The following is a 53996-nucleotide window of genomic DNA, read 5'->3' as shown; positions in this document are numbered from 1 at the left end:
CGCCGAGATCGTCGCGGCGCGTCCCGACCGGTTCCAGGCGCTCGCCGTCATCCCGACGTCGTCGCCGGAGAACGCCGCGGCCGAACTGGAGCGAGCGGTCACGCAGCTCGGTTTCCCCGGGGCGATGCTGTACGGCCGGACCGGGGACAAGACGGCCGACGCACCCGAGTTCGACGACCTCTACGCCACCGCCGAACGGCTCCGCGTCCCGTTGCACTTCCACCCGCAGGCCCGGTGGAGGCCGTTCAACAGGCGTACTACTCTGGGCTGCCCAACGGGATCGGGCCGGTGCTGGCGACCGCGGGAATCGGGTGGTACTACGACCTCGGCGTGCAGTACCTGCGGATGATCTTCTCCGGTGTGTTCGACCGGCATCCGGACTTGCAGGTGATCGCCGGGCACTGGGGCGAGGTCGTCCTCTTCTACCTCGACCACGTCGGCTACCTGCGGGAGCTGGCGGGCCTCGACCGTCCGCTGGCCGACTACTTCCGGCAGAACTTCTGGATCGCGGGCAGCGGCACGGTCAGCGAGCGCTACCTGAGGTGGACCGCCGAGGTCGTCGGGACCGGCCGGATGCTCTACTCGACCGACTACCCGTACACGTTCGGCACCAGGCCGGGCGGGTTCCCCTACCTGGACACCAGCGGCGGCACAGCTCGGTCGTTCCTCGAGAACGCCCCGTTCACCGAGGAGGAGAAGGCCGCCATCGGGTCGGGCAACTGGGAACGGCTGACCAGCCGGTCGCATCACGCTGGAGCGGGCACCGGGCAGGAAACCGCCTGGGTAAACTCGGGGTGAGTGGACACGGAGGTGAGCAGCGGTGAACGCCGATGAACGTCGGTTCGAGGTCTTGCGGGCCATCGTCGCCGACTACGTGTCCAACCAGGAGCCCGTCGGGTCGAAAGCCCTGGTGGAGCGGCACAACCTGGGTGTGTCGAGCGCGACCGTGCGCAACGACATGGCCGCTCTGGAGGACGAGGGCTACATCGCCCAGCCGCACACCAGTGCCGGTCGCGTGCCGACGGACAAGGGCTACCGGCTGTTCGTCGACAAGCTGAGCGAGATCAAGCCGCTCTCGACGGCCGAGAAGCGGGCCATCCGGAGTTTCCTCGACGGGGCTCTCGACCTCGACGACGTGATGCGCCGCAGCGTCCGGTTGCTCGCGCAGCTCACCCGGCAGGTCGCGGTGATCCAGGTGCCGACGCTGTCCCGCGCGGCCGTCCGTCACCTGGAAGTGCTGCCGATCACGCCGTCCCGGCTGATGCTCGTGCTGATCACCGACACCGGCCGGGTCGACCAGCGCATCGTCGAGCTGGGCGACGTGATCAGCGAAGAGGACACCGCGCACCTGCGCGGCATGCTGAACCAGGCGATGTCCGGCCAGCGCCTGACCGACGCCTCGGTGCGGGTCGCCGAACTGCCGGACGAGGTGCGGCAGGACCTGCGCGATCCGATGCTGCGGGTCGCGACGGTGCTGATCGAGACGCTCGTCGAGCACCCGGAGGAACGGCTCGTGCTCGGCGGCACCGCGAACCTCACCCGCAACGTCGCCGACTTCCCCGGCTCGCTCCGGCAGGTGCTGGAAGCGCTCGAGGAACAGGTGATCGTGCTCAAGCTGCTCGCCGCCTCCCGCGACCCCGGTCGCGTGCTGGTGCGCATCGGCGAGGAGAACGAGGCCGCTGAGATGCGCAGCACTTCGGTGGTGTCCATCGGCTACGGCAGCCGCGACAATCCGCTGGGCGGCCTCGGCGTCGTCGGACCGACGCGCATGGACTACCCCGGAACAATGGCGGCCGTCCGCGCGGTTGCCAACTACGTCGGTGAGATCCTCACCGGCCGCTGAACAACGGAAAACCCACGAGAACTTCTTGCTCTGAAAGATGAACACGAAAGCGAACAAGGTGGCCAGGGATTACTACGGCATCCTCGGTGTCTCGCAGAACGCGACACAGGATGAGATCAAGCGCGCCTACCGCAAGCTCGCCAGGCAGCTGCACCCGGACGTCAATCCCAACGAGGAGGCCCGCTTCAAGGAGGTGACGGCCGCCTACGAGGTGTTGTCGAACCCCGAGAAGCGCCGCGTCGTCGACCTGGGCGGCGACCCGCTCGACTCGGCCGGCGGTGGACGCGCGGGCGGTGACCCGTTCGCGGGCTTCGGTCTCGGCGACATCATGGACGCCTTCTTCGGCGCCTCGGCCGGCGGCGGCCGCGGTCCGCGCAGCCGGGTGCAGCCGGGCTCCGACGCGTTGATCCGGCTCGACATGACGCTGGAGGAGTGCGCGGCGGGCGCCACCCGTGAGCTGACCGTCGACACCGCGATCCTCTGCGACCGCTGCCACGGCGCGGGCACCAACAGCAACTCCAAGCCGGTCCAGTGCGACACCTGCAACGGCCGCGGCGAGGTCCAGTCCGTGCAGCGCTCGTTCCTCGGCCAGGTCGTGACGTCGCGCCCGTGCCCGGTGTGCCGCGGCTTCGGCGAGGTCATCCCCGACCCGTGCCAGCAGTGCGCGGGCGACGGCCGCGTGCGCTCGCGCCGCACGATCTCCGTGAACATCCCCGCCGGTGTCGCCGAGGGCATGCGCGTGCGCCTCGCGGGCCAGGGCGAGGTCGGCCCCGGTGGTGGCCCGGCCGGTGACCTCTACGTCGAGGTCGAGGAGCACCCGCACGAGATCTTCGAACGCGACGGCGCCGACCTGCACTGCGTCGTGCAGATCCCGATGACGACGGCTGCTCTCGGTGCCACGCTGCCGCTGAAGACGCTGGACGGCGAGGAAGAGCTCGAGATCGACCCCGGCACGCAGCCGAACACGCAGCTCGTGCTGACCGGCCGCGGCATGCCGAAGCTGCGCTCGACCGGGCGCGTCGACGGCCGTGGCGACCTGCACGTGCACCTCGAGGTCGTCGTGCCCACGAAGCTCGACGCCGCGCAGTCCGCGTTGCTGCGCGACCTGGCCGAGATGCGCGGCGAGAGCGAGCCTTCGTTGTCCCACAACGGCAAGGGCGGCGGCGGCCTGTTCTCCCGCCTGCGTGCCTCGCGCGGCCAGCGGTGACGCTGCCGGTCTTTCTCGTCGACGCGTTGCCGTCGGGCCCGGAGTTCGTGCTCGACGGCCCCGAGGGTCGTCACGCCGCGACGGTTCGACGGTTGCGTGTCGGTGAGGAACTCGTGCTGTCCGACGGTTCTGGTGTGCTGGCGCGCTGCTCGGTCGTGGCTGTCGAGCGGGATGCCTTGTCGTTGAAGGTTCTTGAGCGCACGGAGGAGCCTCCTGCCTCTCCGCGCGTGGTGCTGGCGCAGGCGTTGGTGAAGGGCGACCGCGGCGAGCTCGCCGTCGAACTGGCCACCGAAGCCGGCGTGGACGGAGTGGTGCCGTGGCGTGCCTCCCGGTGCATCACGAAGTGGGAGGACGGCCCGCGCGGCGCGAAAGCGTTGGGGCGCTGGCGTTCCACGGTTCGCGAGGCGGCGAAGCAGGCCCGCCGTTCGCGGGTGCCTTTCGTCGACGAACCCGTGAGCACGGCACAGCTTTCTCATCGCGTGTCGTCCGCCGCGCTGACCCTCGTGTTGCATGAGAGCGCGACCGACCGGCTGGCGGATGTTCCGCTGCCCGCTTCCGGAGACGTGCTGCTCGTCGTCGGTCCCGAGGGTGGGATCACGCCTGAGGAACTGGAAGCTCTGCGATCTTCGGGTGCGCGGATCGTCCGGTTGGGCCCAACCGTGTTGCGTGCTTCTACCGCTGCCGCGGTTGCTCTTGGTGCGCTCGGGGTACTCACCTCTCGCTGGTGACCCAGTTCACTCCCAAGGTGAACGTCGGATGGATTGGCTTGACGGAAGTTGTAGCGAATCGCAGGCCGATGGGGTTACCCTTGGCTGCAGAGGGGTTGATTGGTCTATCCGGAAACGGAGTAGACGATTAGGCCCTTCTGACCAAAAGACTCGCCGGACACCTCCCCCCTCGGTCCGGCGTCGGCGCCTCGCGGCGAAGCGACCCCCAGGCTTCGGACCGCGAGGCGCCCCTTTTGGTTTGGTTCAGGCTGCTCGACGCTGACGCGTCTTCGCTGCCTGAACCAAAAGCGTGTCTTTTGGGGGCCGAGCCCCCAAACCCCCAGCCGGCGGGCTCCGCCCCCGGACCCCCGGCCGCCTCGCCTTCGGCTTCGGCGGCCCATCATGTGTTTGTGGTTTCTTGCCTTTATGGTCTGGCGTAGGTTCTGCGTGTGCAGCGGATTGCTTACGGTGAGCATGCCAGTCAGTTCGGGGAGCTTTATCTTCCTGACGGTGTTGCTCAGGGTGCTGTTGTCGTCATCCACGGTGGTTTCTGGCACCAGCGATACGGTCTGGAACTCGGCCGGCCACTGGCGGATGTGCTTGTGAAGGACGGATTCGCCGTCTGGAACATCGAATATCGGCGCGTCGGCGGTGACGGTGGGTGGCCTGTTACCGGACAGGACGTGTTGGCCGCCATTGACGCTGTCGACATCGGTCCCGTGGTGACGCTCGGACACAGCGCCGGAGGGCATCTCGCTGTGTGGGCGGCCAAGCACAGCGAGCGAGTGGTCGGAGCTGTGGCCCAGGCGGCCGTGCTCGACTTCACGGAACACATCACGCATCGGGCGTTGGAGCTGTGCACCGAGGAGCAGTTCGCGGAGGCTTCACCGACGGCGTTGGTGCCCATCGGCAAGCCCGTGATTTGTGTGCACGGTGATGCGGACGAGGACGTGCCGGTGCAGCAGAGCATCGATTTCTGTGGTGTGGAGCCGCAGGCGGAACTCGTTGTGGTCGAGGGCGCCGGGCACATGGACGTGATCACGCCGGGCACCGAGTCCTGGGAGCTGTGCCGCGCGGCTGTCGGGCGGCTTGCCGGCGGCTGCTAGAAAGAGCCCGTGCCGAAGGTTGTCGACCACGAGGAACGCCGCCGCGAACTCGCTGAGGCCGTGTGGCGAATTGTGCGGCGGGACGGGATCGACCACGCGTCCGTGCGCGCCGTCGCGGCCGAGTCGGGGTGGTCCAGCGGGTCGTTGCGCCATTACTTCCCCACGCAGGATTCCCTGCTGGGCTTCGCGATGGAGCTCGCGTACCGGCGGTTCATCGCGCGGCTGGAAAAGCTCGACAGCTCCGTCGGCCACCGGGAGCTGTTGAGGGCTTTCGCGCACGAGATGCTGGCGTTGGACGAGGAGCGGCGGGTAGAGGCCGCCGTGTTGTTGTCATTCCTGCCGCGCGCGATGGTCGAGCCGTCGCTGCACGAGTTGGAGCGCTACGGTACTCGTGAGCTTTATGGCGAGATCGCGCGTGTTCTGACGGCTGCCCAGGAGGCGGGGGAGCTGCGGGACGGAGTGGTGCCGATCAAAGCGGCGCGGCGGTTCATCGTGCTGATCGACGGGCTCAACATCCACCACGGGCTCGGGCCGGACGAGCTGACGGCCGAGGACATGATCGAGGCCGTCGACGAGCAGCTGGACCGGTTCTTCGCTTAGCTTGCAGGCATGTCCTGTTTGTTCTGCCGGATCGCCGCCGGGGAGATTCCCGCGACGGTCGTGCACGAGACCAAGACGACGCTGGCGTTCCGCGACATCCACCCCAAGGCGCCGGTGCACGTGCTGCTCATTCCGCGCGAGCACGTGCCGAACGCCGTCGACCTCAACGGCGAGCAGCTCGGCGACCTCTTCGCCGCTGCCAAAGAGGTCGCCGAGGCCGAAGGCGTGGCGGAGTCGGGCTACCGGTTGCTGTTCAACACCGGGCCGGACAGCGGGCAGGAGGTCTTCCACGCCCACCTGCACGTGCTCGGCGGCCAGCGTCTTTGAAACACAGCGCCTCTAGCCGAGGGCCTGCAACAGAGGAGCGTGGTAGCGAGCCCGGTCGCCGGGCAGTTGCTCGGCGCCCCTGACCATCCACGTGGGCGTGCCCCACGACTCCAGGCCGTGCGCGCGCACGAACGCGATCACCTCCGGGTCGTGCACGTCGACGCGCACGCTCGGAACACCGGCCGCGGTATCGGCGATGAGCGCGCACGCGTCGGCTGGGGTGTCCGCGATGAGCGGACCGATCAGCATGCGCGCGTCGCGGACCTGCCACGAGCCCACCACTCCGTGGTCCGAGATCCGGATGGTTCCCATGTCGAGCAACGACTCCCACAGGTACGGCCGGGTGATGCCGGTGACCTTGGTGTCGAGTGCGACGACGTGGTCGAGGTCGGCGGCGGTCGCGATGTGCGATATATCAGCGGCCGGTCCCGCGAACGTGCCGGCGTGGATGTCGGTGAAGCCGACAGCGCGGAAGCCCAGCTGTTCGTACAACGGACGGCCCATGTCCGTCGCGAACAACGTCGAGACACCGGTATCCAGTACATGGGATACCAGCCGGCGGGCGTGGCCCTGGCGCGCGCAGCGTTCGGCGACCAGCACCATGCTGACCGACGACAGCTCCGGGTAGTGCGTCACGATCGTCGTGCCGGCCAGGCCTTCCGAGTCGAACAGTCCCCAGCCCTCGCCGTGCGCGAGCAGGAACTCCCACTTCTTCTCCTCACGCGGCCACGACCGGCTCTCGGCCAGGTCGGAGCACGTGGTGATGTCGTCCTTCGTCAGTCGTCGCAGTTCCACGGATCCCCCAGAGATCAGCCCAGCGCCAGAGACGCCGGGGCGAAGTAGCGCGAGCGGTCGCCGGGCAGCGTCTTCGCCCCGTACACCATCAGCGCACAGCCGTTGCGCGCCTCGAAACCGTTGGCCAGCAGGAAAGCCCCGACGTCGGCGTCGTCGGTGTCGACGCGGAACCGCTCACCGCCCGCCACCACGTCCGAGATCAGCGCGCACGCGTCGGCCGCCGTGGGCGCGATGATCGGGCCGACCGCGGCACCGTTCGCCAGCTGACGTGAGCCGATCAGGCCGAGCCCGCCCTCGAACTCCGCGGTGCGCAACGAGTAGCGCGACGGCGCGAAGTCCCAGAACTTGTCGCGCGTGTAGCCGCTGACCTCGCGGTCGACTGCGGCCAGCGCCGATATATCGGATATCGCGACCGGCCGGGTCACGCCGGCGGCGGATCCCGTGTACACGCCGCTGTATTCAGTCGTCACCCCGACCGGGTGAAAGCCGAGTTTTGCATACAGCGGCTCTCCCATGGATGTCGCATACAGCACGGATACCGGTGTCGAGGCAATATCCAATATATTGGACATCAGCGCGGTGCCCACGCCACGGCGTTCGGCCCAGGTACCGACCAGTACGCCACTGATCGACTGCGCCTCCGGGTAGGGCGTCGACAACGCCGTCCCCAAGATCGTTCCCCCGTCGAACGCGCCGAGGCCGGGACCGAGCGCGAGCATCAGCTCCCACTGCGCCGCCGGCCACTTCCAACCCCGGTCCGTGATGAGCTTCATGCACTCGGGTATGTCGTCGACACCAAGCCTGCGGATCTCCACAGGGCCTGAGCACACACGGTGAGCAATCCGGTAGCCACCCATTTTCGGCCGGACTAGCATCGACGCATCAGATCCGAGCGACAGGAAGCAGGCCGGGGCCACGTGGCCGAAGAAACACAGCAGAGCACCAAGGAAGGTCAGTCCCGGTTCGCCGTGCCGGAAGGTGCGGTGCTCAGCCTGCTGGGGTCGCGCGACGAGAACCTCCGGCTCGCCGAGGATCTGCTCGACGCCGACGTGCACGTGCGCGGGAACGAGATCACCCTGTCCGGTGACCCCGCCGACGTGGCCTTCGCCGAGCGGGTCTTCTCCGAACTCGTCACCCTCGCGAGCCGCGGCCAGGCCATCGACCAGAACACGGTCCGCCGCACCATCGCGATGCTGAACGCGAACGAGGCCGAGTCGCCCGCCGAGGTGCTGAGCCTGGACATCATCAGCCGCCGCGGCCGCACGATCCGGCCGAAGACGCTGAACCAGAAGCACTACGTCGACGCGATCGACAAGAACACCATCGTGTTCGGCATCGGCCCCGCCGGCACCGGCAAGACCTACCTCGCCATGGCCAAGGCCGTGCAGGCGCTGCAGGCCAAGCAGGTCAACCGGATCATCCTCACCCGCCCGGCCGTCGAGGCGGGCGAGCGGCTCGGCTACCTGCCAGGCACGCTGTACGAGAAGATCGACCCGTACCTGCGCCCGCTCTACGACGCGCTGCACGACATGGTCGACCCGGAGTCGATCCCGCGCCTCACGCAGGCGGGCACGATCGAGGTCGCACCGCTGGCCTACATGCGGGGAAGAAGCCTGAACGACGCGTTCATCATCCTCGACGAGGCGCAGAACACGACTCCCGAGCAGATGAAGATGTTCCTCACCCGCCTGGGCTTCGGCTCCAAGATCGTCGTGACGGGTGACATCACCCAGGTCGACCTGCCCGGCGGCCAGCGCAGCGGTCTGCGGGTCGTCAAGGACATCCTGGACGGCGTCGATGACGTGCACTTCTCCGTGCTGACCAGCCAGGACGTGGTCCGTCACCGTCTCGTCGGGGACATCGTCGACGCGTACGACAAGTGGCAGGTCCAGCAGGACCTCGTCGACCAGAACGGGCAACACCACGGACCCGGTGCACGCCGGGGTAACCAGCGCCGGGGACGATAGGCGCCGTGAGCATCGAGATCGCCAACGAGTCGGGCGTCGGAGTCGACGAGGGTTCCATCGTCTCCGCCGCCCGCTTCGCGCTGGACCGCATGGGCGTGAGCCCGCTGGCCGAGCTGTCCGTCCTGCTGGTCGAGCTGGACGTGATGGCCGACCTGCACGAGCGCTGGATGGACCTGCCCGGCCCCACGGACGTCATGGCCTTCCCCATGGACGAGCTGGACTCCGCGCGCCGGCCCGACGCGGCAGGGCTCGGGCCCGCGCTGCTCGGGGACATCGTGCTGTGCCCGGCGTTCGCCAAGGACCAGGCCAAGAAGGCCGGTCACGGGTTGCTGGACGAGCTGCACCTGCTGACCGTGCACGGTGTGCTGCACCTGCTCGGCTACGACCACGCGGAGCCTGCCGAGGAACGCGAGATGTTCACGCTGCAGAACCGCATCCTCGCGGACTTCCGCAACGCGCGTGACGAGGCCGAGCGAGCCGCCCACCAGCGCAGCACCGACGACAAGGTGCTCGGCGCGGTCGGGTTGGACGAGCAGAAGCCTCTCCAGCACCCCGACGAAGACTGACGCGCGATGAGCGGCAACCCAGCCGGCGTCATAGTGCTGGCCGTCTTGCTCGTGCTCGCCGCCGGTGTCTTCGCGTGTGTGGACGCCGCGCTCGGCACCGTGTCGCGCGCACGCGTCGAGGCGTTGCAACGGCAAGGGCGCTGGGGCACGGGGCAGCTGCTGCAGGTTCTCAACGACCGGCCGCGGCACGTCAACCTGTTGCTGCTGCTGCGCCTGTTCTGCGAGATGCTGGCGGCGGTGCTGGTCACCACGGTGTTCCTGCAGTACGAGGACAGCAACTGGCTCGCCGTCCTGTACTCCTGCCTGAGCATGCTCGTCGTGTCGTACGTGCTCGTCGGCGTCGGACCGCGCACCATCGGCCGTCAGCACCCGTACGGCGTGAGTCTGGTCGCCGCGGGCACCGTCCGGCAGCTCGGGCGCGTGCTAGGGCCGTTGTCCAAGCTCCTGATCCTCATCGGTAACGCGATCACGCCCGGCAAGGGCTTCCGCGAGGGTCCGTTCAGCTCCGAGGTCGAGCTGCGCGAGCTGGTCGACATGGCGCAGGAACGCGGCGTCGTCGACGAGGGCGAGCGCGAGATGATCCACTCGGTGTTCGAGCTGGGCGACACCATCGCGCGCGAGGTCATGGTGCCGCGCACCGAGATCGTGTGGATCGAGCAGTCGAAGTCGCTGCGGCAGGCGCTCGCGCTGTCGTTGCGGACGGGCTACACCCGCGTGCCGGTGATCGGCGAGAGCGTCGACGACGTGCTCGGCGTGGTGAACCTCAAGGACATGATGCGGGCCACGCTCGCAGAGGACGAGGACCCGAAGAACGTCTCCGAGCTGATGCGCCCGATGAGCTTCATCCCGGACTCGAAGCCCATCGCGGACCTGCTGCGCGAGATGCAGGTGTCGCGCCGCCACATGGCGATCGTGGTCGACGAGTACGGCGGCACCGCGGGCCTGCTGACCATCGAGGACATCCTCGAGGAGATCGTCGGCGAGATCACCGACGAGTCCGACACCGACGACCGCCCGCCGGTCGAGCACCTCGAGGACGGCGCGGTGCGGGTCAGCGCCAGGCTCCCGGTCGACGACCTGGACGCGTTGTTCGGCACCGAGTTGGACGACCACGAGGTCGAGACCGTCGGCGGCCTGCTCGCGCAACGGCTCGGGCGCGTGCCCCTGCCCGGCACGGAGGCCGAGATCGCGGGCCTGCGCATGCGGGCGGAGGGCGGCAAGGACGAACGCGGCCGCATCCGCGTCACCACTGTGCTCGTGCGCCCCGTGCAGAAGGAGAACGAGAACAATGACTGACCTCGACCCCGAGGACGCCAAGCTCCTGACGCTCGCGCGGTCCGTCCGCGCGCGCAACGGTGCCGCCGAGGGTGCCGCGGTGCGCGACCTCGACGGCCGCACGTACAACGCGTCTACGGTCGCGTTGCCGTCGCTGCAGCTCACCGCGCTGCAGGCCGCCGTCGCGGCCGCCGTGTCGAGCGGTGCGGAGGGCCTGGAAGCCGCGGCCGTGGTGACGGACGCGGACGGGCTCGACGACGCGTCCGTACAGGCTGTGCGCGACCTGACCGCAGATGGTCCGGTGATCCGAGCGACTGCTGCGGGCGAGGTCGCTGAGGTGCTCTGACCGGCTTGCCTTCAGAGCATGAACGGACTGCGTTGCCCCGTGTGGGAGAGCACGAGCGCATCGCGGGCACGAGTGCTGGCGACGAACAGCAGGCAGCGTTCCCGCTGTTCGTCGTGCTCGTGCGCGATCGGGTCCTCGTCGACCGGTGTCACGGCCGCCATGAGAGGGATCGCGTCGCGGTCCACACCGACGAGAGCGACGCAGCGGAGCGGAGTGCGAAAGAAGGGCGGCGCGATGCGGTGCCGTCACCGTCTTGTGCCGGTGCCCGCACCGCCGCTGACCATCACCGCACCCGAGTAAGACGGGCGGTAGGCGATTTCACGTTGTCTTCCGTGGAGGAACACTCGCCACGCGGCAAACGGATGTGCCAGCACGTCCGCGAGTTCCTCCGGGCCGGACACCATGGCGTACCGGTCGGGCTAGGTGCTTGCTGACCTCCTGCCAGGCTTCCTCCAGCGTCATGCCCGCCGCAAGCGCCACCAAGGCGTCGTACTGCGGTGCGGGGAGCCGCGACTCCAAGGCTTCCAGGTGTGGTTCGGCGGTGAGCACACGCACCAGCGGCAACAGCCGGGCGTCGATGCCGAGCGCGATCAGGGCCGAGTCCTCGACGTGGTCGAACAGACGGTCCGCCACGTCCGAAAGTAGTCCTTTCCGGGCGGGTTCTCCCGCAGGAAGTACGGGAGCGGCTCAAGGCGGATCAGGTAGCCCATCGATCACCTACGCGCGGCCTTGGGCGTGCCACGCCGATGCGCATCGACCGTCAGGTGGCAGCCGGTCATGACGTCCAGCACGGTGTTGACCGCCGTTCCGAAGGTGACCTGTGCGCCGTCCGGCTTGTCGTAGACGACTTCGTGATCTCCCTGCCGGTTCACGAGAATCACCGGATCCTTGTGGAAGCCATAACCTTCCGCGACCTCCCCGACGATCGCTTCAGCACGTGGCCACTGATCGTCCGGCAGGTTGCCCTTCGAACTCCACCTCGGCAGGTGACGATTCTCGACATCGTCCAGCACCTTGTACTCGTCACCGCATCCGGCACGGCCCCCGTCACTCACCTGCTCCCACGTACGGCCGAACTCGGCCGCGAGCCGCTCCCTGATCCTGGCGCCCATCTCCGTGTAGGAAGCCACTGTCTGCTCGATATCGGGACGTTGCATCACCTTCGCGAAGACTTCGTCCACGTCGGAACCTCCCCCTCCACAGCCGGATGCAGTCACGACCATCGCGACGACGGCCGCACGAATCAACATCCCGCGCCCTCGAATCTTCATGATCAGTCCCTACCAGGGGTTGCGAATCACGTCACCCGCACCGACCGTCGCTCCGGCCACGGCCTTGTCGGACAGGCCGGCGACCTGCGCGGCGATGTTGTACTGGCTGGTCGTGCCGGGCCGCAGGTACTCATTCACGCTGGAGTGCCCGGTGGACTCCTCCAGCCGCCGACCGTCCGCGGACGTTGCCTCGCTCGTGGACAGATGACGCACACCTTCGATCGTGGTGGGATCGCCACCGAACCTACCGAGGTCGGCAACCGGGTCATTCTTGTTCTCCAGCACGAACGAGTGACCTCCGGGAACCTTCAGATCGGCAAGGTTGTGGGTACCGATGCCGGGGGAACCGAGGAAGATCGCGTCGTCCACTCCGGACGCTTCACGCAGTGCCAGGCCTGTGGTGGTGGAGCCGTAGGAGTGGCCGACGGCGACCACGTGTGGCTCGTTCCCCTGCCGCGATGCATCGATGCCGTCGAGGAACTTGGCCAGTTGCTGCCCGCCCTGCTGCGCTTTGCTGTCTGACGTGACGTCAAGAGACTGCGGTGCGTCGTAGCCCATCCATGTGATGGCAGCCGTCTTCCCGCCGTCGCCGTATTTCTCCGACAAGCGATCGGACTCCTCACGCAGCTTGCTCATCTTGTCGTCGTACTCCCTGATGTCTCCTGTGACCGTGGAGCCGAACCCGCCCGTGAACGCCACGACGTTCTTCGCGGTGTCCACGTTGCCCGACGCGACAGCCGCTCGTGGGTTCTCCCCGCTGACGTCCAGCAGCAGCAACTGCCGTTCACCCGGCCGCGACGCCGTCTTCTCGATCGCCTGCAACGCTTCCAGCTTCTTGTCGATCTCCCCGGCCCGCAGCAGCGCATGCTGGTAGTCGGCCGCCTTGGAGTTCGGGTCGTCGAGAACGGCTTGCAGTCGTCGCAGTTCCAGACCGAGCGAGTTCTGCTCCTGGTACAGGCGGCTCCGGTTCGCCTGATCCCGTGCGGTCGCGGGAATTCCGTCCAGGTTGCCGATCCACTCCGGGTGGAACTCGGAGATCATCCATCGTTCCTTGGACGACAACGACCGCCACCAGGCCGCGTTCTGCGCCACTGTGCCGTTCGACGGCGGTTCGAGGGCGGACAGTGCACCGTGTCCTTGCCCAGCTTGTGCGGCGGCCGCGACCGTGGTGGCACCGTCCGTGCCGATCTGACCGTGCGCAGCTTTGCGCAACACGTCGGCGAGGTCGCGGTCGATGTCGTCGGCCCGACGCACAATCTCACATACGCGATCGCCGAGCTCGTCCTTGACCTGGTCTCGCTCATGCGAAGGCTGCGGAGTGGCACCTGAGGTGACGAAAGCGGTATCAACCACCGCACCGTCATCACTGATCCGGTAGTAGTAGCGCTGAGCCAGCCCGTCGGTCTCGGCAAGGACTGCCAGAAGCGCTGTAACCGCGTCAGCCGAATCAGCGACGCCACGCCGCGCCGCGGCGACACCGGCGACGATGATCTCCAGCCGGTCCACCAAGGACTTCCGGTTGCTCTCGGCCGCATCAGCGGCACGACCGCTCCAGTCCGCCACCTTGGCGTCGGTGCCGAAGCCATCGCCCGCCTCGATCAGGATCTCTTCCTGTCGCCGCAGACCCCGATACGCCTCCTCGAGACCAGCCGGGCTCCACTTCCGGATGTCTCCCACGCTCACCATCAGATCGCGCCCTTCAACGAACGACCGGTGAAGCCGGCTTCGTTGGTTTGCTCCACCCCTTGGTAGGTGGTAGCGCTGTCGGCAAGGTCCTTGGCGTACTCGTGCGCATCGGCCGCCCACCCGGACAACGTGGTACGCCACGACTCCGCCACCGCCCGCGCCTGTTCAGCAGCGGCGCCACCCGGCATCGCGTCGGCCACCCGGTCGGCCGGACCGGCCAGGTTCGCCGCCCCCACGGCGTCCCCGCGACCGTTGACCTTGCCCGCGGCCTGCTGCAACAGCTCGACCGTTGCCTGGAATCCCACCCGTGCCCCCTTGCACAGCTCCCCGTTGTGCAGTCAGTGTGCTCAAGAGCGACTGTTTGGACATGAGCGGATCTACCCAATAACTCGGCCGAGCGCCTCACACATACGCCAGTCGAGTGATACGAGCCCGCATGAACACGGTTCGTGATCTGCATCGTCAACTTCGGTGTGATCGACTTCGAGGGACACGGTGGACGACGAGTGCAAATACCATCTGCCGATCGGCCAGTGCAGCCCGGTTGGGCAATCTGCCGTGGACGAACGACGAGGCCATGCTGATCATGACGAACGCGCGGCTGCCCATCAGGTGATTTCGCGGTGGCGTGAACTCGCGCCGCACCAGCCCGGCTCCGCGGTTGCGCTCGCACTCGCGGCGGCGCACCGTGAAGCCGAGTCGCGCAGGCCCCGACTGGTGGTCAGCGGTCCACTCAGCTCGGCGGTGGCGGTGAGGATGACCAGCTCAGTGGTGCTGGAATCATCCGCGCCACCAGGCAGCGAGTGCTGGTGGTGAGCTTCGCCGCACACGGTGTCGACGAGGTGGTGCGTGAACTTCTTGCAGCTGCCGACAAAGGGGTGCGCCTTGATCTCGTACTGGAGACTTCGACGGGCGAAGGTGGGATGCTCGCGGGTCACCTGGACAGGCATTTTCGGTCATTGATGCGGTCAGACGCAGGATGCTTGTCCCCGGTGACCTCACACGACGGAGCGGAACGAAAACGACCTCGGTGAGGTAGCGAGGGGACCTGCGACGAGCTCACCGCGACTGACAGGGACAATGGACGAATGGATGGTTACCGCTCCGGGTTCGCGTGCTTCGTCGGCCGCCCGAACGCAGGGAAGTCGACGCTGACGAACGCACTGGTGGGCACGAAGGTCGCCATCACGTCCAGCAAGCCGCAGACCACCCGCCACACGATCCGCGGCATCGTGCACCGCGAGGACGGCCAGCTCGTGCTCGTGGACACGCCCGGTCTGCACCGGCCGCGCACACTGCTCGGCCAGCGGCTCAACGACCTGGTGCGCGAGACGTGGTCCGAGGTCGACGTCGTGGGCTTCTGCGTGCCCGCGGACCAGAAGGTCGGCCCTGGTGACAAGTTCATCGCCGCCGAGCTCGAGAAGGTCGCGAAGCGCACGCCCGTGGTCGGCATCGTGACGAAGACCGATCTGGTCCAGCCTCAGCAGGTGATGGAGCAGCTGCTCGCCCTGCAGAAGGTGATGGAGTTCGCCGAGATCATCCCGGTGTCCGCGGTCGACGGCTTCCAGGTCGACAAGCTGAGCGACCTGCTGCTGGCGAAACTGCCGCAGGGGCCGCAGCTGTTCCCGGACGGCGATCTGACCGACGAGCCCGAGCAGACCCTGGTCGCCGAGCTGATCCGCGAGGCCGCGCTGGAAGGCGTGCGGGACGAGCTGCCGCACTCCATCGCCGTGGTGGTCGAGGAGATGATGCCGCGCGAGGGTCGTGACGACCTGATGGACATCCACGCGTTCGTGTTCGTGGAACGGCCGTCGCAGAAGGCGATCATCCTGGGGCATCGGGGTGAGCGGCTCAAGCAGGTCGGCATGGCGGCGCGCAAGCAGATCGAGGCGCTGCTGGGCACGCGGGTGTACCTGGACCTGCACATCAAGATCGCCAAGGACTGGCAGCGAGACCCGAAACAGCTGCGCCGCCTCGGGTTCTGATGGCGAACCTCTACCGCGACACCGGCGTCGTGCTTCGGGTGCAGAAGCTCGGTGAAGCGGACCGGATCATCACGTTCCTGACGCAGCGGCACGGCAAGTTGAGAGCCGTCGCGAAGGGCGTGCGCAAGACGACGTCGAAGTTCGGTGCGCGGCTGGAGCCGTTCTGCCACGTCGACGTGCAGTTCCACCCCGGCCGGTCGCTCGACATCATCACGCAGGTGCAGACGCTGGACGCGTTCGGCGTGGGGATCGTCAACGACTACCAGCGCTACACGGCCGCGTGCGCGATCGTCGAGACCGCGGACCGGCTCACGGCCGAAGAGGGCGAACCGGTCCTGCGCCTCTACATGCTCGTCGCGGGGGCGCTGCGCGCGTTGTCGGCGGCGGAGCGTGATCCTTCGCTGCTGCTGGACGCGTTCCTCATGCGTGCGATGGCGTTCGCCGGATGGGCGCCCGCGGTGAACGAATGCGCCAAGTGCGGCAATCCTGGTCCGCACCGGGCGTTCAGCGTGCAGGCAGGTGGCTCGTGCTGCCCGAACTGCCGCCCGGCGGGGTCCGCGTCGCCGTCGCAGGACACGTTGACGCTGCTCTCGGCGTTGCTGCACGGGCAGTGGGGTGTGGTCGACGAGATCCCGCACATCGCCCGGCGCGATGCGAGCGGCCTGGTCGCGGCGCACCTGCAGTGGCACCTGGAAAGGCAGCTGCGGTCCTTGCCGTTGGTCGAGCGGAAGGCCAAAGCCGAAGACGGCACGTTGGGCTGATCGGGCCAAGTTCGCCGCGCGGCGGCGAAACCCGCTCAAGATCTATGTAGCTTCGCCGCGTGGCAGATCCGGCGCTGATGGCACTCGTGGAGCGGTCTGCGGCGGGGGCGGTCGGAGGGCTCGCCGTTCGCGCTTCCGCCATCGGGTGGAAGGAGTCGCTCAGCACGGTGCTGCCGGCTCCGGACGCGGTGCGGCGCCACCCGGCGTGGGCCGATCTCGAGCTCGCCCGCGCCCATCAGGACGCCATCGCACAGCACCTCTCCGGACGCCTGTGCGCCGGGCTGCTGGAGTTGCTCGCGTTCCTCGAGCTCTCGGACGGCGACCACGCGGAGGAGCAGGACCGGCTCGCCGCGACGTTCGTGGAGGAGCTCGCGGGCAGGCTGGAACTGCCCGACGAGCAGACCGCCGCGATCGGCACGGCGCTGTGGGACGCCCTGCGCGACACCGTGCGGCTCGCGGTCGTCGAGCTGCGGCAGGCCGGCGCGTTCGACCAGAACGACCTGGTCCACGCGACCCGAGTCGTCCAGGCGCCCGATCCGGCGAACCCCTCGCTCGCCCAGGTCGTCGTCGACCGGGCCGAGATCTCCGCGGACTTCCGCCGGGTCACCGCCGCGCACGCCGCCGTGCGGTCGATCAAGCAGGAGATGCGCAGGCGGTTCGCGAGGCTCGTGATGCCGCATTCGCGCGAGGACTACCGGGTGCCGATCGAGGACATCTACGTCAACCGGGTGCTGGCGCCGTGGTCGGGGACCGGCTCGCTCGGGCCGGTGATCTCGGAGGACGACCTGGCCGAGCGCCGGTTCGTGGTGATCGGCAACCCCGGCGCGGGCAAGAGCACGTTCATCCGCCGGATGATGTACCAGTTCGGCTCCGACGAGAGCAGGCTCGCGCCGCTGGTGCTGGAGCTCAAGGACCACCAGCGGCTGGACGAGTCGTACGTGACGCTGCTCGCCGAACGGCTCGGTGTGCTGACGCAGCACGACTACGACGCCGGCGTGGTGCGCGACGTGCTCGCGCTGGGGCTCGCGGTGATCGTGTTCGACGGCATCGACGAGATCAGCGACGTGGACCGGCGTCGCGCGACGGTCGAGGCGATTGAGGCGTTCTGCCTGCGTTATCCACTGGTCCGCGTGGTCGTGACCGCGCGGGAGGAGGGCTACACGAGCGCACGGCTCGACCCGGCCGTGTTCCCGGTGTTCTACCTCCCCGACTTCACCGACCCGCAGGTGGAGACGTACGTCGGGCGCTGGTTCCGGCTGACCTCCGGCCCGCGGCACGCCGATCCGGCCCGCCGGGTCGAGATGTTCCTGCTCGACAGCCTGCACGTCGGTGACCTGCGCACGAACCCGTTGATGCTCTCGCTGCTGTGCATGATCTACGAGTACGACGGCTACATCCCGGAGAACCGGCCCCAGGTCTACGAGCAGTGCGCGGAGCTGCTGTTCGAGCGGTGGGACCGGGTGCGGCAGCTGCCCGGCGCGTTCCGGCCGAAGAACGAGCACCGGTATCTGGTGCAGGAGCTGGCCTTCTACCTCTTCAACCGGGTCGACTCGCAGAGCAGCGAGACCGAGGCGAAGCTGCGCGACCTCATCGGGGACTACCTCGCGCGCAACGTCCTCGGAGGCAGGGGAAGGGCCGCGACCACGGCAGCGCAGGAGTTCCTCGACTACTGCGGCGGGCGGGCGTGGCTGCTCTGCCGCACCGGTGACAACGCTCGCGGCGAGAAGCTCTACGGGTTCACGCACCGCACGTTCATGGAGTACTTCGCCGCGTGCTTCATGGTGCGGCACTGCAACGGCGCGCACGAACTGGTCAGCCGCATCCAGCCGCTGATCGTGAGCGGGCAGAGCGAGGTGGTGCCGCAGATCGCGATCCAGGAGCTGGACCGGCGCCTGGTGCGGGCCATCGACGACTGCCTGACGTTCCTGGTGTTCGACCAGTACGGCGAGGGCAGGCAGAACCCGGTGCTGCTGGAGTTCGCCCTGAGGTCGTTGCGGTTCATGAGCCCGACACCGAAGACGCAGCTCGCGTTGTACCGGCAGGCTGTTCGGGTCGTGGGCACCACTTTGGACAGTGCGGTGCTCACGTTGCTGCTCGATCTGCCGGAGGAGAACTGGCCGCTGCTGCGCGGCGTCTGCCACGAGATCCTCGACGACGAGATCCTCGGCGACGAGAGCGCTCCTGACCCGCTCCGTGGCGTGCAGCGGTTGGGCGCGGGGCTGGTGTCCGTGCTGCTGGGCAGATGGGGACGAGCACTGCCGGAGGGGCCGCGCACGCCCCCGCTGTACCTGCTGCGCCGCGGCGACGCCGGCCGGTTGCCCCTGGAGGCGGAGCTGAGAGTTCTCGGCGAGACCGCTCCGGACGTCGTGCACAGGATGCTGAACCGGGATCTGCTCACCGCACGGGACTTCGTCGAGCTGCTCGGCGGGCGGGAGCTGCTGGAGAGCTCGTTCGTCGACTGGAACTCGCACGGCCGCAAGGAGTACGTCGCCGGGCCGTTGGTGACCGCGTTGCAACGGCTGTTCGAGTTCGGTTTCATCGACCCCGAGCTGGAGTACATGCTCGGCGTCATCGCGGGCGACGTGCGACACGTGCTGACGATGACCCAGCCGGTCACCAAGGCACTGATCCGGGTGGCCGGCGACTTCCGGGGCATCGCCGAGCGGTTTCCGTTGCGCGAGCCGGAGGACGGCGAGACACCGGCGGACGCGGCCGGTTTCTACCGGTTGTTCCTCTTCACGCTGTGCTGGGGTTTCTCGCTGCAGAGGGACTTGGCGGCGCCCGCGTACGTGAAGCCGATCGTGGAGGGCCTGCCGCCGTTGCGCGGCTGGGTGCAGGCGATGCGCCGGGACAGCTCCAGGGGCCAGGGGTGGCTGCCGCGGCCGGAGGACCTGCACCGCATCGTTCCCGAGCTGCTGCGCCGGACCGGGTCGTGCCCCGAGTGGCAGGAGGCGTTCGCGCTCTGGCTCGGGGGATGGCAGAAGGACAGGCGGCGCTAGCGGCTAGTGTGGCGCCTACCGACAACGGTTTTCGCCCCGAGAGGATGTCTGGTTCGATGCTGCGTCGCCGCCGCTCTGAGCGCGAGAAGCGCGTCCCGCGCCCGCCGGAGCCGCACCCGTCCGGCGCTGTGCCCCCGCGGATCCCCGCCGAGTTCGTGCCGAAGCACATCGCGATCGTCATGGACGGCAACGGCCGCTGGGCCAACCAGCGCGGGCTGTCGCGGGTCGAGGGCCACAAGCGCGGCGAGCAGGTCGTCGTCGAGGTCGCCAAGGGCGCCATCGAGATGGGCGTGAAGTGGCTGTCGCTGTACGCCTTCTCCACGGAGAACTGGCGCCGCAGCCCAGAAGAGGTCCGGTTCCTGATGGGCTTCTCGCGCGACGTCATCCACCACCGCACCGACGAGCTCGACGAGCTGGGTGTGCGTGTCCGCTGGGCCGGTCGACGCCCGAAGCTGTGGCGCAGCGTGATCAAGGAGCTGGAGGTCGCGGAGGAACGCACCCGCGACAACGACCAGCTCAACCTCGCCATGTGCATCAACTACGGCGGCCGCGCGGAGATCGGTGACGCCGCCCGCGAGATCGCCCGGCTCGCCGCCGCCGGGCAGATCAACCCGGACAAGGTCGACGAGAAGACCATCGCGCGCTACCTCTACCAGCCAGAGATGCCGGACGTGGACCTGTTCATCCGGCCGTCGGGCGAGCAGCGCACGTCGAACTTCATGCTGTGGCAGTCCGCGTACGCCGAGCTGGTGTTCCAGGACATCCTTTGGCCCGACTTCGACCGCACCGACCTGTGGCGGGCCGTCGAGAAGTTCGCCGAGCGCGACCGCCGCTTCGGTGGTGCGATCGACAAGCCCGATTCGGAGGTGTCGTGAACGCGAGCGGTGAGGCTCTCGAGGCCGCGCGCAAGGCGCTGGAGCTGTTCCACGACGTCTCCGTGGACGACGACGGCGCGTTGAGCTTCCGCCACGGCGACGTGCCGTGCGCCGTGCAGGGCATGGAACTGGCCGAGGGCCTGACCGTACTGTCGTTGACGGTCGTCGTGGCGTGGGACCTGCCTGGCGACGCGGCGGTGTGGGTCGCCGAACGCGCTGGTCAGGGCCTGTTCGGCACGCTCGGGGTGATTCCCTCCGAACGTGGCACCGACGTGATGCTGAGGTACGCGTTCCCGGCGGACGGCCTCAAACCGGAACCGCTGAGCACGCTGCTCATGCTGGTTGTGTCGACCGCGTCGCAGGTGCGCGGCGAGCTCCTCTCCCGCTTTTCTTGAGAAAGGACCCTTCGATGGGTGGCGTGATCATTTACGAGCCGGAAGAGGACTCGGACGTCAACGAGTTCCCGTGGACCGTCACGTTCGAGCCGTCGGGCGGCGACGACTGGGACTCGTTCATCTGCGGCCCGTACGAGCGCGACCACGCCGTGGCGCTGGCCGAGGCGGTGGCGCTGGACGACGCCGAGGGTGGCGTGCTCGCCATCGTGAAGCCGATGCTGCCCGCTTTGAGTGCCGAGGACGTCTCCGCGACCATCGATGAGCTGCGTGAGGCGGCCCTCGAAGACGAAGAAGAGGCCGAGGAGACGGTCAACGGCACGCCCGTCGACTTCGACGACGACGACCTCGAGGAAGAAGAGGCCGAGTTCGCCGAGCCGCCGTCGCCGGAGGAGATCCGCGAGGGCATGGCGCGCACGTACCGCCGTCTGCTCGACCTGGATGCTGACGCGGAATGACGATCACCGGCGAGATCCGCTCGTCGAAGCGGCGCTCCGGCCCGCCTCGGCTGAAGATCACGTCGCTGGAGGTGCTGTGCGGGATCCTCGTTCTCGCACTGCTCCTCCAGTCCCGGCTCGTCGACCTGCTGGACGTGCCGAAGCTGCGCACCGCGTCGACCGTGTTCGTGGCGATCTGCGTGCAGGCCATGCCGTTCCTGGTGCTGGGCGTGCTGATCTCCGGTGCGATCGCGGCGTTCGTGCCGGCCTCGGCGTTGCGCCGGTTGCTGCCTTCGAAAACGGCGTTGGCCGTGCCCGTGGCCGGTGTCGCGGGCGTGGCGCTGCCGGGGTGTGAATGCGCCTCGGTGCCGGTCGCGCGGCGGTTGATGCAGCAGGGGGTCGCGCCCGCCGTGGCGTTGACGTTCCTCCTGGCCGCTCCCGCGGTGAACCCGATCGTGCTCGTCGCGACGGCGGTGGCGTTCAACGACACCCCGATGATGGTCGTCGCGCGGTTCGTCGGGTCATTGCTGACCGCGATGGTCATGGGCTGGTTGTGGGTCCGCTTCGGGAAGATGGAGTGGATCGCCGAGCGTGCGCTGGCTCGCCTCGGGGATCACGACGGTACTTCTCGCTGGGCCGTGTTCGCCGAGAGCGCGCGTCACGACCTCGTGGACGCCGGCGGGTTCCTGGTGCTGGGCGGGCTGTTCGCGGCGACGTTCAAGACCTTCGTGCCGGTCGCGTGGATGCAGACGCTGGGCGGCCAGGTCGTGCTGGGCGTGATCGTCATGGCGTTCCTCGCCGTGATCCTGGCGCTGTGCTCGGAGGCCGACGCGTTCGTCGCCGTCGCGTTCTCGGCTCTGCCCTTGTTGCCGCGCCTGGTGTTCCTCGTGGTCGGACCGGCTGTCGACGTGAAGCTGATCGCGTTGCAGGCGGGTGCTTTTGGCAAGTCCTTCGCCTTCCGCTTCGCGCCGGCCACCTTCGTGGTGGCGATCTTGTGCGCCGTCGTGACAGGGGTGGTGCTGCTGTGAGGCGGGAAACCCAGAACATCCTGCTGATCCTGCTCGGCGGAGCGCTGCTGAAGATCAGCTTCTCCGGGCTGTACCTCAGGTATGTCCAGAAGGGCCTGCTGCCGCTGCTGATCGCAGCCGGCGTGATCATGGTCGGGCTGGCGGTGTTCGCGATCGTCCAGGACGTCCGCCGCGGCAAGGCAGCTGCTGAAGACGATCACGGCCACTCGCACTCGTCACGTTCGACGTGGCTGATGCTGTTGCCGGTGCTGGCGGTGTTCCTGATCTCGCCACCGGCTCTCGGCGGCGACGTCGTGAGCTCGGCCGCCGACACGAACCAGACGCAGCGGTCCCGCAACCTGCTCGGCGACCTGCCGTCCGGCGAGGTCATCCCGTTGTCCATGACGGAGTTCGTGACGCGCACGGCGTGGGACGAGTCCGGCACGCTGGACGGGCGCCGGGTGAAGCTGACCGGGTTCCTGACGCGCGCGGACGGCGGCACCTTCGTGGCGCGGCTCGCGATCTCCTGCTGTGCGGCGGACGCGCGGCCGTTGAAGGTGCGGCTGACCGGTGACGTGCCGTCGCTGCCCGACGAGCAGTGGGTCGAGGTGACCGGCAAGGTCGTGCCGAAGTCGGCGAACGAGAAGAACTCGTGGGTGCCGAGCTTCACGGTGGAGTCCACCACGTCGGTGGCCCAGCCGGTCGAGCCGTACGAGTCGTAGCCCGAAACCGTCACCGATATATCAGCTGCGGCGCTTGCCTGCCGCGCCTTTGCAATGGTTCTTTTGCGGACGAAGTCCAAAGACTCATTGCTAAGGCGCAGGCAGGCGGCTTCGGCCGACGCTGATATATCGGATATCGGTGGGTCAGGCCTGCTTCAGCTTCGCCGTGCACTCCGCGCACGTGCCGAAGATCTCGACCGTGTGCGAGACCTCGGAGAAGCCGTTCTCCGCGGCCACCCGGTCCGCCCACTTCTCCACGGCCGGGCCCTCCACCTCGACCGTGCGGCCGCAGTGGCGGCACACGAGGTGATGGTGGTGGTGGGCCGAGCAACGGCGGTAGATGGCCTCGCCCGAGTCGGTGCGCAGGACGTCGACCTGGCCGGCGTCCGCGAGGGATTGAAGGGTGCGGTAGACCGTTGTCAGGCCGATGCCCTCGCCGCGGCGGCGCAGTTCCTCGTGCAGTTCCTGGGCGCTGCGGAAGTCGTCGAGCTGGTCGAGCAGGTTCGAGACGGCCGTGCGCTGCTTGGTGGACCTCAGTCCGGTCACAACTTCTCCTCGACGTGCGTCACAGCGTCCACCACGATGTGCGCCAGGTGTTCGTCCACCAGTCGGTACACGACCTCGCGGCCGTGTCGTTCGCCGTGCACCACGCCCGCGGACTTGAGCACGCGCAGGTGCTGGCTGATCAGCGGCTGGGCCACGCCCAGAGCCTCGACCAGTTCGTGCACGCAACGGTCGTGCTCGCGCAGTTGCAGCACGATCGCGATGCGGACCGGGGCGGCGAGTGCGCGCAGCAGGTCGCCCGCCTCGGCGAGGGTGTGGGCGGCTCTCGGCGGCGCGGGTGCGGGGGCCGCGCGTTCGGGGGAGTGCTCACCGTGCAGCTGGACGGTCATGGCGGCACACCTCACCTGGTAGGGATTTTCACAACCAATTCTACGGTGATGACAACCAGCACCAGTAGGACCACCACGCGCAATGTGCGTTGAGCTGGGGAAAGAACCTTCCAGGTGGCCGCCAGCAGCACGCCGGCGCCGATGATCAGCACGCCCAGCAGGACCGTGCCCACCGTGCCGGCCAGCCAGACGCCGGCGATGAAGAGGCCCAGCACGAGCACGAACGCCACCACCGGGCGCACGCGCGCCAGCGGGCCGTCGCCGGGCAGGAGAGGGCGCTTGTTGGTCACCGTGCCATCCTTGCATCGTGCTGTTGGTGTGCCGTTTTCGCGTATCCGACCCAGAGACGTTCACCGAGAGGGTCAAGCGGGCGTTAGAGCTTCTAACTGCCCAGCCGGGGTGTGACAAGGGCACGTTGGCGCGGTCGACCGACGAGGACGACCGGTGGGTGCTGACCGTCGAGTTCGAGTCCGTCGTGGCGTACCGGCGCGCGATGTCGCCGTTCCCCGTGCGCGAACACGTGATCCCGCTGCTGTCCGAGGCGCTGACCGACGAGCCCGCGATGTACGAGCCGACGTTGACCAGCACCGGCGGCGAGGTCGAGGAGCACACCAGCCTGCTCGCCGAGGACGCGTTCACGGTGCGGCTCGGCGAGGCGGCAGGGCCGGCTAAGCCGCGTTAGTCATCTGGGCCGGCGATCTTGGTCATCTCGGCGAGGAACTCCTCGTCCGAGCCCTCCGGCAGCAGCTCCAGCGCCTGCCGTGCGGCGTCGGCGGCCTCAGCGGAACGGCCGAGCAGCGCGAGCGTCTTGGCCCTGCCGTACGCCGCGTAGGGCGCGGGCGTCTTCTCGAACGCCGCCAACGCGTCGTCGTAGCGCTCGTTCTCGAAGTAGTACCAGCCGAGGTTGTTGTGCAGCGGCCCGAGCCAGTGCTCCAGCTCCGGGTGCTCGGAGATCAGGTCCAGGCCGACCTGGGTCCACTTCTCCGGGTCGTCGACCAGGGCGACCATGTGTGCGGCGTCCGCGGCGAACCACAGGTCGCCACCCTTCTTCGCCAGCACGAACGCCGCCACGAACAGCGGTTGCGCGGCCTCCGGATCGCCACCGGACCGGTGCAGCCTGCCGCGCTCCAGCAACGCGCGCACCCGACCCGTCGACTCGGGCGAGACGAGCGCCTCCGCCTCGTCCACGAGAGCGTGACCTGCGGCGAAGTTGTCCCGCAGGCCCTCGACGCGGGCGAGCTGGGTCAGCACCTCCGCGCGCTCGTCGTCGGTCTCCGCGGTGTTCAGCCTCGCGCGGAACCTCGCCTCGGTGCCGTCGAGGTCGGCGAAGTCCCACAGCTCACGCAGCCGGTCTGCCATTCCTGCAGGGTAAGGCTCCGGTCGCCCGTTCGGGGCGCAACGTGACGGGCTAGGCTGATGCCCCCGAATCTCATTCCCCCGATGGAGTTCCCGTTGGCCGCCGATCGCATCGAGACCGTTGTCAGCCTCTGCAAGCGCAGGGGGTTCGTCTACCCGTGCGGGGAGATCTACGGCGGTACCCGCTCGGCGTGGGACTACGGACCCCTGGGTGTCGAGCTCAAGGACAACATCAAGCGCCAGTGGTGGAACTTCATGGTCCGCGGTCGCGAGGACGTCGTGGGCCTGGACTCGTCGGTGATCCTGCCCCGTGACGTGTGGGTCGCCTCCGGTCACGTCGAGGCGTTCGTCGACCCGCTGATCGAGTGCGAGTCGTGCCACAAGCGGTTCCGCGCGGACACGCTGTCCGAGGAGTACGCCGAGCGCACCGGCAAGGAGATCGCCGAGGGCGACGTGTCGGACGTGCCGTGCCCCAACTGCGGCGTGCGCGGCCAGTACACCGAGCCGAAGATGTTCAACGGCCTTTTGAAGACGCACCTCGGTCCGGTCGAGACCGAGGAGGGCCTGCACTACCTGCGCCCCGAGACCGCGCAGGGCATCTTCACGAACTTCCTGAACGTGCAGACGACCTCGCGCAAGAAGCCGCCGTTCGGCATCGGCCAGATCGGCAAGTCGTTCCGCAACGAGATCACGCCCGGCAACTTCATCTTCCGCACCCGCGAGTTCGAGCAGATGGAGATGGAGTTCTTCGTCGAGCCGGGCACGGACGAAGAGTGGCACCAGTACTGGATCGACGAGCGCACGCGCTGGTACACGGACCTCGGTGTGTCGAAGGAGAACCTCCGGCACTACGAGCACCCGAAGGAGAAGCTCTCCCACTACTCGAAGCGCACCGTCGACATCGAGTACCGCTTCCAGTTCGGCGGCCAGGAGTGGGGTGAGCTCGAGGGCATCGCGAACCGCACCGACTTCGACCTCACGACGCACTCGAACCAGTCCGGCGTCGACCTGTCGTACTTCGACCAGGCCACGAACTCCCGCTACAAGCCGTTCGTGATCGAGCCGGCCGCCGGTGTGGGCCGCCCGATGATGGCGTTCCTGCTGGAGGCGTTCACCGAGGACGAGGCGCCGAACGCCAAGGGCGGAGTGGACAAGCGCGTCGTGCTGAAGCTCGACCGCCGTCTCGCGCCGGTGAAGGTCGCCGTGCTGCCGTTGTCGCGCAACGCGGACCTCTCGCCGAAGGCCCGCGACCTGGCGACGGCCCTGCGCCGCAACTGGAACGTCGACTTCGACGACGCCGGTGCGATCGGCCGCCGCTACCGCCGTCAGGACGAGATCGGCACGCCGTTCTGCGTGACGGTCGACTTCGACACGCTGACCGACCTCGCCGTGACGGTGCGGGAGCGGGACACGATGTCGCAGGAGCGGGTGGCGATGGACCAGCTCGAGTCGTACCTCGCCGCACGCCTGATCGGCTGCTAGCGCTACTCCGTTCGGCTGCAAACCCTGTTGCGCTGTGGAGTTGACTCGTCACAGCGTGCAGGGGGTTGCGGAGTGGCCGAATACGGGGCTGCGGTCCGGTTCTCCGCGCGGTGGCGTTACCGCCGTGGCCATGCCGGACGTCGGTGACATGAGCGATGCCGGCGTCGCCGACGGCGACGTATCGGGCTGGAGGGCGACAATTGATCATGGTCGGCCAGGGACCGACACCCCGGTGGGTGTGGGTCTCCGCTCCCCGCGTCGAGCGGATCAGGACGCGGCTGGCGTTGACGGGCCTGCCGATCATCGGGATGGCGCTGGTGCTCGGCATCGTGCTCGTCGCGGTCGGCCTGAACCTGCCGTCCTCGCACAGCCCGATCAACGTGATCGGCGTGATGACTGGCGGGATCGGTGCGTTCTGGGGGTTCCTGTCCGGGCTCAGTCTGGCCACGGCCCGTTCGTGCGCTCAGGGCGAGTACGTCGACGTGAACAACGCTCGCCTGGTTCGGCGGCTGCTCGGCGTGTGGTGGGGCGGCACGATCTTCTGCGTGCTGTTCCCGTTGTTCTTCGAGGTGATGGCTCTGCGCGACGAGGTGCCGTTCACCGTGGGGTCTGCGGTGTACCTCGCGGTGCTGGTCATTCTCGTGGTGCTGGGCGGGCTCGCGTTCTTCACGGCTCGCGGGGTTTTTCGGCTGAGCTGAGGCAACGCCACCGGTTGGGTTCGCGTGTAGGACGTATGACGGGCGAGAAGCTGAGGGGACGCGGCCTCGCGGTGGCCGCGGCGGGAGTCGTGCTGGTCGCGTGGATGGTCGTGTCGGCGACGACGACGGAGGTCGCGACGCCGCACATGTTCCGGGCCGCGACGGTGAGCGCGGCTCTGGCATGTCTGTGCGCGGTGGCAGCTGGGCTGGTGGCGTGGCGGATCACCGACGCGGGCTCGGCTGCCCGGCTGCGGTACGTGTTCGTGGTGCTGGAGGGTGCCGCGCTGGTCACGTTCTTCCCGTCCCGCTGGACCGCGTCGGACGTCGAGGACGCGGCGGGGGAGTTCTCCATCAGCCTCACGCTGTCGCTCACCGCGCCGGTTCTGATCGCGCTCGGGCTGGTTCTGTGGCTCAGTCATGCCGTGCACAAGACGGTCGTCGGTGCGCACGGACCGATCGTGGCGGACTCCGGTGAAGGCGCTCTCGCGGACCGGATGAGGGCGCTCGGTGCCGTGCTCGTGGTGGCGGGGGGCGGACTGACGATCTCGGCGGCGGCGGTGGCGCTGACGGTGCCCTCACCCTTGGCGGCGTTCCTGTTCAGCGCGGTGCTGGTGACGCTGGGGCCCTTCGTACTCGGGCTGGTGCTGATGCGAGCGAAGGACGTCCACTGGGCGTCGCGTCGCAGCGGAGTCTTCTCCTTCGTCATCGTCTTCGTCTTCGCGATGCCCGTGGGCGACTTCGCGTTCAAGGCGGGGGCGGGAACAGCGGTGCTGCTGTGCGCGCTGGTGGCCGCCGCGGTCGGGTTCCAGGTGGCGGCCTTCCTGGTGATGCGGGAGTACACCGGCGAGTTGGGCAAGACGTGGCGGGAGCGGAGGCAGCGGCTCGCTAGCCGTTGACGCCGAGCTTCACCAGGAGGGCCTTCGACACCGCGTTGACCGCCGTGCGGGCCGTGGTCCAGTTCCCCGACGGGCTCGTGGTGAGGACGGCGACGGCGTAGCGGTTGTCGAGGACGCCCGCGCTGTGCAGGTAGACGTCGCTCGGCAGGTAGAACATCCAGCCCTGCTTGGCGTAGGCGCCGCTGACGCCGAGCAGGCCGAACTCCTGGTCGAAGCCGTCGGCCGCGGTCGACGGGGCGGACGACAGCGCGGCGACGATCGTGTCGCGGACCGGTGAGCCGAGGATGTAGTGGTAGAGCCGGAGCATGTCGTTCGCGGTGATGACGACCTCTCCCCATTGCGAGGGGTCGTCAGGGGCGTGAGTGCCTGTCAGGCCCGCTTCGGCGGCCACGCGGCCGATGGCGTCCATGCCGTCGAACCGCGTCCAGAGCACGTCCATGGCCTCGTCGTCGCTCGCGCTCAACGCGCGGTGGATCAGGTCCTGCTCGTCGTCGGACAACGGCTGTTGCAACGCGTCGACGGCGAGGATCAGCTTCGAGAGCGACGCCGAGTAGAACTGCTTGTCGCCGTCCTGCGAGATCGTCTGGCCGGTCTGCAGGTCCATGACCGCGACGCCGACGTCTGACTTTCCGCCCGCGCCGGCGATGTCCAACATGTCCGTCGCCGATATATTGGATATCGCCGACGGTGGCTGGGCGGTATGCGATATATCGGGACTTGTATGCGATATATCGCCGTCGGTGTCGCCGGAACCCGTGTCCAGTACGTCAGGGCCGCGCGATATATCAGCTGAGGGCTTCGCGTGCGCGTGGCACGGCGCAGCTTCCGGGACCACGAAAACGGCCGCCGTCATGAGGATGATCAGAGCCCAGCGCACACCTCCAAGTTCCGGGTCAGAGGAGCCTGGTGTCGAGCTTTTCCTCCTGAGCGGTTGCTGAAGACTCTTCCCTGGTCACGACGTATGCGCCGGAGCCCGGCCGTTCGGTCACCGCTTCGACGAGCTCGGTGCCCCGGTACAGCAGACCGACGCCGTCGTCGGTGCAGTAGGTCGTCGGCAGCACTCCGGCCGCCACCGCCTCGTGCACCTTGGGGCGGCGTTGCTCCTCGGAGTCGTAGTGGACGCCGTTGCCGTAGGGCAGGAAGCCGAGGCCGTTGGTGACGATCCTCAAATCAGGACCGAACGAGTCCGTCGCGCCGCCGGTGTGCCAGCAGATCGAACCCGCCGAGACGCCCGCGAGCACCACGCCCGCCTCCCAGGCCTTGCGGAAGACCGGGCCGAGGCCGTGCACCTCCCACACCGCGAGCAGGTTCGCCACCGAGCCGCCACCCACCCACACGACGTCGTGGGACAGCACGAAGCTCTCCAGGTCGTCGGTCGGCGGCATCGTGAAGAGGTTCAGCACCGAGACGTCGACGCCCGCGACCCTGCCGGCCTCCGCCATGTTCGCGTTCATGTGCCGCTGGTCGCCCCCGGCCGTACCGACGTGGCAGAGCCGCGGCCGACCCTCGGCGCCGGACAGGTCCAGCGCGAAGCGGATCAGTTCGCCGAATTCGACGAACGTCCGGTGCCCGGCCCGCAGGCCTCCGGACGTGGCGAGGATCGTGGGCTGCTCAGCAGGCATGACCATGATCCTCGCAGTGACGTCAACGAAGGTCGTCAATCAGGGGCGTCAACGCACGGCTCGCCAGGTTCTGGAACCATGCATGGGGTGCGGACCCCACCCCTCAAACCCCTGGCCCGGATTCGTCGCATCGTGCTGCGTCTGCTCTTCGGCGCGCTGATCGTGGGCACCCTGGTGGTGGGCGGCACGGCTTTCCGCGTGTGGCAGGTCGCGCGCGTGGACGACTGGACGAAGGCCGACATGGCGATCGTGCTGGGTGCCGCGCAGTACAACGGCGTTCCGTCCGACGTGCTCGAAGCCCGTCTGGAGCACGCGCTCGGCCTCTATAAGGCGGGTGTTGTCGGCTACATCGCCACGACGGGTGGCCGTCAGCCCGGCGACAACTTCACCGAGGGCCAGGTCGGCAAGATGTGGCTGGTCAAGCGCGGCGTCCCGGAGGACCGCGTGCTGCAGGTCGGCGAGGGCGCGGACACGCTCGGCTCGCTGCGCGCCGTCGCCTCGGTCGCCAAGGAGCGCGACCTGAAGACCGCGGTGATCGTCAGCGACCCGTGGCACTCGCTGCGCGCCCGTACGATGGCCGAGGACGCCGGGCTGGACACGTGGACGTCACCGACGCGCGTCGGGCCGAACGTGCAGACGCGCGAGACGCAGTGGTTCTACATCAAGCGCGAGACCGGAGCGTTGCTGTACTACCGCCTGATGAAGGCGCACGCCGGCGTGTTCGACGAGCTCAAGCTCCCTAAAATCGGCTGATGGGATACACCGGCCACGACGCGGAGCGACTGCTCGCAGAAGAACCGAAGAGTGCCGTGCTGCCGGGCGCCCGCACCGACACCCGCACGCCGTTCTCCCGTGACCGCGCCCGCGTGCTGCACTCCGCGGCGTTGCGCAGACTCGCGGGCAAGACCCAGGTCGTCGGTCCAGGCGAGGGTTCCGAAGTCACCGGTGTGCCGCGGACCAGGCTCACCCACTCACTGGAGGTCGCGCAGATCGGTCGCGGCATCGGTGAGGAACTCGGCTGCGATCCGGACATCGTCGACACGGCCGGCCTCGCGCACGACATCGGCCACCCGCCGTTCGGCCACAACGGCGAGAGGGCCCTCAACGAGCTTGCGGGCCCGTGCGGCGGTTTCGAGGGCAACGCGCAGACGTTCCGCATCCTCGCGCGCCTCGAACCCAAGTCCGCGCACGGCCTGAACCTCACGCGCGCGGTGCTCGACGCGTCCACCAAGTACCCGTGGACGCGCACGCCCGGCACGGTGAAGTTCGGCGTGTACGACGACGACCTCGAGGTGTTCGAGTGGATGCGTGCGGGTGCGCCGGACCGTGAGCGGTGCATCGAGGCGCAGGTGATGGACTGGTCCGACGACGTGGCGTACTCGGTGCACGACGTCGAGGACGGCGTGCTGGCCCACCGCATCAGCCTCGGCGCGCTGGCCCGTCCCGACGAACGCGCGGCCATCGCCTCGCTCGCGGCCAAGACGTTCTCCGACGAGTCCGTGAGCGCTCTCGAGGCCACCGCCGAACAACTGATCAAGCTGCCCGTGATCGGCTACTGGACCGAGCACGAGTACGACGGTTCGCTCGGCGCGCAGGTGGCGTTGAAGAACCTCACCAGCGAACTGGTCGGCCGGTTCGCGAGTGCCGCCGTCACCGCGACCCGCGAGGTCCACGGCGACGGCGCGCTCACGAGGTACAACGCGGCGCTGGAGGTGCCGCGTCAGGTGGCCGCGGAAGTGGCGCTGCTCAAGGCGATGGCCGTCCGGTACGTGATGAGCGACCCGGCCCGCCTCGCCATGCAGGCCGAGCAGCGCGAGCTCATCGCCGATCTCGTCACCCGCTTGATGGAACGCCCGACGCTGCTCGACCCCGCGTTCCGGCCGGTGTTCGCGGCCGCTTCCTCTTACGCCGCACGGCTTCGCGTCGTCATCGACCAGGTCGCCCTGCTCACCGACGCGCAGGCCGTGGCCTGGCACCGCGCATCGGCGTAGCTTCGGAAGGTATGGCGGACGAATCCAGACCGCCGGGCCGAAGGTGGCCGTGGCGGAGACCGAGCCGGGAAGCAGTACCAGCGGGCTTCCCGCAGGAAGACGAGGGGGACGACGGGTCGGCCGGTGTGCGCGAACCCCGTCATCCCAAGCCACTCGGGCCGATGGGAGGAGCGGGGGAACGGCCCGTCCCGGATGATCCGATCGTGGTGTCACTGCCAGATCCACGCCAATAGGAGTCCCAACGTGACTGATCAGGCCGCCTTCGCCCTGTCCATGCACCGCGTCGCCGTACCTGATCCGTCCTCCAACGCGTGCTGGTCGCCTTTCTCGGTGGCCAGTGCGCTCTCGTTGGCCCGCGAGGCCGCGCGTGGCGAGACCCGCGCCGAACTCGATGCACTGCTGACGGATTTCGACGCCTCGGACTCCCTCGACGTCCCTGAACTTGCCGTCGCCAACACGTTGTGGGCCGACGACTACCTGACTTTGAACCCGGACTTCTCGCTCACGAAGTCGGTGCGCCGCACGGCTTTCTCCGACCCGATGACGGTCCGCAAGCTCGTCAACACGGACGTCGCCGAGACCACCCGCGGCCTCATCCCCGAACTGCTGACGAGCCCGCCGCCCCCGGACGCCGCGGCGATCATCGTCAACGCCCTGTACCTCAAGGTCGGCTGGCTGAACCCGTTCTCCGCCTGGGAGACCGCGCCCAAGCCGTTCCACGCGCCCAGCGGCGACTTCGACGTGCCGACGATGAAGGTCACCGAGAAGTTCCGCTACGCCCACCACGACGGCTGGCAGACGGTCGTGCTGCCGGCGGCGTCCGGCGTCGAGGCCGTGATCCTGCTGCCGGACACGTCACTCGACCAGCCGCTCGACCCGTCGGTGTTCGAGGCGACCAACCGGGTGAACCTCGAACTCTCACTGCCCAAAGTGGACGTTCGGGAGAAGTTCCAGCTCAGGAACGTGTTGGAACGCCTCGGGGTCGCGCGCATGTTCACGCGCGACGCCGACTTCAGCGGGCTCTCACCGGACGAGCGGCTGTTCGTCGACGACGTGCTTCACGAGGCCGTGCTGCGCGTCGACGAGGAAGGCCTCGAAGGCGCGGCGGCCACCGCCGTCACGTTCCGGACGGTGTCGTTCGAGCTCCCGGTCGAGCCGATCGTGGTCGCCGTCGACCGTCCGTTCCTGCTCGCCGTCCGGCACGCGCGCTCGAAGGCGATCTACTTCCTCGCCCAAGTTGCCCGTCCGTGATCATTTTGGTGGACCATTCGCCCTGATGGGCGAGCGTTTCGCGCGGCGAGATCATGATCACGCCTTTACCGTTCCAGGCATGACCCAGCACGGTGCCGGCGAGCAGCTCGTCGTGCTCGCCGCGGCCGGCGCCACGCAAATCACCTGTTTCAGCGGCGTCACCATTCCCGTCCTGTTGAGGACCGAGAGCTACGCGAAGGCGCTGGCCGCCGCGCTCGGGCTGAGCCCGGCACCGGAGCTGCAACGCGACGGCGTGCTGCCGCGGTGCGTGTTCTTCATCCACGAGTACGCGCTGCGCACCGTCGTCGGGAACAACCGGCTGATGGAGGACCAGGTCCTGCACCTGCTGTTCCACGCGCCGTCGATCAGGGTCGTGCCGGCCAGCGCGGGCGGGGCGGCGGCGGTCGGGCTGGACTACGCGCTGATCCAGTACGAGCACGAACCGCCGCTGGTCTACCTCGCGAACTGGGCGCTCGCCAGCGACGCGGCCACCGTCGAACGGGCCGTGCTGGTCTTTCAGCGCATGCACGCCGTCGCGCTGGACAACGAGCGGTCGCGCGATCTGTTGATGGACTACGTCGCCGTCTACGACCGTTAGCTGGGGGTGTTGCGGCGCAGGAAGAGACGCATGCCGTCCTCTCCTGGCAGCGCGCACAGCAGCAGCCGGACGTTCTGGTGCCGCACCGGCACCGCGCACGAGTCGCCCGCCAGCAGCGTTCCCGCCAGCAGACCGGCCGACTCGTGATCGATGTCCAGCACGAAGTCGTTGCTCATGCGTGGACCCTATGAGCTGCCAGCCTCGCAACCCAGTCACCCAAAGGTGTCACGTTCTGGCGAGCTGCCTCGTCCAGTGGTCATGACGAGGATCAAGGGAGTCACCAGGAAGCACGCGGGCCTGCTCACGAAGGCCGTCTACTGGTTCGCCAAGCGCGAATTCGGCGCGGTGCCCGAGCCGGTCACGGTCATGGCGCACCACCCGAAGCTGCTGATCGCGAGCGGGCGGCACGAGCTGGCGGTCAAGAAGGCCGCGCACGGGCCGTTGTTCGAGCTCTGCGTCTACCGGACGGCCGTGAAGCTCGGCTGCTCGTGGTGCGTCGACTTCGGCGCGATGCTCATGAAGCACGGAGGCCTGGACATCGAGCGGTTGAAGCACATCGACTCGTATGCCACGTCCGACCTGTTCACCGACATCGAACGCAAGGCCCTCGCGTACGCCGACGCGATCACGGACACGCCCGTCAGCGTCACGGACGCGCAGGTCGCCGAGCTGGAGAAGCTGCTGGGGCGCAAGCAACTCGTCGCCCTGACCTACCAGATCGCACTCGAAAACCAGCGGGCGAGGTTCAACAGCGCGTTCGAGATCAAGGACCAGGGATTCACCAGCGGCGACGCCTGCCGGGTTCCGGCACACTAGTCGGGGTGGAGAAGATCACCCTGACGGGTGCCCAGGAGACCATGCTCGCCACGCTGTACGGCCGGGCCGTCGACAGCGAGCGGCCCGTCTCCGTGCTGCACGACGACGAGGCGAAGCGCGCGGTCGACCGCATCGACTACGACTTCGCGAAAACCGGTATGAACCTGACGAGCGCGGTCGGCGTCGCCATCCGGGCCAGGGTTCTCGACGACTGGACCCGCGAGTTCTTGCAGCGCAACCCAACCGCGACGGTGCTACACCTCGCGTGTGGGCTGGACACGCGCGCGCACCGCATCGAACGGCCGGACACCGTGCGGTGGGTCGACGTCGACATGCCGGACGTCGTTGCGTTGCGGCACAAGCTCCTGCCCGAACCGACCGGCGACTACGAGCTGGTGGCGTCGTCCGTGACCGAGGACGCGTGGCTCGACGCGATCCCCGCCGATCGGCCGACGGTGGCTGTGTTCGAGGGCCTCTCGATGTACCTGACACGAGCAGAAGGCCACGCGCTGATCAGCAGGATCACCAACAGGTTCGCGACAGGCGAGCTGCTGTTCGACGTCTACGGCTCGTGGGGGATCAAGCTGCAGAAGCTCGTTCCGGCCGTGCGCAACGCCGGCGCGACGCTGCACTGGGGTGTCGACGACCCGCGCGAGGTCGAGGCACTGCGCCCCGGACTGACCACAGTGGACGCCTGGCGCAGCGTGGACCTGCCGCACCTGGACGCGTTGCCCAGGTCCGGCAGGATCCAGATGAAGGTCGTCAGCGCGATCCCGAAGCTCCGGGACGTGGGGAAGCTGCTGCGCCTTCGGTGGTAGTTCTCGGGGTGGTCATTCGACGACGAAGTCGAACTTGGCCGTGTAGCGGTTGCCGACGAGCGGGCTGAGCGCGACCGTGCAGTCGCGGTCGATGAAGCCGTCGCGCCGGTTCAGCGCGGCCACGTTCATCCCGTACGCCTGGAGGTTGTCGGGGAAGAACAGCTGCGTGGTGAGGATCGGGCCGTTCGGCCGCTGCACCTTGACGTGGATGTGCGGTGTGCGTCCGGGGTAGTCCTTCGGCACGACCGTCTCCAGCACGTACGCGCCGGAGGCGTTGGTGAACTGGTGGCCCCGCATCTTGAACGCGGGACTGGAGTTGTCGTACACGCCCTTGTCGTCGGCTTGCCAGAAGTCCAGCAGGGCGTGCTGAACGGGCGCGCACTTCATGTTGTAGACGAACCCGGTCAGGCTGAGCACGACCCCGGTGACGCCGGTGGTGCGCAGGTTCGTGCGTTCCGGGGAGTTGCGCTTGAAGTAGGGACCTTCGATGTTCGACGGGGTGTCGTCGTCATCGACGCAGGTCGGGGTCAGCGGGAGAGGGGCGCTGCGGGCGGTGGAGGTGCCAGCGGCGGTCAGCACGATCGCCGCCGCCGCACCTGTCGCCATGAACGCCCGGCGGGTGGGCAGATCTTGTTCGGGCATGATCGGACTCCGGTGGTTGCAACCCGCGGCAGGGGGCTTGGGCTGGACCAGCGGCTCCGAACGTTAGCGACTAAACGATCCCGGACCTAGTTACGGTCCAGACCAAAGTCGACGTGCCCGAGCTTGTCCGGGTTCGCGATGTCGTAGACCGCGCCGACCCTGCCGTCGTGCACGGTGAACGTGAGGACGCGCTCCGCCGCGCCGTTCTTGGCCCCGAGTACCAGCCCGAGGTCCCCGTTGACCAGTACGGGCCGCATCTCGGGGAAGTCGTTCTCGAAGCCGTACTTGCGGATGAGGCCGAAGAAGAAGCGGGCGATCTTCTCGGCGCCGGAGACGCTGTGGACCGCCGTGCGGACCTTGCCGCCGCCGTCGCCGACCATCACCGCGTCCGGGTGCAACAGGCCCATCACGGCGTCGATGTCGCCGCTCGACATGGCCTGGAGGAACTTCTCCAGCACCTCCTGCTGCTCGGCCAGCGCCGCGCGGGGCGGTGGCTCGGCACCCGCGACGGCCTTGCGCGCACGGGACGCGTGCTGCCGGGCAGAGGCTTCCGAGACGCCCAGGGCGTCCGCGATCTCGTTGAACGGCAAGGAGAACGCGTCGTGCAGCACGAACGCCACGCGCTGCTCGGGGGTGAGCTTGTCCAGCACGACCAGCGCCGCCATGCGCACGCCGTCCGACTGCACCACGGACGCCAACGGGTCGTCGGCCTCGGTGGTGGTGAGCAACGGCTCCGGCAGCCACGAGCCCACGTAGGTCTCCCGGCGCACGGCCGCGGACCGCAGCCGGTCGAGGCAGATGCGGCTGACGACCGTGGTGAGCCAGGCGCGGTCCTCCTTGATGCCCTCGGCCGTCGAGTAGCGCAGCCACGCCTCCTGCACCGCGTCCTCGGCGTCGGCGACGCTGCCGGTCAGCCGGTACGCGACGCCGATCAGGTGGCTGCGGTGGTCTGCGAAGACTTCGGCCGTGGTCACGGTTGGCAGTTTGCCAGGGGATTAGACTCGAACGCGTGGCAGGACGCATCAGGGAGAGCGACATCGCGTTGGTGCGTGAGCGCAGCCGGATCGACGAGGTCGTCGGTGACCAGGTTTCGCTGAAACGAGCCGGTGGTGGGGCGCTCAAGGGGCTTTGTCCCTTCCACGACGAGAAGACGCCGTCGTTCAACGTCCGCCCCTCGCACGGCACGTTCCACTGCTTCGGCTGTGGCGAGGGTGGCGACGTGATCGCCTTCGTGATGAAGGTCGAGCACCTGTCGTTCGTGGAGGCCGTCGAGCGGCTCGCGGACCGGGCCGGGATCCAGCTCGTCTACGAGGGCGGCGGCGCCACGATCCAGCGCGACCGCGGCACCCGCAGCAGGCTCATCGAGGCGCACAAGGCGGCGGCCGAGTACTACGCCGAGCAGCTCGCGACGCCGGACGCGCAGCAGGCGCGCGAGTTCCTGGCCGAGCGCGGGTTCGACGAGGCGGCGGCACGCCAGTTCGGCTGCGGCTTCGCGCCCGGTGGCTGGGACAAGCTCACGAAACACCTGCTGGGGCGCGGTTTCGAGCTGCCGGAGCTGATCAAGTCCCAGCTCGTCAAGGAGGGCAAGCAGGGGCCGATCGACAGGTTCCACCGGCGGCTGCTGTGGCCCATCAAGGAGATCAGCGGCGACGTCGTCGGGTTCGGCGCGCGGCGGATCTTCGACGACGACCCGATCCAGGCGAAGTACCTCAACACCAGCGAGTCGATGATCTACAAGAAGTCGCAGGTGCTGTTCGGGCTCGACCAGGCCAAGCGGGAGATCGCCAAGCGCAAGCAGGCGGTCATCGTCGAGGGCTACACCGACGTGATGGCGATGCACCTGGCCGGCGTGCCGACGGCGGTCGCGTCGTGCGGCACGGCGTTCGGCACCGACCACATGAACGTGCTGCGCAGGCTGCTGATCGACGACGACGTGAACGGCGAGGTCATCTTCACCTTCGACGGCGACGAGGCGGGCCAGAAGGCCGCGCTGAAGGCGTTCGAGGGGGAGCAGCAGTTCTCGGCGCAGACCTACATCGCGGTCGCGCCGGACGGCATGGACCCGTGCGAGCTGCGGCAGGCCAAGGGCGACGTGGCGGTGCGCGACCTGGTGGCGCGGCGCACGCCGTTGATCGAGTTCGCGATCAAGGCACAGCTGCGGGCCTACGACCTCGACTCCGTGGACGGGCGCGTCGAGGCGCTGAAGAAGATGGTGCCGTTCGTCGCGCAGATCAAGGACCGCGCGAAGCGGGACGGCTACGCGACGCGTCTGGCCTGGTGGGTGGGCTGGGACGACGAGGCCATGGTCGTGCGGCGGGTGCGTCAGGTGGCCGGCGGCAGAGGGCCGGCCGTGACCGCTCAGCGCGCCGACCCGAACCAGATCGCGCTGGGCGTCGAGGTCGACGGACCGCCGCGGCCGAACCCGCGGGACATCGCGCTGTCGCCGGAACGCGAGGTGCTCAAGGTGGCTCTGCGGCTGCCCGAGTACGCCGGTCCGCTGTACGACTCGCTTCCTGAGGAAGCCTTCACGCACCCCGCGTACATGGCGCTGCACCGGGCGATCCGCGATGCCGGCGGTGCGTCGTCGGGGCTGGCCGGGACGGCGTACCTGGACGCGATCTCGCAGGCCTGCACGCACGCCTCGGTGAAGTCGGTGCTGACCGAGCTCGCCGTGGAACCGTTGACGGTCAAGCAGGACGACGAGTTCCGGTACGTGTCGATGGTGATCGCGCGGCTGCAGGCGGTGCAGGTCGGCAAGCAGATCGAGGACGTGAAGTCGCGGCTGCGCAGGCTGTCGCCGATCAAGGACGCCGACGAGTACCGGGCGCTGTGGGGCGACCTGGCCGCGCTGGAGGAGTACCGCAAGGGCCTCCTGCAACAGAGCGCTGGAGTGCTGTAGTGGGGCTGTTCAGGCGTTTGTTCGGCTCCGGGGCGCCGGACGGGTTCACCGGGTCGCTGGAGCCGGACGAGACGGTGATCGCCTGGGTTCCCGTGCAGGACGGGCACCTCGTCGTGACGTCGCTCGGGTTGTGGGTGCCGGGGCCTCGGCGGATCGGGTGGCACCTGATCAGCAAGGTGAAGTGGGAAGGCGCTCTGCGGGTGGTCGAGGCTGTCGAGGCCGGGACCGAGGGCCCTGTCGTGCTGCTGGAAGACCTTCCCGCGATGAGGTTCGCCGTGTCCGAGCCCAGTCGTGTCCTTCGGGGGATCAGCCAGCGCGTGGAGGGGTCGATCCGGCACCGCGAGCGCGTCGAGTCGCCCGGGGTGTGGATTCTGCAGCGCAAGATTCCCGGTGGGGACGGGTTCGTGTGGCAGGCGCGTGGTGATGCCGGGGTGTCGCTGGATGCCGTGCGCGAGGCCGTTTCCGCGTTCGCTTCAAGGCTTGCGGGCTAGCAGTACGCGTGTACTGTTAGTCGTATGTGGGATCCGGCGCAGTACCTGGCCTTCGCCGATCACCGGGCGCGGCCGTTCTACGAGCTGGTGGCGCGCGTGGGGGCTGAGGAGCCTCGTCGCGTGGTCGATGTGGGCTGCGGGCCCGGAAATCTGACCCGCTCGCTGTCCTCGCGGTGGCCCAGCGCGGTAGTGGAGGCGTTCGACTCCTCGCCGGAGATGGTCGAGGCCGCTCGCGCCGCGGGTGTGGATGCGCGCGTGGATGACGTCTCGACGTGGGAACCGTTGCCGGACACCGATGTCGTGGTGTCCAACGCTGTCCTGCAGTGGGTTCCGTCGCATCCCTCGATCGTGGAGAAGTGGGCTGCCGCGCTGCCTTCCGGCGGGTGGCTGGCGTTCCAGGTGCCGGGCAACTACGGGGATTCATCCCATCGGCTGATCCGCGAGGTCGCCGGATCGGCGCTGGAGCACGTGTTCCGGGCCGAGAAGCCCGTGCTGGACCCCGTGGAGTACGCCGAGCTGCTGGCGGACTGCTCCACTGTGGACGTGTGGGAGACCACGTACGTGCAGCGGCTCGCCGGGCCCGACCCCGTGCTGGAATGGGTCTCTGGCACGGCTTTGCGGCCGGTGCGCGCGGCACTGTCCTCATCGGACTGGGACGCGTACGTGGCGGAGCTGGCGCCGCGACTGCGCGAGGCCTACCCGCGGCGAGCCGACGGCACGACGTGGTTCCCGTTCAGACGGATCTTCGCGGTGGCTCAGGTGTGAAGATGATCACGCCCGAGGGGTGACGGGACGTCCGTTGGCCTCTTCCTCGTGGCGCCACGGAGCCTTCTCGGCGGCCTTCCCCGCAGCGTCCGCGGCGAGGTCTTTTGCCTGGTGAGCGGCCTCGAACGCCTTGTCCTTGGCCTGGCTCGCCGTCCTGCGGACGGTGGGGTTCTCGGTGAAGCGGTGCCACAGGCGCACGATCTGGTCGTAGCGCTCCCGCCCGGCCTTGGCGCCGAGCACATAGCCGACCGCCATGCCGACCAAGATGCCCTTCATGGGGTCTCCTCTCACATCGTGGCTGGTCACAGGCCATCTTGCCGCAAACCGGGGGGTGCTTGCAGAACCCGTTTTGAGGCTCATGTAGAGTTACCCACTGTCAGGAGGAACCAAGCCTGACAGGTAAGACACAACAGAACATTCCCCCATAGCTCAATTGGCAGAGCATGCGACTGTTAATCGCAGGGTTACTGGTTCGAGTCCAGTTGGGGGAGCTTAGCCACCAGGCCCCAGTCATCCGACTGGGGCCTGGTGCTTTTTCGGCGTCTGAGCCAGCTTGGGTGGATGTCCCGCTTCGCGAACCTCCGCCGCATCTCCTCGCTCGACCCGGTCGCCGACCACGAGGAGATCATGCGGATCTCCGCTGGCCTCGAGTTCCCGTGGGACTACCAGAAGTCGCTGGAGCTGGCGCTGTTCCGCACGTACTGCGTGCCGTCGATCTCGGGCCTGCTCGAGCGCACCGGAGAGTTCGAACGCCGCCCGCAGAAGCGCTACGACGACACCGCCGTGCTGATGGCCGAACTCGTCGAACACGGCTACGACTCGCCGCGCGGCCGGGAAGCCCTGCGCGTGGTGAACCGGCAGCACGGCCGTTACCCGATCTCCAACGACGACATGCTCTACGTGCTGTCGACGTTCGTCTTCGACCCCATCGACTGGCTGCTGCGCTACGGCTGGCGGCCGTTGACGGTGTCCGAGCAGCTGGCGGCGTTCCACTTCTACCGCGCGGTCGGGTGCCGGATGGGGATCCGTTCGATTCCCTCCGACTTCGGCGCTTTCCGGGCCTTCAAAGAGGCTTACGAAGCCGAGCACTTCGTGTTCGCCTCGTCGAACCGCCGGATCGGGCAGTACACGCTCGACCTGTTCTGCTCCTGGTACCCGTCGGCGCTGTCGCCGTTCGTCTCGCGAGCGGTGGTCGGCATGCTGGATCCGCGGATGGTGCGGGCCTTCGGGTTCTCCGCTCCTGGCGCGTGGGTCGGGGCAGCGGGCCGGCTGGCACTGCGAGTGCGGGCGCTGGTGGTCCGCCACATGCCGGTGCGCAGGGCTTTGAAACTCACGCGCGCACGGAACCGCACCTACCCCGGCTACCCGGACGGCTACCGGCCGTCGGACCTCGGCGCGATCTCCAGCACGCGCCCTGACCGTTGAGCGCGAAACCCATTGCCTTGAGGAACTCCTGGCCGGGCTGGAAGTCGTCGAGCCGCACGTGGAAGTGCGTGATGGCGGGATAGCGCTCCGTGATTGCCCTGACCATCTCCCGGCCGATGCCCCACCGCCGCAGATCCTTGGGCACCAGGAAGAACCCGATGCTCGCGTGGCCCTTTTCGGGGTGGTCGAGGACGAGGTCGACGAACCCGATCATGCCCTGCGCCTCCGCGACCAGCAGGTGCTTCTGCTCGTCCACGGCCCCGTCCGGCAACGCGTAGAAGAGGCTCTGCACGTCACCGGGCCCGGACGGATGCCCAGTGGCAGCCTGGAACCAGTCATCACAGTCGGAGAACAGCCGCAGCACCTCGGGCTCGTCCGCCGGGGTGAAGTCGCGGAGGGTCAAACGCACGCGTGCAGCCTATGTGTCGCTCGCCACGGGGGCGCGCAAGGGCCGTTCGGGCTGATCGGTATCCTCCACCACGCAGCGTGAGCCGGGGAGTGGTGCGCCGCTGCGAGGGGGCAGTAGCTCAACCGGTCAGAGCAGCAGACTCATAATCTGTCAGGTTGTCGGTTCGAATCCGACCTGCCCCATCCGCTCGTGGGTGAGGTGTGTCGGCGGAAAGCGCCGACCCATCTCGCTCCTCGTGACTCTGGGGGACGACCCCCAGACCCCCGCAGGCTCCATGAGTTGCCCGCGTTCGGGTGTTCAGCGTGCGCCTGGATTGGTGAAGGGCGCCTCGTCCACTTCCACGCAGCGGCCGAAGATGCGGTCGCGGCTGGTCCAGCCGTTGATGCGGCCCCTGTTGTTGCCGATCTGCACCCGCTCGCCCGCGATCGCGGTCACCTTGTGCAGGTAGACCGTGCCGGCCACGCGGGCCAGCACGACGTCACCGACGGCGAGGGTGGCCTTGTCGACCGGGGCGACTGTCACCAGTTGGCGGCTGCGGATCAGCGGCACCATCGAGTTGCCGGTCGGCCGGAACCGCACCGTTTCACCTCGCGCGACACGAGAGGCCGCGCTGTCCAGCATTCCCACGCGCCACAGAGTCGGGGTCGGCGGACGGCGGTGCAACGCAGTTTCTACGCGCGCAGGCCTTCCAGGTAGATCGACAGGAAGCGGCGCCACTCGCCCGGCGAGTCGCGGATGACCTGGGCCATCGCCCTGGTCAGCGTGGCCATGTCCGTGATCGAGCAGTCGGCGCGCAGCACGCCGGCGTCGATGGCGCGCGTGATCAGGATGCCGATGTGGCCCTGGCCCCGGTGGCAGGCCGAGACGACTTCCGGGGCGTTCGGGAGGTCGCGGGCCAGGATGTCGTTCAGGCCTAGGTCCTCGGCTTGCAGGGCGTAGAGGTCGTCCAGGTAGCAGGCGAACGCGTGCCACGGGTCCGGGTCGGCCATGGCCTTGTCGCCGATGACGTCGAGGGCGGCGAGGCGCTCCGGGAAGATCGCGCCCAGGAAGTCCTCGCGCGTCGGGAAGTGCTTGTAGAGCGTGCCGATGCTGACCGAGGCGCGGCGGGCGATGTGTTCGAGGGGGACGTCGAGGCCGCGTTCCGCGAAGAGTTCCGCGGCCGCTGCCAGCAGCTTCTCCCGGTTGCGTGCCGCGTCCGCACGCAGGGGCCTCGACGCGGTGACCATGCGCGGATTCTACGCGGCGACTAAGTCGAGGGTGCCCTCGAATTCTGTAGTAGCGTCGGCCGCAGTAAGTCGAGGGCTGCCTCGAATTAGGTCGAGAAGGGTGAAAGCCATGTCTCCCACCGCTGTTGTGCTCGGGATCGGTCCTGGGCTGGGCATGTCGATCGCGCATCGGTTCGGGCGCGAGGGCTACGACGTCGCGCTGGTGTCGCGTCGCGGTGATCGGCATGCCGGGTATCTCGCCGCGCTCGCCGGAGCGGGGGTGAAAGCGCGGGCGTTCGTCGCCGATCTGCAGGACCGTGAGCTGTTGTTGTCCACATTGGACGAGATCGGGCCGGCCGACGTCGTGTACTACGGGCCAGGTGCCAGTGATCTCAAGGGCATGCCGGGTGAGATCACGTCGGCCACGTCCGCCGAGGCGCGGGCGGCCATGGGGTGGGTCTACCCGGCCATCGACGTCGTTCAGCACGCGCTGCCGGGTCTCGTCGAACGGGGAGGTGGGCTGCTGTTCGCCGGTGGGCTGAGCGCGGTGGTGCCGATGCCGATGCTCGGTGCGTTGGCGCTGGGGTCGGCCGCGTTGCGCAACTACGCCCTGACGCTGAACGCGGCGCTCAGCGACAAGGGCGTGTACGCGGGCACGCTCACGATCGGCGGTGCCATCGAACGCAGCGACATCTACGAGCTGGTCGCGAGCGACCCGCAGACGTTCGGTGATCTGGGCGGGCGCACTCTCGACCCCGATGAGATCGCGGAGACGGCGTGGCAGATGTTCCTCAAGAGGGACCGGGCCGAGGAGGTGTTCAACGTGCTCTAGAGGTACGAGCCCGGGGTGTGGCCGAGCGAGCGGCGGAACACGTCGATGAACGCGCTCGCGGTGGCGAACCCGCACTGCTGGGCCACGGAGGTGACCGAAACGCCCTCGGCCAGCAGGCGAAGTGCGTGGTAGAGGCGTAGTTGGGTGCGCCACTGGGGGAACGTCATGGCGAGCTCGTCGCGGAACAGGCGGGTCAAGGTCCGGCCGCTCGCGCCCGCCACCCGACCGAGAGCGTCGAGGCCGCGTGAGTCCGAGGGGTCGGCCTCGAGCAGCGAGCAGACCGTGGCGAGGCGGGGGTCGCGGGCGGCGGGGACGTGCACCGGTTGTTCGGACGCGGTGGCGAGCTGGTCGAGCAGGACCAGACGCATTCGTTTGGCGGCAGGGGTTTCTCGGTGGGTGAGCGAGGTGTAGGCGATCAGCAGTTCGCGCAGCAGCGGGGAGACCGCGAGCGCGGAGGGCGACCGGAGCTTCAACGGGTTCTGCGTGAGGCCGAGGAAATGCAGCCGTGTGACGCCGTACGCGCGGTGTGAATGCACTGTGCCAGAAGGAATCCACAGCGCGCGGTGGGCGGGCGCGATCCAACGCGACGACTCGGTGTGCACGGCCACGACGCCGCGGCTGGCGTAGACGATCTGGTTCTCATCGTGCCAGTGTGGGGTGACCGTGGCGGCTGCGGCCAGGTCGCGGCTCGTGGTCGGGGCCGCGGGCTGGTGGCGAGTATTCGACATATGTCGGCAGAATATCGGAATCGCGAACCGCTGTGGGAGCGCACGATCGGGGCGTGAACCACTCGAAATGGCGAATGACGGTCCTGGTCGCCGGGCACGCGGTGGACGACCTCTACCAAGGGGCCGTCCCCGCCGTCGTCCCGTTCCTCATCGCCGAACGCTCCTACGGTTACGTCGCGGCGGCCGGCATCACGGTCGCCGCGACGCTGCTGTCGTCGGTCGTGCAACCGTTGTTCGGCATCCTGACCGATCGGCGCGCCATGCCGTGGTTGGTGCCCGTAGGCATGACCGTGGCCGGTGTGGGCATCGGACTGTGCGGGCTCGGCGAGTCGTATCTGTTCACGTGGCTCGCGATCGCGTTGTCGGGCCTCGGAGTCGCCGCGTACCACCCGGAGGCCGCGAGGCTCGCCCGCCGCGTGTCCCGCGACGGCCACATCGGCATGAGCTGGTTCGCCTTGGGCGGCAACGCGGGGTTCGCGCTCGGCCCGGTGCTCGTCACGCCGGTGCTGGCGTTCGGAGGACTGCACGCGAGCCCGTTGCTGATGATCCCCGCGCTGCTCGGTGGTGCGTGGACGTTCATGGCGATGAGGGGAGTGCACGGCGCCGCAACACATGCCACCACACACACGGGCCGCGACGACTGGCGCCAGTTCGGACGGCTGACCGTCGTCGTCATCGCGCGCTCGATGGCGACGTTCGGGCTGGCCACGTTCCTCGCGATCTGGGTGGCACAACGGGTCGGCGGCCTCGTCGCGGGCTCGGCCGCCCTGGTGGTGCTGTTCGGGGTCGGGGCTTTGAGCACGTTGCTCGGCGGCGTGCTGGCCGAGCGGTGGGGGCGCATCAATACCAGATGTGTATAAGAGACAGGTTGCGGTGCCTGCGGTTGCGGGCGTCGCGTTGGTGCCGGGACCGGCCGTCTACCTGTCGATTGCGCTCGCCGCCGTGACGCTCTACGTGCCGTTCTCCTTGCACACCACGCTCGGCCAGGACTACCTGCCGAACCGGCTCGGCACCGCGAGCGGCGTCACGCTCGGGCTCGCGGTCAGCGTCGGGGGACTGGCCGCGCCGGTGATCGGGTCGATCGCGAGCGCGACGACTCTCCAGTGGGCCCTGTTGTCCCTCACCGTGCTGCCGGTGATCGCGTGGACCGCGGCCCGCGGCCTGAAGCAGCCAAGTCCTTCGATGCGGGCTTGAGTCTCGTTGACTACGGTGGATTGCGTGCGAGTGGCGACGTGGAACGTGAATTCGGTCAAGCAGCGCGTGCCCCGGCTCCTGCCCTGGCTGGACCAGCGGCGGCCCGACGTCGTGTGCCTGCAGGAGACCAAGCTGGCCGACGACGCCTTCACCGCGCTGCTCGGTTCCGAGCTGTCGAGCCGCGGCTACGAGGTCGCTCTGTTCGGCGAGCCGCAGTGGAACGGCGTGGCCCTGCTGTCCCGTGTCGGTCTCACCGACGTCGAGGTCGGAGTGGCCGGAGCGCCGGGCTTCCCGCACGTGGAGGCACGTGCCGTGGCCGCGACGTGTGGTGGGGTGCGGGTGCACTCGCTGTACGTGCCCAACGGCCGTGAGCCCGAGTCGGACCACTACAAGTACAAGCTGGAGTGGCTGGCCGCGCTGCGGGACGTGCTGCAGGCCGGCCCCGCGGATGCACTGGTGTGCGGGGACATCAACATCGCGCCCACCGACGCCGACGTGTTCGACCCAGAGGCCTACATCGGGCAGACGCACGTGACCGAGCCCGAGCGGGCCGCGTTGCAGGCCATTCAGGCGCTCGGGTTCCACGACGTGGTGCGCGATCGGTGGCCCGCCGAACGGGTCTTCAGCTACTGGGACTACCGGGCCGGGATGTTCCACCGCGACCTGGGCATGCGGATCGACCTGATCCTGGCCAGCGAGAGCATGGCGCCGCGGGTGCAGGCGGCTTGGATCGACCGGCACGCCCGCAAGGGGACCGGGCCCAGTGATCACGCGCCGGTGATCGTGGACCTGGACGAGGCGCCGGACGGGGACATCGGGCCGGTGGTGCCGCCGCCGTCGTCGCCGGGCGCCAAGAAGAAGGTCAAGCTGCCGCAGTCAAAGTAGCTGCTGAAGCTGCTGAGTGGCATCTGACGGCTGCGGGAACGTCACGGTGAAGGCCGCGCCGCCCTCGGGCGCCGGTCCCGCCGTGATCGTGCCGCCCATCCGCGTCACCAGCCCGTGCACCAGCGCGAGCCCCACGCCGGTGCCCACCGGCCGCGACTCCTGGTACCGGGCGTGCAGCACGCCTCGGTCGAACGCCACCGGGTAGTCGTCGGGCGCCAGGCCTGGGCCGCCGTCGCGCACTTCCAGCACGGACGACAGGGCGAGCACGACCGGGCTGCCGGGAGGGGTGACGCGCAGGGCGTTCTCCATCAGGCCGTCGATGACCTGGCGCAGGCGGCGTGCGTCCGCCCAGACCATCGGGGATTCGGTCACGGACAAGGAGAAGGTCACGCCGCGGGCGTTGCAGCGGGCGTGCCAGACCTCGGCGGCCGAGCGGACGACCGGTTCCAGCGCTACGGCTGCCATGTCCAGGCGGAAGTCGTCGGCGCCCAGGCGGGCGAGGTCCAGTAGGTCGGTCACCAGGCGGTCCAGACGGCGCGCCTCGTCGAGGATCACGCCACCCACGGGCGCTACCTGCGAGCCGGTGACAACGCCGTCAGCGAGAGATTCCGCGAACCCTGTCACGGCGGTCAACGGCGTGCGGAGTTCGTGGGAGACGGAGAGAAGGAAGTCGCGTTGGCGGGATTCGCTGCGCTGCAAGGCATCGGCCAAAGAGTTCACCGACGTGGCCACCTCGGCCAACTCGACGGTGCCGACGACCGGGACGCGGAGATCGCGGCGGCCCGCGCTCATCGAGTGGGCGACTGAGGCCACGCGGCGCAGAGGGCGGGCCAGGCGGTTGCCCAGTGCCAAGCCCGCCAGGCAGGCCACGGCCAGGCCGATGCCCAGGGCGAACAGGACGTTGCGGATCAGTTTGCGGTAGGTGTTGCTGGTCTCGGTCTCCTGCACGAGGGCGAAGCCGCCGGCACCGGACGCGCGCGCCTCCACGTTCAGGCGGCCGCTCACACCGGAGACGGGTGGGCCGCCGACGACGCGCTCGACGTGCACCTCGCGGGCCGCGCGGACGGCGGCTCGGTCGGAGCCGGTCACCTCGCCGGCAGGAGAGATGCGGACGATGGCGATGCCTTGGCCTTCGAGGAGTTGCGAGGTGCGGTTGTTGGAGACGGAACCGGACACCACGTCGGCCTGCGAACGGAGGAACTCGCGGCTCACCTGTTGCGAGGTGGAAAGGACCAACCGGACGGAGACGATGCCCGCGACCAGTACGGCGACGAACGCGACTCCCAGGCACACCAAGGCGATGCGGACACCCAGGTTCATGACGCGTCCGCCGAGTAGCCGACGCCGCGCACTGTCCGAATCGGACTCGACGAACCGAACTTGGCCCGCAGCTGGGCGATGTGGACGTCAACCGTGCGAGTACCGGCCACAGAGGCATAACCCCACACAGCACTCAGCAACTGCTCACGCGAGAACACCTGGCGCGGGTTCTTCATCAGGTACGCGAGCAGCCCGAACTCCGTTGACGTCAAGGAGACCTCGTCAGAACCGGCGAACGCACGCCGCTCGCCGATGTCCAGACGCACTGACCCCACCTGCAGAACGTCCGAGACACCGCCGGAAGAACGCCGCAACACCGTCCGCACGCGCAGCGCGAGCTCACGCGGGCTGAACGGCTTGGTGATGTAGTCGTCGGCGCCGAGCTCCAACCCGAGCAACCGGTCCACCTCGTCGTCGCGCGCGGTCACGAACAGCACCGGGGTCCAGTCGCCCGCGGCACGCAGAGCGCGGCAGATCTCGATGCCGTTCATGCCGGGCAGGCCGACGTCCAGAACGACGGCCACCGGCGACAACGAACGGACCGCGGCCAGTGCCGCGTCCCCCGAGGACTCGACCTGCACGCCGAACCCGTCGCGCCGCAAGTACAACGCGACGAGTTCGGCGATCGCCGGTTCGTCCTCCACGACGAGCACCAGGCCACGTTCCACGCGTTCACCCCGGCTGGTTGATGTCCGACTCGATGCTGTTCAACGTTGATTCCACATCATCGAGGTCCGACACCGGCGCCTCACCCCGGCACGCCGTCAAGGACACCAGCAACGCCAGCACCGCGATCCACCTCACTTGGACCCGCAATGCTCGGCCTTGAACTTCCCGACACGCTCAGCAGCCTTGCCCAGCTTCACGAGCTGCGCGTCCCGCAGCTTCAGCCGGGCGTCCAGGACGTCCGCGCGCGCCGTGTTGCCGGCCTTGCGCGCGTCCGCGGCCTTCTGCTCGATCCACTTCTTCGAGCCCAGCGTCTCCGGGCTGCCGTTGATCTTGTCGGTCAGCGCCTTCACCCGAGCCTCGACCCTGGGCACCCGCTGAGAGCAGATCTTCTCCACCTTCTCGGGGCTGATCGTGATCGGTTCCTGCGCGGACGCGGTCCCAGCGCCCAACAGCAGCATCCCCGCCACGAGCCCACCGATTCGCGAAATGTTCATGGCAGAACGATGACCGAGCACCATCAGAGCCCAGTCCGCCGAATGTTCGGGTTGTGCAAAGAAACGCCAGAAGTCAGCGCAGCGACACACCACGGGATGCGGCGGCCTGAATCATCGGCCGCATCCGGTCCCACACCCGCTCGGACCGCAACCCCTCGGCAGCGCTCACCGCCTGCATCGCGATCGTCCGGCCCTCGTCGTCGTCCCCGTCCAGGAAGTGGCACGAGGCCAGCGCGATCAGGCAGAACGTCCAGCTCCGCGCCATCGCCGGCCCGAACCGCTCGATCGCCGACGACAACGCCGGAATTGCGTGCCGGGTGTCGCCGAGCTCGGCGTAGACGGTCCCGATCATCGCCGTCAGGTCGGTTTCGTCGTGAAACCGAGCCCAATCCGGCACATGGGCCAAGTCCGCGCGCGCGAACGAGTCCTGCGCCTTTCCCAGCGCACGCAACGCTTCCGCGGAACGGGCCTGACGCGCGTATGCCCACGCCTCGTTCGCGTGCATGATGCTCGACGCCAACGGCGTGAACGCACCCCTTTGGAAGTAGGACAGGGCATCGCCCGGTGCGCCGTGATGGAGGTGCACGCGCCCACGCCGGTAGACGATGTTGGTGGTCAGGTCCTCGTCGTGACGCGCGAAATCCAGCGCACGGTCGAAGTGGTGGTACGCGGCCCCGACCTGGCCGCTGTCGAACGACGTCCACCCGGCGAGGTTGTGCAGATCGGCGACGGCGGACAGCAGGCGCGACCGCACGTCGTCCGAAGCCGAAGCCGCGAGCAGCTGCTGCGCCCAGTAGATCCGCACGACGACGGCGTCCCGGCACGCTCCTCCGCCGTACTGGTAGTCGACCGACCTCAGCGAATGCGTCTGCGACTCCAGCTGTTCCACATCGCTCATGCCGATGCGGGCGGAGTGCGGGGGAGGGAAGTACGCAGGATCTGCCATGTGGAATACCTCTGCGCCGCGTCGTCTGAACTCGAGCGTAAGGCGCGCACGACAGAGTGAGAAGAGGGTTCCGTGCCGAATGGAATTCGACGCAAGTGGCGATTAAACAGGTATTAATGCGGGTATACCTGAAGCATCCGCAGGAGCAAGGTTGTTCTCATGAGGCGACGTGCGCATCTGCGGCTGGTGACCTCCTTCGAGGGCGAGGACACCACCCTCACCGCGGTGCTCAGCGCCGAGGACCTGGCCGAGGAGCTCGGCCTCGATCCCCACGCCCGAGTCACGTGCGGCCTGCATCGTTGCTGGTTGCACCAGTGCGTCGCCTCGCCGGACCACGTCATCCCCGTCACCGGCCACCGGTGGTGCCGCCCGTGCCGCAGCCCTCTCGAAGTGTTCGTCGACGAGACGTCCGCGAGTCTCGTATGCCCGGTGTGCGGCACTGGCACCCCAGACACCGCGGCCAACCGCCAGGTCGTGCGCGCTTGCCGCACCAGCATCGCGGCGAGCCACGCCCAGTAGAACGACCCGGAAGCGTTAAGCCTGGTGGGTGAAGACGGCGGCTTCCTGGAGATAGCTCGGGGGTCGCTGGCTGTCCTCCGGCACGTCGAGCGACGCCCAGATGATGTGCCGCCCGCCCCCGGCCGGCGTTTCGCCCATGGTGAAGTTGCAGACGGCGATCGACGCGACGTTGCGCCGCATGATGTTCCACTGCCTGAGGTCCAGCCGTGAGGTCGTGCGCACGGCAACGGACATCTTGTCCCCACGCATGCGCAGCAGCAGCGCCAACGGGCTGTCGTCGTCCTCGATGTGCGACACGAGCTCCACGGCCACCTGAGGCGCGACGTCGAGCAACGACTGGACGCCCCACCGTTCGCAGGCGCGCTCGGTGATCCGCTCCGCCACGTGCGGCAGGCATCGGCAGGTGGGCAGCGCCGCGTCGACCCGGTCCTCGTGCCGCAGCCGCACCACGGCGGCGAGTGCGGCCTGAGTCGTGGTGTACATGGGGATGTGCCGCGGCAGACCACGTGCCCCCAAAGTCGATCGCAGCTGGTGATCACTGACGACGAGGCTCAGCGAGATGCCCGGCCAGCGCGCCGCGGACAGCCACACGACGTCGAACACCACGAGCAGCGCGGGCGACTCGGCGACGAGGCCGTCGAGCTCCACCACGACGCCGACGAGCTCCTTGGTGGCGCAGTCCAGCAACACGTCCTGCACCCGCAGGTAGGTGGACCAGTCGAGGCGCCCGCCGAACCGGACGACGAGCACGCCGTTCTGCTCGCGGATGTCCACGCGAAGACCGTCAGCGGCCATGATCCGTCCCTCCCGCAGGCGTCACCCCGGCTTTCAACCCTGGCGATGTCACAACAGGAGCCCTAGGGGGTAACTACCCGTGTTTCGGCGTTGGTGCCTCCGGGGGACCGCGTTGCAGCGGGAGATCGCGCCGACCTAGGGTGCCGCTGTGGGCGGTTCGCTTTCCCCAGGTCGCAAAGGCAATTTGCCTGCTGACACAACTAGTTTCGTCGGCAGGAGGACCGACGTCTCCGAGGTGAGAAGACTCCTGTCCGAGTCTCGTCTCGTCACTCTTACGGGTGTCGGTGGCGTCGGGAAGACACGGCTGGCGCTGAAGGCCGCCGCCGAGACGTCCAGGGCGTTCCGGGACGGGGTGTGGTTCGTCGAACTAGGTGGCGTCACGGACCCGGAACTGGTGGTGCACACGGTTCTGGAGCAGCTGGGCGTCCACGACGACACGGTCCGCCAGCACCGCACCGTTCTGATCGAGCAGCTGCGCGACCGGCACGTGCTGATGATCCTCGACAACTGCGAGCACGTCGTCGAGGCCACCGCCGGCCTCGTGGACGCGTTGCTGCGCGGTGTCCCCGGCCTGCGCGTGCTGATCACCAGCCGCGAACGGCTCGGCGTCGACGGCGAGCACCTGTGGCAGGTCGCGCCGCTGCCGCAGGACCCGGCGCTGACCCTGTTCGCGGAACGGGCCGCGGCCGTCGAGCCGGGGTTCGTCGTCGGAGCGCACAACCACGGCACGGTCACCCAGATCTGCACGCTGCTGGGCGGCATCCCGCTGGCCATCGAACTGGCCGCGGTGCGCCTGCGCGTGCTCACGCTCGAGCACCTCCTGTCCAGATTGGACGACACGTTCCGGGTGCTCCAGGACGGCAAGCGCGGCGGCGATCCGCGCCACCAGACGTTGCAGGCCGCGGTGGACTGGAGCTTCCACCTGTGCACGCGCGCCGAGCAGATCCTGTGGGCGCGGGCGTCGGTCTTCTCCGGCACGTTCGACCTGGAGGCCGCGGAACGGGTCTGCTCCGGCGACAGCGTGGCGGTGGAGGCGATCATGCACTCGCTCGCCGGCCTGGTCGACAAGTCGGTCGTGATCGCAGAGCAGCACCCGGCCGGCACGCGCTTCCGGTTGCTGGAACCGTTGCGCCAGTACGGCCTGGAGAAGCTGCGCGGCGCCGGGCGGGAGCGGGTGATGCGGGAACGGCACCGCGACCACTTCATCGAGTGGGCCGAGGGCCGCGAGAAGGAGTGGTTCGGCCCGGTCCAGCCGCAGATCTTCTCGCGCACCCGCCTGGAACACCAGAATCTGCGGTCAGCGCTGGACTTCTGCTTCGCCGACGACGGCGACCACTGCGTGCACCTCGCCGCCACGCTGTGGTTCTACTGGGCGGGCTGCGGCATGCTCGGCGAGGGCAGGCACTGGCTGGACCGCGCCGTGGCCAGGCCGGCGACGGGCCCGATCCGGGCGAAGGCGCTGTGGGTCAACGGTTACGTCGCGACGTTGCAGGGAGACATCCCCGCCTCGACGCGCATGCTGGAGGAGTGCCGCAAGTACGCGGTGGAGGCGGGTGACGCGCCCGCGCTGGCCTATTCGACCCACCGGCTCGCGTGCACCCATCTGATCGGTGACGACCTCGCCCTCGCGGACAGCCTGTTCGAGGAGGCCATGAACCTCTACCGCGTCCAGGGCACGGTCAACAGCCACACCATGCTCGCGGGCATCGAGCTCGCGATCTCCGCGACCTTCCAGCACGACTTCGCCGCCGCGGAACGGCTGTGCGTCGAGGCGAAGACCGTTGGCGAGCAGCACGGCGAGCTGTGGGCGCAGGCGTACGCGATCTACGTGCTGGCGTTGTGCGCGTGGGTGAGCGGCGATTTCACCAGGGCCGACCAGCTCGGCCGCGAGTGCCTGCGGATCAAGCGGACGTTCCACGACCTGCTCGGCATCGTGCTCGCGATCGAGGTGCTGGCCTGGATCGCGGCCTCGCAGGGCAACGCCGTGCGCGCGGCGACGTTGCTGGGCGCCACGACCGAGATCTGGCAGTCCGTCGGCTACCCGATGTTCGGGTCGCGCTACTTCGGGGCGCCCCACGGCGAATGCGAGTCCAGGACCATCGCCGCGCTGGGCGAGCAGGAGTTCCGCGCCGTGTTCCGCAAAGGCATGGACCTCGAGCTGGACGACGTCATCGCGCTGGCGATCGGTGACCAGCCAGAGCCCGAGCCGGTGATCATCGCCGCCACGCCGCTGACCAAGCGCGAGCAGCAGGTGGCCGACCTGATCGCCGGGGGCCTGACGAACAAGGAGATCGCCGCACGGCTGGTGATCGCGCGCCGGACCGCGGAGGGGCACGTGGAGCGGATCCTGCAGAAGCTCGGCTTCACCTCACGCGCCCAGATCGCCACCTGGGTCACCGAACGCCGCAACTAGGGCCTGTATCGAAGTCCATGTTCGCGATAGCCGGCCCCTGGCGGCACGGCCGGACGACCCACATACAACA

Annotated in this window: 68 protein-coding genes and 2 tRNA genes (1 of these 70 running past the window's edge); 42 read left to right on the top strand and 28 right to left on the bottom strand. The window is 68.5% G+C overall.

The window, feature by feature from the left end; all coding sequences use genetic code 11:
- The 8 genes from UK23_RS54535 to UK23_RS09245 all read left to right on the top strand — a co-directional run.
- Positions 1-349, top strand: the 3' portion of a protein-coding gene (locus UK23_RS54535) for an amidohydrolase family protein (RefSeq protein ID WP_269112255.1). The gene continues 266 nt to the left of window position 1, outside the view; only the last 349 of its 615 coding nucleotides appear in the window; its start codon lies beyond the left edge, outside the window; the stop codon is at positions 347-349.
- A complete protein-coding gene (locus tag UK23_RS54530) occupies positions 289-798 on the top strand; it encodes an amidohydrolase family protein (RefSeq protein ID WP_269112254.1) in 510 nt (169 codons plus the stop codon). Before UK23_RS54535 ends, UK23_RS54530 begins: the two co-directional genes overlap by 61 nt.
- Before the next feature lie 22 nt (positions 799-820).
- Positions 821-1843 (top strand): heat-inducible transcriptional repressor HrcA, encoded by a 1023-nt coding sequence (gene hrcA, locus UK23_RS09270; RefSeq protein ID WP_045310989.1) that lies wholly within the window; start codon positions 821-823, stop codon positions 1841-1843.
- Positions 1844-1901: 58 nt separating this feature from the next.
- Positions 1902-3050, top strand: coding sequence for a molecular chaperone DnaJ (gene dnaJ / locus UK23_RS09265; RefSeq protein ID WP_045311037.1), 1149 nt, complete (start codon positions 1902-1904; stop codon positions 3048-3050).
- Entirely contained in the window at positions 3047-3778 is a 732-nt protein-coding gene (locus tag UK23_RS09260) for a 16S rRNA (uracil(1498)-N(3))-methyltransferase (protein WP_045310988.1), read from the top strand. Before dnaJ ends, UK23_RS09260 begins: the two co-directional genes overlap by 4 nt.
- Positions 3779-4206: 428 nt before the next feature.
- The gene (locus UK23_RS09255; RefSeq protein ID WP_052684502.1) at positions 4207-4863 is read left to right on the top strand and encodes an alpha/beta hydrolase family protein; all 657 of its coding nucleotides are present in this window, start codon (positions 4207-4209) and stop codon (positions 4861-4863) included.
- 9 nt (positions 4864-4872) lie between these two features.
- On the top strand, positions 4873-5463 hold the full coding sequence (locus UK23_RS09250) for a TetR/AcrR family transcriptional regulator (RefSeq protein WP_045310986.1): 591 nt from the start codon (positions 4873-4875) through the stop codon (positions 5461-5463).
- Positions 5464-5472: 9 nt separating this feature from the next.
- Positions 5473-5790 carry a histidine triad nucleotide-binding protein gene (locus UK23_RS09245; RefSeq protein WP_045310985.1) on the top strand — a complete coding sequence of 106 codons (318 nt, stop codon included), beginning with the start codon at positions 5473-5475 and terminating at the stop codon, positions 5788-5790.
- A gap of 12 nt (positions 5791-5802) precedes the next feature.
- On the opposite strand, the gene UK23_RS09240 is transcribed toward UK23_RS09245, so the two are convergent.
- Both UK23_RS09240 and UK23_RS09235 read right to left on the bottom strand, forming a co-directional pair.
- On the bottom strand, positions 5803-6585 hold the full coding sequence (locus UK23_RS09240) for a GNAT family N-acetyltransferase (protein WP_052684501.1): 783 nt from the start codon (positions 6583-6585) through the stop codon (positions 5803-5805).
- Between the two features lie 14 nt (positions 6586-6599).
- Positions 6600-7358, bottom strand: coding sequence for a GNAT family N-acetyltransferase (locus tag UK23_RS09235; RefSeq protein ID WP_196777669.1), 759 nt, complete (start codon positions 7356-7358; stop codon positions 6600-6602).
- Between the two features lie 144 nt (positions 7359-7502).
- Here UK23_RS09235 and UK23_RS09230 point away from each other — a divergent pair, with 144 nt between their 5' ends.
- Genes UK23_RS09230 through UK23_RS09215 form a run of 4 tightly spaced genes read left to right on the top strand, consistent with a single transcriptional unit; the run spans position 7503 to position 10739 of the window.
- On the top strand, positions 7503-8552 hold the full coding sequence (locus UK23_RS09230) for a PhoH family protein (RefSeq protein WP_045310983.1): 1050 nt from the start codon (positions 7503-7505) through the stop codon (positions 8550-8552).
- Between the two features lie 5 nt (positions 8553-8557).
- Positions 8558-9118, top strand: a complete 561-nt coding sequence (ybeY, locus tag UK23_RS09225; protein WP_045310982.1) for an rRNA maturation RNase YbeY — start codon at positions 8558-8560, stop codon at positions 9116-9118.
- 6 nt (positions 9119-9124) lie between these two features.
- Complete coding sequence (locus tag UK23_RS09220) at positions 9125-10414, top strand: hemolysin family protein (protein WP_045310981.1); 1290 nt, start codon at positions 9125-9127, stop codon at positions 10412-10414.
- Positions 10407-10739, top strand: coding sequence for a hypothetical protein (locus UK23_RS09215; RefSeq protein ID WP_045310980.1), 333 nt, complete (start codon positions 10407-10409; stop codon positions 10737-10739). Before UK23_RS09220 ends, UK23_RS09215 begins: the two co-directional genes overlap by 8 nt.
- 11 nt (positions 10740-10750) lie before the next feature.
- Here the strand turns inward: UK23_RS09215 and UK23_RS51360 are convergent, their stop codons facing one another.
- From UK23_RS51360 to UK23_RS09190, 6 genes are all read right to left on the bottom strand, one after another.
- Entirely contained in the window at positions 10751-10900 is a 150-nt protein-coding gene (locus UK23_RS51360; RefSeq protein ID WP_156212976.1) for a hypothetical protein, read from the bottom strand.
- Between the two features lie 157 nt (positions 10901-11057).
- Positions 11058-11372: a hypothetical protein gene (locus tag UK23_RS09210; protein ID WP_045310979.1), complete on the bottom strand. Its 315-nt coding sequence runs from the start codon at positions 11370-11372 to the stop codon at positions 11058-11060.
- Positions 11373-11452: 80 nt separating this feature from the next.
- Positions 11453-11920, bottom strand: coding sequence for an LppA family lipoprotein (locus UK23_RS09205; RefSeq protein ID WP_045311035.1), 468 nt, complete (start codon positions 11918-11920; stop codon positions 11453-11455).
- A 99-nt stretch (positions 11921-12019) separates the two neighbouring features.
- Positions 12020-13687: an alpha/beta hydrolase gene (locus UK23_RS09200; RefSeq protein WP_196777668.1), complete on the bottom strand. Its 1668-nt coding sequence runs from the start codon at positions 13685-13687 to the stop codon at positions 12020-12022.
- Positions 13688-13695: 8 nt separating this feature from the next.
- A complete protein-coding gene (locus tag UK23_RS09195; protein WP_052684498.1) occupies positions 13696-14001 on the bottom strand; it encodes a hypothetical protein in 306 nt (101 codons plus the stop codon).
- A 303-nt stretch (positions 14002-14304) separates the two neighbouring features.
- Positions 14305-14646 carry a hypothetical protein gene (locus UK23_RS09190; protein ID WP_045310977.1) on the bottom strand — a complete coding sequence of 114 codons (342 nt, stop codon included), beginning with the start codon at positions 14644-14646 and terminating at the stop codon, positions 14305-14307.
- A gap of 138 nt (positions 14647-14784) precedes the next feature.
- On the opposite strand from UK23_RS09190, the gene era reads away from it, so the two are divergent.
- The 8 genes from era to UK23_RS09150 are packed head-to-tail and all read left to right on the top strand — an operon-like array spanning position 14785 to position 22874.
- Positions 14785-15681, top strand: coding sequence for a GTPase Era (gene era, locus UK23_RS09185; RefSeq protein ID WP_045310976.1), 897 nt, complete (start codon positions 14785-14787; stop codon positions 15679-15681).
- On the top strand, positions 15681-16442 hold the full coding sequence (recO, locus tag UK23_RS09180) for a DNA repair protein RecO (protein ID WP_045310975.1): 762 nt from the start codon (positions 15681-15683) through the stop codon (positions 16440-16442). The genes era and recO overlap by 1 nt, the downstream gene beginning before the upstream one ends.
- 59 nt (positions 16443-16501) lie before the next feature.
- Entirely contained in the window at positions 16502-19441 is a 2940-nt protein-coding gene (locus tag UK23_RS09175) for an NACHT domain-containing protein (RefSeq protein WP_052684497.1), read from the top strand.
- Between the two features lie 56 nt (positions 19442-19497).
- On the top strand, positions 19498-20316 hold the full coding sequence (locus UK23_RS09170) for an isoprenyl transferase (protein ID WP_045310974.1): 819 nt from the start codon (positions 19498-19500) through the stop codon (positions 20314-20316).
- The gene (locus UK23_RS09165; protein WP_045310973.1) at positions 20313-20711 is read left to right on the top strand and encodes a YbjN domain-containing protein; all 399 of its coding nucleotides are present in this window, start codon (positions 20313-20315) and stop codon (positions 20709-20711) included. The genes UK23_RS09170 and UK23_RS09165 overlap by 4 nt, the downstream gene beginning before the upstream one ends.
- A 14-nt stretch (positions 20712-20725) precedes the next feature.
- Positions 20726-21166, top strand: coding sequence for a hypothetical protein (locus tag UK23_RS52580; protein ID WP_045310972.1), 441 nt, complete (start codon positions 20726-20728; stop codon positions 21164-21166).
- Positions 21163-22173, top strand: coding sequence for a permease (locus tag UK23_RS09155; protein ID WP_045310971.1), 1011 nt, complete (start codon positions 21163-21165; stop codon positions 22171-22173). Before UK23_RS52580 ends, UK23_RS09155 begins: the two co-directional genes overlap by 4 nt.
- Positions 22170-22874, top strand: a complete 705-nt coding sequence (locus tag UK23_RS09150; RefSeq protein ID WP_045310970.1) for a TIGR03943 family putative permease subunit — start codon at positions 22170-22172, stop codon at positions 22872-22874. The genes UK23_RS09155 and UK23_RS09150 overlap by 4 nt, the downstream gene beginning before the upstream one ends.
- 144 nt (positions 22875-23018) lie before the next feature.
- Here the strand turns inward: UK23_RS09150 and UK23_RS09145 are convergent, their stop codons facing one another.
- The 3 genes from UK23_RS09145 to UK23_RS09135 are packed head-to-tail and all read right to left on the bottom strand — an operon-like array spanning position 23019 to position 24057.
- A complete protein-coding gene (locus UK23_RS09145) occupies positions 23019-23420 on the bottom strand; it encodes a Fur family transcriptional regulator (protein ID WP_045310969.1) in 402 nt (133 codons plus the stop codon).
- On the bottom strand, positions 23417-23767 hold the full coding sequence (locus UK23_RS09140) for an ArsR/SmtB family transcription factor (RefSeq protein ID WP_045310968.1): 351 nt from the start codon (positions 23765-23767) through the stop codon (positions 23417-23419). The genes UK23_RS09145 and UK23_RS09140 overlap by 4 nt, the downstream gene beginning before the upstream one ends.
- Positions 23768-23778: 11 nt before the next feature.
- The gene (locus tag UK23_RS09135) at positions 23779-24057 is read right to left on the bottom strand and encodes a hypothetical protein (protein WP_231114435.1); all 279 of its coding nucleotides are present in this window, start codon (positions 24055-24057) and stop codon (positions 23779-23781) included.
- 17 nt (positions 24058-24074) lie between these two features.
- Between UK23_RS09135 and UK23_RS09130 the strand changes: the two genes are divergently transcribed.
- Positions 24075-24449, top strand: a complete 375-nt coding sequence (locus UK23_RS09130; RefSeq protein ID WP_045310967.1) for an antibiotic biosynthesis monooxygenase — start codon at positions 24075-24077, stop codon at positions 24447-24449.
- On the opposite strand, the gene UK23_RS09125 is transcribed toward UK23_RS09130, so the two are convergent.
- Complete coding sequence (locus UK23_RS09125) at positions 24446-25126, bottom strand: tetratricopeptide repeat protein (RefSeq protein WP_052684496.1); 681 nt, start codon at positions 25124-25126, stop codon at positions 24446-24448. The genes UK23_RS09130 and UK23_RS09125 overlap by 4 nt on opposite strands.
- A 93-nt stretch (positions 25127-25219) precedes the next feature.
- Between UK23_RS09125 and UK23_RS09120 the strand changes: the two genes are divergently transcribed.
- The 3 genes from UK23_RS09120 (at position 25220) to UK23_RS09110 (ending at position 28199) form a co-directional block, all read left to right on the top strand.
- Positions 25220-26605: a glycine--tRNA ligase gene (locus tag UK23_RS09120; RefSeq protein ID WP_045311030.1), complete on the top strand. Its 1386-nt coding sequence runs from the start codon at positions 25220-25222 to the stop codon at positions 26603-26605.
- Between the two features lie 206 nt (positions 26606-26811).
- Positions 26812-27303 (top strand): hypothetical protein, encoded by a 492-nt coding sequence (locus tag UK23_RS09115; protein ID WP_156212975.1) that lies wholly within the window; start codon positions 26812-26814, stop codon positions 27301-27303.
- 35 nt (positions 27304-27338) lie between these two features.
- Positions 27339-28199: a hypothetical protein gene (locus UK23_RS09110; RefSeq protein ID WP_045310965.1), complete on the top strand. Its 861-nt coding sequence runs from the start codon at positions 27339-27341 to the stop codon at positions 28197-28199.
- On the opposite strand, the gene UK23_RS09105 is transcribed toward UK23_RS09110, so the two are convergent.
- Together UK23_RS09105 and UK23_RS09100 are read right to left on the bottom strand one after the other, a co-directional pair.
- A complete protein-coding gene (locus UK23_RS09105; RefSeq protein ID WP_082114524.1) occupies positions 28189-29076 on the bottom strand; it encodes a serine hydrolase in 888 nt (295 codons plus the stop codon). The two genes, UK23_RS09110 and UK23_RS09105, sit on opposite strands and share 11 nt — an antisense overlap.
- 16 nt (positions 29077-29092) lie before the next feature.
- Positions 29093-29821 carry a peptidase E gene (locus UK23_RS09100; RefSeq protein WP_045311029.1) on the bottom strand — a complete coding sequence of 243 codons (729 nt, stop codon included), beginning with the start codon at positions 29819-29821 and terminating at the stop codon, positions 29093-29095.
- Between the two features lie 87 nt (positions 29822-29908).
- On the opposite strand from UK23_RS09100, the gene UK23_RS09095 reads away from it, so the two are divergent.
- From UK23_RS09095 to UK23_RS09080, 4 genes are all read left to right on the top strand, one after another.
- Complete coding sequence (locus tag UK23_RS09095; RefSeq protein ID WP_231114434.1) at positions 29909-30574, top strand: YdcF family protein; 666 nt, start codon at positions 29909-29911, stop codon at positions 30572-30574.
- On the top strand, positions 30574-31812 hold the full coding sequence (locus UK23_RS09090) for a deoxyguanosinetriphosphate triphosphohydrolase (protein WP_045310962.1): 1239 nt from the start codon (positions 30574-30576) through the stop codon (positions 31810-31812). The genes UK23_RS09095 and UK23_RS09090 overlap by 1 nt, the downstream gene beginning before the upstream one ends.
- A 243-nt stretch (positions 31813-32055) precedes the next feature.
- Positions 32056-33063, top strand: coding sequence for a serpin family protein (locus UK23_RS09085; protein ID WP_231114433.1), 1008 nt, complete (start codon positions 32056-32058; stop codon positions 33061-33063).
- A gap of 79 nt (positions 33064-33142) precedes the next feature.
- A complete protein-coding gene (locus UK23_RS09080) occupies positions 33143-33661 on the top strand; it encodes a Scr1 family TA system antitoxin-like transcriptional regulator (protein ID WP_045310961.1) in 519 nt (172 codons plus the stop codon).
- Here the strand turns inward: UK23_RS09080 and UK23_RS09075 are convergent.
- Positions 33658-33837: a hypothetical protein gene (locus UK23_RS09075; protein ID WP_045310960.1), complete on the bottom strand. Its 180-nt coding sequence runs from the start codon at positions 33835-33837 to the stop codon at positions 33658-33660. The two genes, UK23_RS09080 and UK23_RS09075, sit on opposite strands and share 4 nt — an antisense overlap.
- 82 nt (positions 33838-33919) lie before the next feature.
- Here UK23_RS09075 and UK23_RS09070 point away from each other — a divergent pair, with 82 nt between their 5' ends.
- Together UK23_RS09070 and UK23_RS09065 are read left to right on the top strand one after the other, a co-directional pair.
- Positions 33920-34477: a carboxymuconolactone decarboxylase family protein gene (locus UK23_RS09070; RefSeq protein WP_045311027.1), complete on the top strand. Its 558-nt coding sequence runs from the start codon at positions 33920-33922 to the stop codon at positions 34475-34477.
- A gap of 5 nt (positions 34478-34482) precedes the next feature.
- A complete protein-coding gene (locus UK23_RS09065; RefSeq protein WP_231114432.1) occupies positions 34483-35295 on the top strand; it encodes a class I SAM-dependent methyltransferase in 813 nt (270 codons plus the stop codon).
- Positions 35296-35307: 12 nt separating this feature from the next.
- On the opposite strand, the gene UK23_RS09060 is transcribed toward UK23_RS09065, so the two are convergent.
- Positions 35308-35937, bottom strand: a complete 630-nt coding sequence (locus UK23_RS09060; RefSeq protein WP_045310959.1) for a hypothetical protein — start codon at positions 35935-35937, stop codon at positions 35308-35310.
- Positions 35938-36023: 86 nt separating this feature from the next.
- Entirely contained in the window at positions 36024-36920 is an 897-nt protein-coding gene (locus tag UK23_RS09055; protein WP_419503873.1) for a sigma-70 family RNA polymerase sigma factor, read from the bottom strand.
- 26 nt (positions 36921-36946) lie between these two features.
- Here UK23_RS09055 and dnaG point away from each other — a divergent pair, with 26 nt between their 5' ends.
- Genes dnaG through UK23_RS09040 form a run of 3 tightly spaced genes read left to right on the top strand, consistent with a single transcriptional unit; the run spans position 36947 to position 40092 of the window.
- Positions 36947-38836, top strand: coding sequence for a DNA primase (dnaG, locus tag UK23_RS09050; RefSeq protein WP_045310957.1), 1890 nt, complete (start codon positions 36947-36949; stop codon positions 38834-38836).
- On the top strand, positions 38836-39327 hold the full coding sequence (locus UK23_RS09045) for a hypothetical protein (RefSeq protein WP_045310956.1): 492 nt from the start codon (positions 38836-38838) through the stop codon (positions 39325-39327). The genes dnaG and UK23_RS09045 overlap by 1 nt, the downstream gene beginning before the upstream one ends.
- Before the next feature lie 24 nt (positions 39328-39351).
- On the top strand, positions 39352-40092 hold the full coding sequence (locus UK23_RS09040; protein ID WP_045310955.1) for a trans-aconitate 2-methyltransferase: 741 nt from the start codon (positions 39352-39354) through the stop codon (positions 40090-40092).
- Between the two features lie 6 nt (positions 40093-40098).
- On the opposite strand, the gene UK23_RS09035 is transcribed toward UK23_RS09040, so the two are convergent.
- Positions 40099-40368: a hypothetical protein gene (locus UK23_RS09035; protein WP_045310954.1), complete on the bottom strand. Its 270-nt coding sequence runs from the start codon at positions 40366-40368 to the stop codon at positions 40099-40101.
- 142 nt (positions 40369-40510) lie between these two features.
- Between UK23_RS09035 and UK23_RS09030 the strand changes: the two genes are divergently transcribed.
- Together UK23_RS09030 and UK23_RS09025 are read left to right on the top strand one after the other, a co-directional pair.
- Positions 40511-40583 (top strand) — tRNA-Asn (locus tag UK23_RS09030).
- A 70-nt stretch (positions 40584-40653) separates the two neighbouring features.
- On the top strand, positions 40654-41517 hold the full coding sequence (locus tag UK23_RS09025) for an oxygenase MpaB family protein (RefSeq protein ID WP_045310953.1): 864 nt from the start codon (positions 40654-40656) through the stop codon (positions 41515-41517).
- Here UK23_RS09025 and UK23_RS09020 read toward each other — a convergent pair.
- Positions 41423-41926: a GNAT family N-acetyltransferase gene (locus tag UK23_RS09020; protein WP_045310952.1), complete on the bottom strand. Its 504-nt coding sequence runs from the start codon at positions 41924-41926 to the stop codon at positions 41423-41425. The genes UK23_RS09025 and UK23_RS09020 overlap by 95 nt on opposite strands.
- 107 nt (positions 41927-42033) lie before the next feature.
- Between UK23_RS09020 and UK23_RS09015 the strand changes: the two genes are divergently transcribed.
- Positions 42034-42108, top strand: a tRNA-Ile gene (locus UK23_RS09015).
- A gap of 115 nt (positions 42109-42223) precedes the next feature.
- Here the strand turns inward: UK23_RS09015 and UK23_RS09010 are convergent.
- Together UK23_RS09010 and UK23_RS09005 are read right to left on the bottom strand one after the other, a co-directional pair.
- Complete coding sequence (locus UK23_RS09010) at positions 42224-42505, bottom strand: phage repressor protein (protein ID WP_196777667.1); 282 nt, start codon at positions 42503-42505, stop codon at positions 42224-42226.
- A 92-nt stretch (positions 42506-42597) separates the two neighbouring features.
- Positions 42598-43152 (bottom strand): TetR/AcrR family transcriptional regulator, encoded by a 555-nt coding sequence (locus UK23_RS09005; protein WP_045310950.1) that lies wholly within the window; start codon positions 43150-43152, stop codon positions 42598-42600.
- Positions 43153-43261: 109 nt separating this feature from the next.
- Here UK23_RS09005 and UK23_RS09000 point away from each other — a divergent pair, with 109 nt between their 5' ends.
- On the top strand, positions 43262-43963 hold the full coding sequence (locus tag UK23_RS09000) for an SDR family NAD(P)-dependent oxidoreductase (RefSeq protein ID WP_045310949.1): 702 nt from the start codon (positions 43262-43264) through the stop codon (positions 43961-43963).
- Here the strand turns inward: UK23_RS09000 and UK23_RS08995 are convergent.
- The gene (locus UK23_RS08995) at positions 43960-44691 is read right to left on the bottom strand and encodes an AraC family transcriptional regulator (RefSeq protein WP_045310948.1); all 732 of its coding nucleotides are present in this window, start codon (positions 44689-44691) and stop codon (positions 43960-43962) included. The two genes, UK23_RS09000 and UK23_RS08995, sit on opposite strands and share 4 nt — an antisense overlap.
- Positions 44692-44744: 53 nt before the next feature.
- On the opposite strand from UK23_RS08995, the gene UK23_RS08990 reads away from it, so the two are divergent.
- From UK23_RS08990 to UK23_RS08985, 3 genes are read left to right on the top strand one after another with little or no spacing between them, the layout of a single operon-like run.
- Positions 44745-45551, top strand: coding sequence for an MFS transporter (locus UK23_RS08990; RefSeq protein WP_231114431.1), 807 nt, complete (start codon positions 44745-44747; stop codon positions 45549-45551).
- Between the two features lie 13 nt (positions 45552-45564).
- The gene (locus UK23_RS53635; protein WP_231114430.1) at positions 45565-45885 is read left to right on the top strand and encodes a hypothetical protein; all 321 of its coding nucleotides are present in this window, start codon (positions 45565-45567) and stop codon (positions 45883-45885) included.
- A 15-nt stretch (positions 45886-45900) separates the two neighbouring features.
- The gene (locus UK23_RS08985; RefSeq protein WP_156212973.1) at positions 45901-46770 is read left to right on the top strand and encodes an exodeoxyribonuclease III; all 870 of its coding nucleotides are present in this window, start codon (positions 45901-45903) and stop codon (positions 46768-46770) included.
- On the opposite strand, the gene UK23_RS08980 is transcribed toward UK23_RS08985, so the two are convergent.
- From UK23_RS08980 to UK23_RS08965, 5 genes are all read right to left on the bottom strand, one after another.
- Complete coding sequence (locus UK23_RS08980) at positions 46762-48090, bottom strand: HAMP domain-containing sensor histidine kinase (RefSeq protein ID WP_045310947.1); 1329 nt, start codon at positions 48088-48090, stop codon at positions 46762-46764. The genes UK23_RS08985 and UK23_RS08980 overlap by 9 nt on opposite strands.
- Entirely contained in the window at positions 48087-48758 is a 672-nt protein-coding gene (locus tag UK23_RS08975; RefSeq protein ID WP_045310946.1) for a response regulator transcription factor, read from the bottom strand. The genes UK23_RS08980 and UK23_RS08975 overlap by 4 nt, the downstream gene beginning before the upstream one ends.
- 4 nt (positions 48759-48762) lie before the next feature.
- Positions 48763-48894, bottom strand: a complete 132-nt coding sequence (locus UK23_RS54525; RefSeq protein ID WP_269112252.1) for a hypothetical protein — start codon at positions 48892-48894, stop codon at positions 48763-48765.
- On the bottom strand, positions 48891-49253 hold the full coding sequence (locus UK23_RS08970; RefSeq protein ID WP_045310945.1) for a hypothetical protein: 363 nt from the start codon (positions 49251-49253) through the stop codon (positions 48891-48893). The genes UK23_RS54525 and UK23_RS08970 overlap by 4 nt, the downstream gene beginning before the upstream one ends.
- Positions 49254-49326: 73 nt before the next feature.
- Complete coding sequence (locus tag UK23_RS08965; protein ID WP_156212972.1) at positions 49327-50199, bottom strand: hypothetical protein; 873 nt, start codon at positions 50197-50199, stop codon at positions 49327-49329.
- A gap of 159 nt (positions 50200-50358) precedes the next feature.
- On the opposite strand from UK23_RS08965, the gene UK23_RS08960 reads away from it, so the two are divergent.
- Positions 50359-50718 carry a hypothetical protein gene (locus UK23_RS08960; RefSeq protein ID WP_045310944.1) on the top strand — a complete coding sequence of 120 codons (360 nt, stop codon included), beginning with the start codon at positions 50359-50361 and terminating at the stop codon, positions 50716-50718.
- A 15-nt stretch (positions 50719-50733) separates the two neighbouring features.
- On the opposite strand, the gene UK23_RS08955 is transcribed toward UK23_RS08960, so the two are convergent.
- Positions 50734-51513, bottom strand: a complete 780-nt coding sequence (locus UK23_RS08955) for a hypothetical protein (protein WP_045310943.1) — start codon at positions 51511-51513, stop codon at positions 50734-50736.
- 235 nt (positions 51514-51748) lie between these two features.
- Between UK23_RS08955 and UK23_RS08950 the strand changes: the two genes are divergently transcribed.
- Positions 51749-53926, top strand: a complete 2178-nt coding sequence (locus tag UK23_RS08950; protein WP_052684493.1) for an ATP-binding protein — start codon at positions 51749-51751, stop codon at positions 53924-53926.
- Positions 53927-53996 lie beyond the last annotated feature (70 nt).

This window comes from Lentzea aerocolonigenes (genome assembly GCF_000955955.1).
Taxonomy (GTDB): domain Bacteria; phylum Actinomycetota; class Actinomycetes; order Mycobacteriales; family Pseudonocardiaceae; genus Lentzea; species Lentzea aerocolonigenes_A.
Note: the sequence above shows the minus strand (reverse complement) of the source record. Positions and strands in the feature narration are given on the sequence as shown.

What these genes read in the sequence shown, in the direction of transcription:
- UK23_RS09245 (WP_045310985.1), top strand. Translation starts at nt 5,473, where the DNA reads ATGTCCTGTTTGTTCTGCCGGATCGCCGCCGGGGAGATTCCCGCGACG.
- UK23_RS09235 (WP_196777669.1), bottom strand. Translation starts at nt 7,358, where the DNA reads ATGAAGCTCATCACGGACCGGGGTTGGAAGTGGCCGGCGGCGCAGTGG.
- UK23_RS09220 (WP_045310981.1), top strand. Translation starts at nt 9,125, where the DNA reads ATGAGCGGCAACCCAGCCGGCGTCATAGTGCTGGCCGTCTTGCTCGTG.
- UK23_RS09215 (WP_045310980.1), top strand. Translation starts at nt 10,407, where the DNA reads ATGACTGACCTCGACCCCGAGGACGCCAAGCTCCTGACGCTCGCGCGG.
- UK23_RS51360 (WP_156212976.1), bottom strand. Translation starts at nt 10,900, where the DNA reads ATGGCGGCCGTGACACCGGTCGACGAGGACCCGATCGCGCACGAGCAC.
- UK23_RS09190 (WP_045310977.1), bottom strand. Translation starts at nt 14,646, where the DNA reads ATGCCTGTCCAGGTGACCCGCGAGCATCCCACCTTCGCCCGTCGAAGT.
- era (WP_045310976.1), top strand. Translation starts at nt 14,785, where the DNA reads ATGGATGGTTACCGCTCCGGGTTCGCGTGCTTCGTCGGCCGCCCGAAC.
- recO (WP_045310975.1), top strand. Translation starts at nt 15,681, where the DNA reads ATGGCGAACCTCTACCGCGACACCGGCGTCGTGCTTCGGGTGCAGAAG.
- UK23_RS09170 (WP_045310974.1), top strand. Translation starts at nt 19,498, where the DNA reads ATGCTGCGTCGCCGCCGCTCTGAGCGCGAGAAGCGCGTCCCGCGCCCG.
- UK23_RS52580 (WP_045310972.1), top strand. Translation starts at nt 20,726, where the DNA reads ATGGGTGGCGTGATCATTTACGAGCCGGAAGAGGACTCGGACGTCAAC.
- UK23_RS09155 (WP_045310971.1), top strand. Translation starts at nt 21,163, where the DNA reads ATGACGATCACCGGCGAGATCCGCTCGTCGAAGCGGCGCTCCGGCCCG.
- UK23_RS09140 (WP_045310968.1), bottom strand. Translation starts at nt 23,767, where the DNA reads ATGACCGTCCAGCTGCACGGTGAGCACTCCCCCGAACGCGCGGCCCCC.
- UK23_RS09125 (WP_052684496.1), bottom strand. Translation starts at nt 25,126, where the DNA reads ATGGCAGACCGGCTGCGTGAGCTGTGGGACTTCGCCGACCTCGACGGC.
- UK23_RS09115 (WP_156212975.1), top strand. Translation starts at nt 26,812, where the DNA reads ATGGTCGGCCAGGGACCGACACCCCGGTGGGTGTGGGTCTCCGCTCCC.
- UK23_RS09110 (WP_045310965.1), top strand. Translation starts at nt 27,339, where the DNA reads ATGACGGGCGAGAAGCTGAGGGGACGCGGCCTCGCGGTGGCCGCGGCG.
- UK23_RS09100 (WP_045311029.1), bottom strand. Translation starts at nt 29,821, where the DNA reads ATGCCTGCTGAGCAGCCCACGATCCTCGCCACGTCCGGAGGCCTGCGG.
- UK23_RS09090 (WP_045310962.1), top strand. Translation starts at nt 30,574, where the DNA reads ATGGGATACACCGGCCACGACGCGGAGCGACTGCTCGCAGAAGAACCG.
- UK23_RS09080 (WP_045310961.1), top strand. Translation starts at nt 33,143, where the DNA reads ATGACCCAGCACGGTGCCGGCGAGCAGCTCGTCGTGCTCGCCGCGGCC.
- UK23_RS09075 (WP_045310960.1), bottom strand. Translation starts at nt 33,837, where the DNA reads ATGAGCAACGACTTCGTGCTGGACATCGATCACGAGTCGGCCGGTCTG.
- UK23_RS09070 (WP_045311027.1), top strand. Translation starts at nt 33,920, where the DNA reads ATGACGAGGATCAAGGGAGTCACCAGGAAGCACGCGGGCCTGCTCACG.
- UK23_RS09060 (WP_045310959.1), bottom strand. Translation starts at nt 35,937, where the DNA reads ATGCCCGAACAAGATCTGCCCACCCGCCGGGCGTTCATGGCGACAGGT.
- UK23_RS09040 (WP_045310955.1), top strand. Translation starts at nt 39,352, where the DNA reads ATGTGGGATCCGGCGCAGTACCTGGCCTTCGCCGATCACCGGGCGCGG.
- UK23_RS09035 (WP_045310954.1), bottom strand. Translation starts at nt 40,368, where the DNA reads ATGAAGGGCATCTTGGTCGGCATGGCGGTCGGCTATGTGCTCGGCGCC.
- UK23_RS09025 (WP_045310953.1), top strand. Translation starts at nt 40,654, where the DNA reads ATGTCCCGCTTCGCGAACCTCCGCCGCATCTCCTCGCTCGACCCGGTC.
- UK23_RS09005 (WP_045310950.1), bottom strand. Translation starts at nt 43,152, where the DNA reads ATGGTCACCGCGTCGAGGCCCCTGCGTGCGGACGCGGCACGCAACCGG.
- UK23_RS09000 (WP_045310949.1), top strand. Translation starts at nt 43,262, where the DNA reads ATGTCTCCCACCGCTGTTGTGCTCGGGATCGGTCCTGGGCTGGGCATG.
- UK23_RS08995 (WP_045310948.1), bottom strand. Translation starts at nt 44,691, where the DNA reads ATGTCGAATACTCGCCACCAGCCCGCGGCCCCGACCACGAGCCGCGAC.
- UK23_RS08980 (WP_045310947.1), bottom strand. Translation starts at nt 48,090, where the DNA reads ATGAACCTGGGTGTCCGCATCGCCTTGGTGTGCCTGGGAGTCGCGTTC.
- UK23_RS08970 (WP_045310945.1), bottom strand. Translation starts at nt 49,253, where the DNA reads ATGAACATTTCGCGAATCGGTGGGCTCGTGGCGGGGATGCTGCTGTTG.
- UK23_RS08965 (WP_156212972.1), bottom strand. Translation starts at nt 50,199, where the DNA reads ATGGCAGATCCTGCGTACTTCCCTCCCCCGCACTCCGCCCGCATCGGC.
- UK23_RS08960 (WP_045310944.1), top strand. Translation starts at nt 50,359, where the DNA reads ATGAGGCGACGTGCGCATCTGCGGCTGGTGACCTCCTTCGAGGGCGAG.
- UK23_RS08955 (WP_045310943.1), bottom strand. Translation starts at nt 51,513, where the DNA reads ATGGCCGCTGACGGTCTTCGCGTGGACATCCGCGAGCAGAACGGCGTG.